This window comes from Wolbachia endosymbiont (group A) of Andrena hattorfiana (assembly GCF_947179565.1).
GTDB lineage: Bacteria > Pseudomonadota > Alphaproteobacteria > Rickettsiales > Anaplasmataceae > Wolbachia.
This window is the reverse complement of sequence record NZ_CAMXBT010000002.1, coordinates 288,358-346,028: the sequence shown is the minus strand read 5'-3', so window position 1 is coordinate 346,028 and position 57,671 is coordinate 288,358. Positions and strand designations below refer to the sequence as shown.

Annotated in this window: 44 protein-coding genes, 2 tRNA genes and 12 pseudogenes (2 of these 58 only partly in view); 26 read left to right on the top strand and 32 right to left on the bottom strand. The window is 35.3% G+C overall.

Annotated elements, in window-relative coordinates; translation table 11 throughout:
• On the top strand, window positions 1–450 hold the 3' portion of the coding sequence (ubiA, locus tag OM966_RS03480; protein ID WP_253307364.1) for a 4-hydroxybenzoate octaprenyltransferase. The gene continues 408 nt to the left of window position 1, outside the view; the window shows 450 of its 858 coding nt (coding positions 409–858); the start codon falls outside the window, past its left edge; its stop codon occupies window positions 448–450.
• Window positions 451–1,376: 926 nt separating this feature from the next.
• Here ubiA and OM966_RS03475 read toward each other — a convergent pair.
• Window positions 1,377–2,816 (bottom strand): hypothetical protein, encoded by a 1,440-nt coding sequence (locus tag OM966_RS03475; RefSeq protein ID WP_264328824.1) that lies wholly within the window; start codon window positions 2,814–2,816, stop codon window positions 1,377–1,379.
• A gap of 127 nt (window positions 2,817–2,943) precedes the next feature.
• Between OM966_RS03475 and OM966_RS03470 the strand changes: the two genes are divergently transcribed.
• Entirely contained in the window at window positions 2,944–4,221 is a 1,278-nt protein-coding gene (locus tag OM966_RS03470) for an APC family permease (protein WP_264328823.1), read from the top strand.
• Window positions 4,222–4,229: 8 nt separating this feature from the next.
• On the opposite strand, the gene OM966_RS03465 is transcribed toward OM966_RS03470, so the two are convergent.
• On the bottom strand, window positions 4,230–4,676 hold the full coding sequence (locus tag OM966_RS03465; protein ID WP_253307368.1) for a hypothetical protein: 447 nt from the start codon (window positions 4,674–4,676) through the stop codon (window positions 4,230–4,232).
• A 140-nt stretch (window positions 4,677–4,816) separates the two neighbouring features.
• Between OM966_RS03465 and OM966_RS03460 the strand changes: the two genes are divergently transcribed.
• The gene (locus tag OM966_RS03460; RefSeq protein WP_264328822.1) at window positions 4,817–5,833 is read left to right on the top strand and encodes an aspartate-semialdehyde dehydrogenase; all 1,017 of its coding nucleotides are present in this window, start codon (window positions 4,817–4,819) and stop codon (window positions 5,831–5,833) included.
• 993 nt (window positions 5,834–6,826) lie between these two features.
• On the opposite strand, the gene OM966_RS03455 is transcribed toward OM966_RS03460, so the two are convergent.
• Window positions 6,827–7,891, bottom strand: coding sequence for a 5-(carboxyamino)imidazole ribonucleotide synthase (locus tag OM966_RS03455; RefSeq protein ID WP_264328821.1), 1,065 nt, complete (start codon window positions 7,889–7,891; stop codon window positions 6,827–6,829).
• 96 nt (window positions 7,892–7,987) lie between these two features.
• Here OM966_RS03455 and apaG point away from each other — a divergent pair, with 96 nt between their 5' ends.
• Entirely contained in the window at window positions 7,988–8,389 is a 402-nt protein-coding gene (gene apaG, locus OM966_RS03450) for a Co2+/Mg2+ efflux protein ApaG (RefSeq protein ID WP_253307374.1), read from the top strand.
• A 187-nt stretch (window positions 8,390–8,576) separates the two neighbouring features.
• Window positions 8,577–9,469 (top strand): annotated as a pseudogene (locus tag OM966_RS03445) (Rpn family recombination-promoting nuclease/putative transposase).
• Window positions 9,470–9,473: 4 nt separating this feature from the next.
• Here the strand turns inward: OM966_RS03445 and OM966_RS03440 are convergent.
• From OM966_RS03440 to dapE, 3 genes are all read right to left on the bottom strand, one after another.
• Entirely contained in the window at window positions 9,474–10,223 is a 750-nt protein-coding gene (locus OM966_RS03440; protein ID WP_264328820.1) for an alpha/beta hydrolase, read from the bottom strand.
• A gap of 1 nt (window position 10,224) precedes the next feature.
• Complete coding sequence (locus OM966_RS03435; protein WP_264328819.1) at window positions 10,225–10,752, bottom strand: c-type cytochrome; 528 nt, start codon at window positions 10,750–10,752, stop codon at window positions 10,225–10,227.
• A gap of 655 nt (window positions 10,753–11,407) precedes the next feature.
• On the bottom strand, window positions 11,408–12,613 hold the full coding sequence (gene dapE, locus OM966_RS03430) for a succinyl-diaminopimelate desuccinylase (protein ID WP_264328818.1): 1,206 nt from the start codon (window positions 12,611–12,613) through the stop codon (window positions 11,408–11,410).
• Window positions 12,614–12,655: 42 nt separating this feature from the next.
• Between dapE and OM966_RS03425 the strand changes: the two genes are divergently transcribed.
• Window positions 12,656–13,993 carry an iron-containing alcohol dehydrogenase gene (locus OM966_RS03425; RefSeq protein ID WP_264328817.1) on the top strand — a complete coding sequence of 446 codons (1,338 nt, stop codon included), beginning with the start codon at window positions 12,656–12,658 and terminating at the stop codon, window positions 13,991–13,993.
• A 195-nt stretch (window positions 13,994–14,188) separates the two neighbouring features.
• Here OM966_RS03425 and OM966_RS03420 read toward each other — a convergent pair.
• The 6 genes from OM966_RS03420 to dnaE all read right to left on the bottom strand — a co-directional run bounded on the left by OM966_RS03420 (window position 14,189) and on the right by dnaE (window position 20,666).
• Window positions 14,189–14,261: transfer RNA gene (locus OM966_RS03420), tRNA-Met, on the bottom strand.
• Window positions 14,261–15,553 carry an adenylosuccinate lyase gene (gene purB, locus OM966_RS03415; protein WP_264328816.1) on the bottom strand — a complete coding sequence of 431 codons (1,293 nt, stop codon included), beginning with the start codon at window positions 15,551–15,553 and terminating at the stop codon, window positions 14,261–14,263. The genes OM966_RS03420 and purB overlap by 1 nt, the downstream gene beginning before the upstream one ends.
• Before the next feature lie 112 nt (window positions 15,554–15,665).
• Window positions 15,666–16,223, bottom strand: a complete 558-nt coding sequence (rplI, locus tag OM966_RS03410; RefSeq protein ID WP_264328815.1) for a 50S ribosomal protein L9 — start codon at window positions 16,221–16,223, stop codon at window positions 15,666–15,668.
• A 7-nt stretch (window positions 16,224–16,230) separates the two neighbouring features.
• The gene (rpsR, locus tag OM966_RS03405; RefSeq protein WP_264328814.1) at window positions 16,231–16,506 is read right to left on the bottom strand and encodes a 30S ribosomal protein S18; all 276 of its coding nucleotides are present in this window, start codon (window positions 16,504–16,506) and stop codon (window positions 16,231–16,233) included.
• Window positions 16,506–17,288, bottom strand: a complete 783-nt coding sequence (gene rpsF / locus OM966_RS03400; RefSeq protein ID WP_264328813.1) for a 30S ribosomal protein S6 — start codon at window positions 17,286–17,288, stop codon at window positions 16,506–16,508. Before rpsF ends, rpsR begins: the two co-directional genes overlap by 1 nt.
• A 48-nt stretch (window positions 17,289–17,336) precedes the next feature.
• Window positions 17,337–20,666, bottom strand: a complete 3,330-nt coding sequence (dnaE, locus tag OM966_RS03395; protein WP_264328812.1) for a DNA polymerase III subunit alpha — start codon at window positions 20,664–20,666, stop codon at window positions 17,337–17,339.
• A gap of 572 nt (window positions 20,667–21,238) precedes the next feature.
• Between dnaE and OM966_RS03390 the strand changes: the two genes are divergently transcribed.
• From OM966_RS03390 to OM966_RS03375, 3 genes and pseudogenes are all read left to right on the top strand, one after another.
• Window positions 21,239–21,388: a hypothetical protein gene (locus OM966_RS03390; RefSeq protein ID WP_264328811.1), complete on the top strand. Its 150-nt coding sequence runs from the start codon at window positions 21,239–21,241 to the stop codon at window positions 21,386–21,388.
• A 209-nt stretch (window positions 21,389–21,597) separates the two neighbouring features.
• A pseudogene (locus tag OM966_RS07540) lies at window positions 21,598–22,525 on the top strand (IS110 family RNA-guided transposase).
• 249 nt (window positions 22,526–22,774) lie between these two features.
• Entirely contained in the window at window positions 22,775–24,022 is a 1,248-nt protein-coding gene (locus OM966_RS03375) for an IscS subfamily cysteine desulfurase (protein ID WP_253309635.1), read from the top strand.
• Window positions 24,023–24,085: 63 nt separating this feature from the next.
• Here OM966_RS03375 and OM966_RS03370 read toward each other — a convergent pair.
• Window positions 24,086–24,331 (bottom strand): annotated as a pseudogene (locus OM966_RS03370) (Rpn family recombination-promoting nuclease/putative transposase); the annotation flags it as partial.
• 92 nt (window positions 24,332–24,423) lie between these two features.
• Between OM966_RS03370 and OM966_RS03365 the strand changes: the two are divergent.
• From OM966_RS03365 to OM966_RS07535, 6 genes and pseudogenes are all read left to right on the top strand, one after another.
• Window positions 24,424–24,546, top strand: coding sequence for a hypothetical protein (locus tag OM966_RS03365; RefSeq protein ID WP_264328578.1), 123 nt, complete (start codon window positions 24,424–24,426; stop codon window positions 24,544–24,546).
• Window positions 24,547–24,664: 118 nt separating this feature from the next.
• Window positions 24,665–25,612 (top strand): IS110 family transposase, encoded by a 948-nt coding sequence (locus OM966_RS03360; protein ID WP_264328356.1) that lies wholly within the window; start codon window positions 24,665–24,667, stop codon window positions 25,610–25,612.
• A 624-nt stretch (window positions 25,613–26,236) separates the two neighbouring features.
• On the top strand, window positions 26,237–26,734 hold the full coding sequence (locus tag OM966_RS03355) for a hypothetical protein (RefSeq protein WP_264328810.1): 498 nt from the start codon (window positions 26,237–26,239) through the stop codon (window positions 26,732–26,734).
• Between the two features lie 73 nt (window positions 26,735–26,807).
• The gene (gene dxr / locus OM966_RS03350; protein ID WP_264328809.1) at window positions 26,808–27,971 is read left to right on the top strand and encodes a 1-deoxy-D-xylulose-5-phosphate reductoisomerase; all 1,164 of its coding nucleotides are present in this window, start codon (window positions 26,808–26,810) and stop codon (window positions 27,969–27,971) included.
• 243 nt (window positions 27,972–28,214) lie between these two features.
• Window positions 28,215–28,608, top strand: a pseudogene (locus tag OM966_RS03345) (transposase); the annotation flags it as partial.
• Window positions 28,598–28,699: pseudogene (locus OM966_RS07535) on the top strand (WPE palindromic element domain-containing protein); the annotation flags it as partial. The pseudogenes OM966_RS03345 and OM966_RS07535, both read left to right, overlap by 11 nt.
• Window positions 28,700–28,748: 49 nt before the next feature.
• Here OM966_RS07535 and OM966_RS03335 read toward each other — a convergent pair.
• From OM966_RS03335 to OM966_RS03325, 3 genes are all read right to left on the bottom strand, one after another.
• Window positions 28,749–28,886 carry a hypothetical protein gene (locus OM966_RS03335; RefSeq protein ID WP_264329052.1) on the bottom strand — a complete coding sequence of 46 codons (138 nt, stop codon included), beginning with the start codon at window positions 28,884–28,886 and terminating at the stop codon, window positions 28,749–28,751.
• Window positions 28,887–28,894: 8 nt separating this feature from the next.
• Complete coding sequence (locus OM966_RS03330) at window positions 28,895–29,578, bottom strand: hypothetical protein (RefSeq protein WP_264328808.1); 684 nt, start codon at window positions 29,576–29,578, stop codon at window positions 28,895–28,897.
• An 80-nt stretch (window positions 29,579–29,658) separates the two neighbouring features.
• Window positions 29,659–31,062, bottom strand: coding sequence for an NAD(P)H-dependent flavin oxidoreductase (locus OM966_RS03325; RefSeq protein WP_264328807.1), 1,404 nt, complete (start codon window positions 31,060–31,062; stop codon window positions 29,659–29,661).
• A 166-nt stretch (window positions 31,063–31,228) separates the two neighbouring features.
• Between OM966_RS03325 and coaE the strand changes: the two genes are divergently transcribed.
• The gene (gene coaE / locus OM966_RS03320) at window positions 31,229–31,816 is read left to right on the top strand and encodes a dephospho-CoA kinase (protein WP_264328806.1); all 588 of its coding nucleotides are present in this window, start codon (window positions 31,229–31,231) and stop codon (window positions 31,814–31,816) included.
• A 155-nt stretch (window positions 31,817–31,971) separates the two neighbouring features.
• On the opposite strand, the gene OM966_RS03315 is transcribed toward coaE, so the two are convergent.
• From OM966_RS03315 to OM966_RS03295, 3 genes and pseudogenes are all read right to left on the bottom strand, one after another.
• Entirely contained in the window at window positions 31,972–33,150 is a 1,179-nt protein-coding gene (locus OM966_RS03315) for a ribonuclease D (RefSeq protein WP_264328805.1), read from the bottom strand.
• Between the two features lie 74 nt (window positions 33,151–33,224).
• Window positions 33,225–34,301: pseudogene (locus OM966_RS07530) on the bottom strand (IS3 family transposase).
• Window positions 34,302–34,468: 167 nt separating this feature from the next.
• Window positions 34,469–35,018 (bottom strand): annotated as a pseudogene (locus OM966_RS03295) (class II aldolase/adducin family protein).
• A 280-nt stretch (window positions 35,019–35,298) separates the two neighbouring features.
• Between OM966_RS03295 and OM966_RS03290 the strand changes: the two are divergent.
• The gene (locus OM966_RS03290) at window positions 35,299–35,922 is read left to right on the top strand and encodes an AAA family ATPase (protein WP_264328801.1); all 624 of its coding nucleotides are present in this window, start codon (window positions 35,299–35,301) and stop codon (window positions 35,920–35,922) included.
• Here OM966_RS03290 and tsaB read toward each other — a convergent pair.
• The 3 genes from tsaB to OM966_RS03275 all read right to left on the bottom strand — a co-directional run bounded on the left by tsaB (window position 35,917) and on the right by OM966_RS03275 (window position 38,823).
• Window positions 35,917–36,519: a tRNA (adenosine(37)-N6)-threonylcarbamoyltransferase complex dimerization subunit type 1 TsaB gene (gene tsaB / locus OM966_RS03285; RefSeq protein WP_264328800.1), complete on the bottom strand. Its 603-nt coding sequence runs from the start codon at window positions 36,517–36,519 to the stop codon at window positions 35,917–35,919. The genes OM966_RS03290 and tsaB overlap by 6 nt on opposite strands.
• Complete coding sequence (locus OM966_RS03280; protein WP_264329036.1) at window positions 36,519–37,451, bottom strand: dicarboxylate/amino acid:cation symporter; 933 nt, start codon at window positions 37,449–37,451, stop codon at window positions 36,519–36,521. Before OM966_RS03280 ends, tsaB begins: the two co-directional genes overlap by 1 nt.
• A 382-nt stretch (window positions 37,452–37,833) precedes the next feature.
• Window positions 37,834–38,823 carry a ribonucleotide-diphosphate reductase subunit beta gene (locus OM966_RS03275; protein WP_253307200.1) on the bottom strand — a complete coding sequence of 330 codons (990 nt, stop codon included), beginning with the start codon at window positions 38,821–38,823 and terminating at the stop codon, window positions 37,834–37,836.
• A gap of 130 nt (window positions 38,824–38,953) precedes the next feature.
• Here OM966_RS03275 and OM966_RS03270 point away from each other — a divergent pair, with 130 nt between their 5' ends.
• Window positions 38,954–39,292, top strand: coding sequence for an outer membrane protein assembly factor BamE (locus OM966_RS03270; RefSeq protein WP_264328799.1), 339 nt, complete (start codon window positions 38,954–38,956; stop codon window positions 39,290–39,292).
• 231 nt (window positions 39,293–39,523) lie between these two features.
• Here the strand turns inward: OM966_RS03270 and OM966_RS03265 are convergent, their stop codons facing one another.
• Complete coding sequence (locus OM966_RS03265; RefSeq protein ID WP_264328798.1) at window positions 39,524–40,150, bottom strand: hypothetical protein; 627 nt, start codon at window positions 40,148–40,150, stop codon at window positions 39,524–39,526.
• A gap of 172 nt (window positions 40,151–40,322) precedes the next feature.
• Between OM966_RS03265 and OM966_RS03260 the strand changes: the two are divergent.
• A pseudogene (locus OM966_RS03260) lies at window positions 40,323–41,352 on the top strand (PDDEXK nuclease domain-containing protein).
• A gap of 214 nt (window positions 41,353–41,566) precedes the next feature.
• Window positions 41,567–42,289, top strand: coding sequence for a DNA repair protein RecO (gene recO, locus OM966_RS03255; RefSeq protein WP_264328797.1), 723 nt, complete (start codon window positions 41,567–41,569; stop codon window positions 42,287–42,289).
• Between the two features lie 144 nt (window positions 42,290–42,433).
• Here the strand turns inward: recO and OM966_RS03250 are convergent, their stop codons facing one another.
• The 5 genes and pseudogenes from OM966_RS03250 to OM966_RS03230 form a co-directional block, all read right to left on the bottom strand.
• A complete protein-coding gene (locus OM966_RS03250) occupies window positions 42,434–43,816 on the bottom strand; it encodes a PleD family two-component system response regulator (protein ID WP_264328796.1) in 1,383 nt (460 codons plus the stop codon).
• Window positions 43,788–44,084 (bottom strand): Sec-independent protein translocase subunit TatB, encoded by a 297-nt coding sequence (gene tatB / locus OM966_RS03245; RefSeq protein ID WP_264328795.1) that lies wholly within the window; start codon window positions 44,082–44,084, stop codon window positions 43,788–43,790. The genes OM966_RS03250 and tatB overlap by 29 nt, the downstream gene beginning before the upstream one ends.
• A gap of 5 nt (window positions 44,085–44,089) precedes the next feature.
• Window positions 44,090–48,797, bottom strand: a pseudogene (locus tag OM966_RS03240) (NAD-glutamate dehydrogenase).
• A gap of 26 nt (window positions 48,798–48,823) precedes the next feature.
• Window positions 48,824–51,487, bottom strand: coding sequence for an ATP-dependent chaperone ClpB (gene clpB, locus OM966_RS03235; protein ID WP_264328794.1), 2,664 nt, complete (start codon window positions 51,485–51,487; stop codon window positions 48,824–48,826).
• A 120-nt stretch (window positions 51,488–51,607) separates the two neighbouring features.
• A pseudogene (locus tag OM966_RS03230) lies at window positions 51,608–51,764 on the bottom strand (transposase); the annotation flags it as partial.
• A 747-nt stretch (window positions 51,765–52,511) separates the two neighbouring features.
• Between OM966_RS03230 and OM966_RS03225 the strand changes: the two are divergent.
• Window positions 52,512–52,585 (top strand) — tRNA-Arg (locus OM966_RS03225).
• On the opposite strand, the gene OM966_RS03220 is transcribed toward OM966_RS03225, so the two are convergent.
• The 4 genes and pseudogenes from OM966_RS03220 to OM966_RS03200 all read right to left on the bottom strand — a co-directional run bounded on the left by OM966_RS03220 (window position 52,574) and on the right by OM966_RS03200 (window position 54,986).
• A complete protein-coding gene (locus tag OM966_RS03220; protein WP_264328793.1) occupies window positions 52,574–53,023 on the bottom strand; it encodes a Rossmann-fold NAD(P)-binding domain-containing protein in 450 nt (149 codons plus the stop codon). The two genes, OM966_RS03225 and OM966_RS03220, sit on opposite strands and share 12 nt — an antisense overlap.
• Window positions 52,995–53,165, bottom strand: coding sequence for a sugar nucleotide-binding protein (locus OM966_RS03215; RefSeq protein WP_264328792.1), 171 nt, complete (start codon window positions 53,163–53,165; stop codon window positions 52,995–52,997). The genes OM966_RS03220 and OM966_RS03215 overlap by 29 nt, the downstream gene beginning before the upstream one ends.
• Window positions 53,166–53,179: 14 nt before the next feature.
• Window positions 53,180–53,551: an NAD-dependent epimerase/dehydratase family protein gene (locus tag OM966_RS03210; RefSeq protein ID WP_264328791.1), complete on the bottom strand. Its 372-nt coding sequence runs from the start codon at window positions 53,549–53,551 to the stop codon at window positions 53,180–53,182.
• A 52-nt stretch (window positions 53,552–53,603) separates the two neighbouring features.
• Window positions 53,604–54,986, bottom strand: a pseudogene (locus tag OM966_RS03200) (UDP-N-acetylmuramoyl-tripeptide--D-alanyl-D-alanine ligase).
• 706 nt (window positions 54,987–55,692) lie between these two features.
• Here OM966_RS03200 and OM966_RS03195 point away from each other — a divergent pair.
• The 5 genes and pseudogenes from OM966_RS03195 to OM966_RS03175 form a co-directional block, all read left to right on the top strand.
• Window positions 55,693–56,055 (top strand): hypothetical protein, encoded by a 363-nt coding sequence (locus tag OM966_RS03195; RefSeq protein WP_264328788.1) that lies wholly within the window; start codon window positions 55,693–55,695, stop codon window positions 56,053–56,055.
• Window positions 56,056–56,140: 85 nt separating this feature from the next.
• Window positions 56,141–56,513 (top strand): annotated as a pseudogene (locus tag OM966_RS03190) (HIT domain-containing protein).
• An 18-nt stretch (window positions 56,514–56,531) separates the two neighbouring features.
• Complete coding sequence (gene ndhC / locus OM966_RS03185) at window positions 56,532–56,885, top strand: NADH-quinone oxidoreductase subunit A (protein WP_264328787.1); 354 nt, start codon at window positions 56,532–56,534, stop codon at window positions 56,883–56,885.
• A 3-nt stretch (window positions 56,886–56,888) separates the two neighbouring features.
• Window positions 56,889–57,404 (top strand): NuoB/complex I 20 kDa subunit family protein, encoded by a 516-nt coding sequence (locus OM966_RS03180; protein ID WP_264328786.1) that lies wholly within the window; start codon window positions 56,889–56,891, stop codon window positions 57,402–57,404.
• Window positions 57,397–57,671, top strand: partial view of an NADH-quinone oxidoreductase subunit C gene (locus tag OM966_RS03175; protein WP_264328785.1) — the start only. 298 nt of this gene lie beyond the right edge of the window; only the first 275 of its 573 coding nucleotides appear in the window; its start codon is at window positions 57,397–57,399; the stop codon falls past the right edge of the window. The genes OM966_RS03180 and OM966_RS03175 overlap by 8 nt, the downstream gene beginning before the upstream one ends.

The following is a 57,671-nucleotide window of genomic DNA, read 5'->3' as shown; positions in this document are numbered from 1 at the left end:
CCACAATTGTTCTTAGGGTTTACCTTCAATATGGGATCGCTCATGGGCTCAGCAGCAATAATAAACCAGATCAGTATAGAATCCTTGCTGTTTTATATAGGATGCGTCTTTTGGACACTTAGCTATGACACCATATACGCTCATCAAGATAAAAAAGATGATGAAAAACTCGGAATGAAATCTACCGCATTATATTTTGGTGATACAACAAAATCTTGGTTGAAAAGATTTTATTTAATATCTCTTATGACGTGGCTATATGCTGGTATCTTATCATCATTAAATAACATCTTTTATATTGCTCTACTTGCTGTAGGGTTCATATTTCACCGCCAATACAAAAATTTCAATCCTGACGATCCCAGTCAATGCATGTCCATATTTAAAAATAATTCCTACGTAGGGTTGCTTCTCTTTTTTGGCATCCTTTTAGATAGAATTATCACCTAGGTCCCAAGAGCTTTGGCTCTAATGAAGTCAATAAACTCAGGTAGCTCGCAGAAACGAAAAAACTTACTTGACAAACTCCACCAGCCCCCTTATTATGATAGTAAGGGTGTTCGTAACTCAAAACTTGTTTTTGACCTGTAGGGTCAATGACAAAATTCAGTAAAAAACTCAGGGTATTTATTGGCGGATTACATAAAATTATAGCGGCTGCATGTTTTTTAAATTTTTTCTACATTCAGCCAAATCGCGCTTATTTTAAGCGTTAGCACATTATTACAGCGCCACTTACAGTAATATAGAGTCAAAACTCGCACCACGGGGCTTCTTTTGCCTTTTTTTCCGCTTGGTAAATTTCTTAATGTTTGTGGCTAAAGCAATTTAAGAGACCGAAAATGGTGTCATTCCAGCGTGTGACGCTGGAATCTAGTCTTTATTATGCAGCCACTTATTTAAAGTTAAGTTTTCTGGATCCAAGTAGTCAGGGCACTGGGATGACACCTTGACAATCGTCATCCCGCTACGTGTTAGCGGGATCTAGAGATACCGCGGCGGTATGACGTAGGGAAACCTTTCTTGGTTAGCTACAGCAGCTTGCAAACCATTCAGAAAAGGGAAGACAAAACTATAAAAAACCATAGGCGCCAGATGGTTTTTAGCTAAAGTCAAGTGTCTGGAATTTTAGACATAGAATCCCCCATATGAACAAGATTCAGAAACAATGCAACGTACATTGGGCAGAGATTAAGTATATGTATACACGCTGAAGAAGATACGCCACATTTTTAACTGAAATTTAGATGAAAAGTCTGCAGACGGAGATAGATTTTGAGCTCTCTAAATATCTCTAATTGTCATTATAATAAGGATTTGAATATGCAGAAGTAATTTTTTTAGTTAAAATAAAAAAGTTTTCTGCTATAGCACTACTAAGCAGCAGAAGACCTTGCATGACCTCCAAAAAATGCTTTTACTCTTTCAAGATAAGTAGGTGGCGTTGGAGAAATGCTTACCTCATCTATTATAAGATATATTGCCGAATCTACAATGTCATCTGTTATTGATTCCCTTAGTCCTTGTTTTATCTGCCCTCTGTGAATATGTTTCCCATAATCTTTATGAAATTTCACGTAGAGTTCTTTAAACACAAATTCTTTTATAGCATTTCTTGTATAAGAAATGTCGTCCTTTGCCTCATCGTTCATGACACCCCAATCTAATTTAGAATCTGATGAGTATAATTTATCAAAATTTTTCTCAAAATTTTCCTTTAAGACTTTTATCTTATGGTAATGCTTACCCATATATCCTTCAAAAAATCTTTTAGTAGCATTACAAACTAGCCCCCTTATTAGGTCAGGCTCTAGTTGAGCTATAAAGTTATTTTTTACTTCAAGACAACTAAGCGAATAAATAATACGATCGAACATTCCCAGAGGACATAAACCAAGTCCATCCTTTAAATTCATTAATAATAGTGAATTCACATCTGATTTTTGATTCTCAGCAGCTGAAACTAAGTTTGCAGTTTGTGTGAGAGTTAAGCCAGTTTTTGATTCTTGCCAATTTGCTATACTAGAATTATTAAAGTTAAGATAATTCTGCAATTGATTTCTTTGTTCAGCTGTTAACTCATCTGAGTTGTTTATATAATCTTCATACTTTTTATTGAGTGCATTTGACTGAGTTCCAAATTTCTGTTTTAGCTCCTCAGCACACTTTATAACACTTTCCTCAAAACTACTCGTGTGAACGCTCTGACTGCCAGTGCCCACATCACTTACATTAAACAAAAAGCTGAATTGTTTGACATTTAAACCCAAAGGTGAAAAGAGTTTTACTAATGGATACTTTATCAATTCAAGAAGTGCCACTGGGATTAATAATATAGTATTGATAAGCACTAAACATATTCTAGCACTTATTACTCTACTATTTGATAACATTCTGCTGAGCTCTGATACCTTCGATGCACAGTACAAAAATGGTAATTGAATGCAATATATTAAATATATAGAGAAAAATAGAATCTTATCTTTCAACCCTATTGTTGGGTCATTATATACTTCAGAAAAAATACCATCACCACTATTTTCATTTTTGAAAGATTGATAGCTGCTTGTAATCTTTTCTGTAAAGATAGAACAGAGCTTATGCAGCCCGTAGCACGAAACGCCAATAGCTAGAAAAATTGCAAGTGTTCCAAAAAAGGCTAATACTTCACTTGAAGTTTTAGCAAGAAGGAATGCATGAAGCATACTAATAAAGATCTCAAGTAAGTAGTCAAATAAAATAATTGCTCCAATAGCAGAAACAAATAGTAAAATATACCCACACGCAACCAAAAATATTTTTAACCTCGGATTCATAACCTTCACTTAACAATTAATATAATTCATTTTAGGCATAAATTAAAAAAAATGCAAGTTTTTATAAAGATCGATTGAAATTTCTGAGCTTCAGTTATATCGTTAGCCTATTTAGATAAAAATTATTGTGTCAAATAAAATAGGTTTTTGGGCTATTTTTGCCTTAGTGATTAGCAGCCAAATTGGCTCTGGAATTTTTATGCTTCCAATTAGCCTTGCTCCATATGGCGCTTATAGCCTTATAAGCTGGGTGATATCAGGGCTTGGTGCTATATCTCTTGCTTTGGTTTTTGCCTTACTCTGCGCAAAATTTCCAGAAACGGGTGGTCCTCACGTTTATGTAAAGCATGCTTTTGGCCCTGCTGCAGCTTTCTTTGTTGGTTGGACGTATTGGGTGATCTCATGGGTTAGCACGACAGCAGTAATCGTTGCAAGTATTGGCTATCTTACTTCGCTTTTTCATGGAGATATTCAAAATATACGCTTATTTTTAGAAATACTATTATTTACGATCATTACACTAATAAATTTAAGAGGTGTCACTGCTGCTGGATGTGTTGAGCTTTTATTGATGACTGTCAAAATTACCGCACTGCTTGCTATACCAGTAACAGCGTTGTTTTTCTTTGATAGGAATAATTTTATCATAAGTGAGGAAATATCAACCCTCACGATGTCTCAAGTCCTTGCTCGCTCTACACTACTCACTCTATGGTGTTTTATTGGACTTGAATCAGCAACAGCACCTGCAGGATCAGTCAACGATCCAGCCAAGACTATACCAAGAGCCATAGTGCTTGGCACAATCTCTGTTGCAGTTATATATTTCATTAATAGCCTTGCAATCATGGGATTGATAAACGGCAATGATCTAGTTAATTCAAAAGCGCCGTATGTTGACGCAATAAAAATTATGTTTCCTGGTAATTGGCATTTGATCATTTCTATTGTTGCTTTTATTGTTTGTGTTGGCAGTTTAAATGCTTGGGTACTAGCTAGTGGACAAGTGGCCCTTGGCCTTGCAGAAGATAAACTGATGCCACAGTTCTTTGCTAAAAGAAACAAGCACGGTTCTCCTTTCTGGGGCATAACAATCAGCTCCGTTGGCACTTCAGTTCTACTAATTCTCACTTCAAGCAACAATTTTGCTAAACAGATCACATCAATTATCGACTTTTCTGTAGTTTCATTTTTATTTGTTTACCTTGCATGCAGTCTTGCTTTTCTCAAGGTTATTATAAAGGAGAAAAACTATTACAAATTTTTAATTGGCAGTATAGCAACAACCTTTTGCTGCTGGGTAATATTTGAAACTTCTGTGAATACCTTGCTGATCGCAAGCTTATTCACCGCAAGTGGCATACCCATTTATTTATTTTGGTACTGCAGAGCTCCTGCACAATAAAATAGAGTTTAACGACTTTTCTTATTGTCCACTTGTTCAACATTACCCTTCTCAAGTTTACTATCTACTTCTTTTGCGTGTTCATCATCTACACTAGTCTCATCTTTTATCTTACTGGAGTGACCTGCTTGCGATTTTTCATATGCTTCCATGTTGTCATATATAGGGTTACTGATGATTTCTATTTTTTCAGGTGTGAAAATCCTTGCTAAAAATCTCCCTATTATTGGTATTGATCTTAAGAAATCTCTTAGCTTTGAAGATTCTTGTCTTTTATTTAGGAACTGTTGGTCTATTTTAAGGTTTTTTACACCATATTTTTTATCATCAAAATTTATTGCAGGCTTTCTTTTTTTCGAAAGAACATTTTGAGCCTTTAATCCATTGGTTCTTTCAGGCTCTTGAGGTGTAGACATTGCAGGTTTAACCTTAGTTTCATTGTATTCTTTATTCATCTTTCACTTTATTATGTAATATTACTAATATTGCATAATAATAGCTAAACTACAATTAATTGCAAGGTAAAAATATTAAAACAATTGTAAATTTTATCAGTAAAAATATAATAGAACTTTAAAGTTAGAGGTTCATCTATATGGGATACAAAATTGCTGTTATTGGAGCAACCGGAAGAGTAGGGCGTGAGGTATTAAGCACGCTTGCTGAGTTTCAAGATGAGGCAATAGATTCTGTAATTGCACTTGCATCGAAAAAATCAGAAGGGAAGAAGGTGAGTTTTGGTGACAAAGAGTTAACAGTTTTATGCCTTGAGGATTATGACTTCGTTGGAACTAATGTAGCCATTTTCTGTGCTGGATATCATGTTTCTGAAAAGTATGTACCAATTGCAACACAGGCTGGATGCATCGTGATAGATAACAGTTCCCATTTTAGAATGAAAGAAGGTGTGCCACTCATTATTCCGGAGATTAATAAAGAAAAAATTATGGAATATAAAAACCACAACATAATATCCAACCCAAACTGTACTACAATACAGATGCTGCTAGTACTACATCTATTACACCAGAAAGCAAAAATAAAGAGAATCGTTGCTTCAACTTATCAATCAACTTCTGGCGCAGGCAAAGCAGCAATGGATGAGCTCTATGACCAGACAAAAAAAATCTTCATGAATGAGACTAAAAAGCCCGAGATATTCTCCAAGCAAATAGCGTTTAATTGCATTCCCCATGTAGGGAAATTCATGGAGAATGGTTCTACAGAAGAGGAATGGAAAATGCAAGAGGAGACAAAAAAAATTTTAGAGGAAGATATAAAAGTTACTGCAACTTGTGTAAGAGTACCCGTCTTTATCGGTCACGCTATGGCAGTAAATGTAGAATTTGATCAACATATCACTGAAGAACAAACTCGTGAAGTGCTAAGTGAAGCCGAAGATAGTGGAGTTTTAGTGTACAACAGGCGTGAAGACGGTGAATACATCACTCAAATTGATGTTGTACAGGAGAATGCTGTATATGTATCGCGTATTAGAAGAGACAATACTGTTGAACACGGATTAAATATGTGGATAGTGGCTGATAATCTGCGCAAAGGCGCAGCATTAAATATAGTGCAGATTCTTGAGATTTTGATAAGAGAGTATTAAGTGCATATAGAGTGCACGTACGTTGTAATTCGAAGGAAATTTGTATACCACATGGCAGCATGTGACGCAAAAACCATGAGAGCTACAAAAACTTCCTTGACAAACTCCGCCACCTCCCTTATCATGAAACTGAAGCTAATTATTTATCTTCTCTGTACAGATTGAATGACAAAAAAACTCAACGTATCTGGTGTCTCATGTTTAATTTTTTGCACTATGTGCGCTCTATGTCTTTATCAAATTTCTAGGTTTTTACCTATACAAGCTGAAATACGCTTAAAAGCGTTTAAGACAGTAAAAGACGTCAAATAGACAAGGGAGAATTTGAATACTAGCCACCCTAGGGTTTCTTTGCCTTTTTTCCACTTAGTAAATTTCTTAACGTTTATAATTTGGGTTAGTCGCATTTAAAAGCGGCTGAATCGTAGCGTTTAGAATAAAAAACGCCAATATTTTGAAGTACATATAAATAACTAGTTAACCACGGGGCTTCTTTTCCCTTTTTTAAATTAGTTAATTTCTTAATATTTATAGCTAAAAGAGCCCAAGAGAGGTCAGTGCTCCTTTTTTTGTCATCCCAGTGCGTGACACTGGGATCTAGGAAACTTAACTGCAAGTAATGCATTGGGTTTTGTGAACATGGGTTTTGCGTTATAGAATGAAACACTTTTGGTGAATTTGTAAAGAGAACTAGATCCCAGTGTCACGCACTGGGATGACAGGAGAAGGTACTGACCATCATAAAGTGAACCAGTGTCAGCTACTTGGATGACACCCTCATAAAGTGAAATGAGATCCCGCTAACACGTAGCGGGATGACGAGAAAGGGGCTACTCAGATGACAACAAAGGGGCTACTTGAATGACATCCTTCCTGGTGTGCTCAAATAACAATGTTCGTACAAATACGTGCTAGAGTGACACCGTTTACTATGTAACATCTCATCATATCACAATGTTCGTACAGTTGTGGCGGAATGACGTAGAAAAACTATTAACTTAAATCTATATTGACATGTCCCATTTTACGCTTATCTCTAACCTCTTTTTTCCCATATATGGTTAAACTAGCTTTTTCGTTGCTCAAATACTTATGAGAATCATATATATCGTTACCTATTATATTTTTCGTCATACAAGGAAAGCGTAATACTACTTCCTGCATAGGTAGCCCGCATATTATCCTAACCAGCTGTTCAAATTGACTAACGTTACATGCATCCAAGCTCCAGTGGCAAGAATTGTGAGGTCTTGGAGCTAGTTCATTAACTAACAATTCGTTATCTTTAGTAACAAAAAATTCAATAGCCAGAATTCCTATTACATCGAGCGCATTTGCTATTTTCTTTGCAGATCGTTGTACCTCTTGAGTTAATTTGCTATCTATTTTAGCTGGCACTGTTGAAGTATCAAGTATTCCATCAACGTGGTAATTTTCTGCTATAGGAAAAAAAGCTACTTTACCGTTTTTATCTCTTGCAACGACTATTGAAACCTCTTTCAGTAAATCAACACTTGCTTCAAGAATGTACTCTGTATTCCAATCAAAGGAAGCGAATTGCTTCACTTCAGAATCATTCTCAAGCACATATTGCCCTTTTCCATCGTAACCCATTTCTGTTGTTTTCAGCCTTGTTGGATAGCCAAAAGTTCTACTGCTTTTCAGTAGCTCATTATAATTTTGTATACTTTTGTATTCAGCAGTTTTTATACTCAAGCTTCTAATGAAATCTTTCTCTCTAAGCCTATTTTGCGCAATGTGTAACGCTTTTTTACCCGGATAAAAATTTACATCGATATCAATTGCACTACATGGAATATTTTCAGACTCAATAGTGACCAAATCCATACTCTGTGCAAAAGATTCAAGCGCTTTCTTATCAGAGAAATCTGCTATTGTGAAATCATCAGCAACAGAGCAAGCAGGATCGTCCTTAGCACTGGCAAAAACATGTGTTTTTTGTCCAAGTTTTGTTGCAGCGATAGCAGTCATTTTACCCAATTGTCCACTACCTATTATTCCTATTACTTTTTTGCTAAGCGCATCTGGTTCGTTCATACTATAAATTGATATTTCCTAATTAAAGTATACTTGAAAAATCTATGAAAAAAGTATATAATTAAGATACTATCTTTTTATCATGAATATTCTATAATGATAGAGTACACACTAACTACCAACTTTGTTGAAGTTACAGTTTTACCAATTTATATTGAAGAGCAATCCATTCCTTATGAAAATTGCTATATATGGATGTATAACGTTAAGATAAAAAACAAAAGCCAATCAACTATTCAATTATTAAGTCGTCATTGGCAAATAATAGATTATAAGGGAAAAATAAATGAAATTGCCGGAGTTGGTGTTATCGGAGAACAACCTGTGATAAAATCTGGAGAGGTATTTAAATACACAAGTGGAACATACTTAAATGCACCGTCAGGAATAATGCAGGGTAAGTATGAATTTCTGAATGAAGAAAGCATAAAAATTTTTGAGGTTATGATACCACCCTTTTCTTTGGATAGTCCATACGTCAAAACTAGACCCCATTAACTATCAAAATAGTTTATTTGTAACCGTTCACTGTTAGACTGCATTCTGTGATTTTTAGCAAAACATGATCTTTCATTTGAGCTTTCTTCAATTTAAAATAAATACAGAAACTAGCTATCTTCAAAAATATGGTTGAATAATTGTTAATAACAGTGTATAATTATTAATATTTTCAAGCATTTTTGCCATGGCTCTTTCAAAATTTCTCGATCCTCGCAATGATTTGTGTTTCAAAAAAATCTTTGGAACGGAAAAAATAAGAATATCCTGATCCACTTTTTGAACGATATTTTAGGGTTTACTGAGATAAATGCAATACAAGAAGTTGAGTTTCTTAGCACTATTATGGATCCCGAAGTTGCCTCTGATAAACAAAGTATTGTTGATGTTCTCTGCAAGGATTCTCACGGAAATAGATATATAGCAGAAATGCAGCTCGCTAGAGACAAGGGCTTCGAAAAACGCGCTCAATTATATGCCGCTAAAGCCTACTCAAGACAATTAGATAAATCTGGCAACTACATTGATTTAAAGAAAGTCTTCTTTATTGCTATATCAAATTGTAACTTACTTCCTGAAGAAGTTGATTATATTTCTACTCACAATATACTTGATATAAAAACTAACGGCCATTACTTAAAAGATTTTCAATTTATCTTTATAGAATTGCCCAAATTTTCAAAAAGTAAAGTAGAGCAGTTAGAAAGTATAGTAGAAAGGTGGTGTTTCTTTTTTAAATACGCAGAAGAAACAACAGAAGAGGACTTAAAAGAGATAGCAGAAAAAGCGCCAATAATAAAGCTAGCATATGATGAATTAGACAAGTTTCGTTGGAATGAAAAAGATTTAGTAGCTTACGAAGAAAGAATAATGGATCTACGGAAAGAAGAAGCCATTCTTGAATACAGACTTGATCTTGCTGAAGAGAAAGGTATACAAAAAGGTATAGAGAAAGGAAAAATTGAAGGGAAAATTGAAGTCGCAAAAGCAATGCTGGCTAATAATGTTGATGTCAACACTATTGTCAAGTTTACTGGCCTTTCTATTAGTGAGATTGAAGAATTAAGTGGAAATCTGTGAACGGTTACCTATATGTTTTTGCTGGCAAAAATTCTCTAATGGTCTTAAATAAAACTTTAAGTGAGTGATTGTCAGACATGTTGTGCTCTGCTGATTTCATCAAGTATACTTCAACATCGGTTGACTTAATTTTTTCAGCTAAATTCAATGAAGTTTGATAAGGAACATCTTTATCATTGATGCTATGCAATAAACGCACAGGACAGTTTATATCTATTGCTTCTCTGTTTAAAAGAAGGTTCTTTTTGCCATCTTCGATCAAATTTTTAGTTATTTTGTATGTACAATGCTCTAAAGTAAAATCTATTACACCTTTAGAACCTAGTTCTTCTTTTTGCTTGCCTGACAATTGCTTGAATATCAAATCTTCAGTAAAATCAGGAGCAGACGATATGCCGATTAATGCTGCAATTTTTTCTGGAAATTGAAGGGCAATGAGCAGCATCAGCCATCCTCCCATACTTGAACCTATAATTATTTGTTTATCACTAGTTAATTCACTTATCACTTTAGCACAATTTTCTTGCCAATCACTTATCATGTAATCAATAAAATCACCACTTGAATGACCGTGACCAAAATAATCAAATAGCACAAGTGCTATATCGTTTTCTTGGCAAAATTTGTAAATAGCAGTTGCTTTAGTTCCATCCATATTAGATGCAAATCCACCGAAAAAAACTACAGAAGCTTTCTTTCCTTGTAGCTTTCGATATGCTATGTGACCATTATTTCCATCATTACAATAATCCATACTACTTTGGCAAAGCAACCTGGTTATCACTCAATTGACGCAAATAACTAACTAGATCTGCAATTTCTTGTGGATTGGAAATACCTGCAAATGCCATACGCGTACCTTTTATATAGGCTTTTGGGTTCTTTAAGAAAGCAAATAGCTCCTCATACCCCCATTTTCCACCTCTTTCAAGCACTGCTTTTGAGTAATTGAATGAGTTACCAAGATGAGCCTTTTTGTTTCCAAATACGTTCCATAAGTTTGGTCCTACTTTATTCATTCCACCTTTCTCAAAACTATGGCAGGCTATACATTTCTTCGCTGCTGACTTGCCTTTTTCAAAGCTAGCATTCTGCATGAGTGCTCCAATATCGAGCGCCACTTGCTCGATTTTTTGCTGGAACTCATTGTTACCAGCAGCTACTATCGTTTGGTGTTCAATCTTATATTCCTCTGGACTATACAGCATATCAACTACGTTGCTGACTATCATAATGATTAGCCCAGAAAGTAAAATCGATGCTGCAATCTTATTAAGCTCCATAGTTAATTTTTATCAATTAATGTTGCTTAAATTATGCAAATATTTTCGCAAATAGCAACCAATTACCTTGAAGCTCGCTAAAGATGAGAGTCTCTAGCTACAAATATTAAGAAATTTACCAAATAAAAAAAAAGGCAAAAGAAGCCTCGTGGTTATTATCCGCTTTAAAATATTGGCGTTTTTTATGTTTTAAACGCTTGACAAGCGAGATTAAGCTGCTTTTAATTGCAACTAACCTACGCTGCAAATGTTTAAGAAATTTACTAAGCAGAAAAAAAGACAAAGAATCTACGAGTTAGCTAGTCTTTTACTATCTCTATCGAGTATTGGCATTTTTTGATGTCTTGTAACGCTTTATAAGCGCGTTCAGCTTATTTAGATAAAAATCTAGATGTAGATGAAGTTTTGTAAAGACATACAGTATCTATATACTGCAAAAAATTAAACATAAGACGCTGATACATTAAGTAATCCTTACCTTTTAATCTGCAGATTGGCGAAAGCAAATACAATAGCTTCAGTTTCATGATAAGGGGACTGGCGGAGTTTGTCAAGTGGTTTTTGTAGCTCTCATGGCTTTTGGATTCTAACGTCACACGCTGGGATGATACCAGTTGTTACTCAAACAACAGTTATGCAAGAGATCTGATTACATCTAAGCTAACAATGGACCACTAGATATATTACTAACTACGTTGACCTGACTCAATATTTTATTAGTGGGATTGAAATAATTTTCTATAAATTCCTTATATATAGCTGTTAATTTATGTATATCATTTACTAATACGCATTCGTTTATCTGATGTGCGGTTTTGTTGATTATACCAAATTCAATCACTGGACAAACATCTTTGATAAACGCAGCGTCAGATGTGCCACCACTTGTGCTCAGCACAGCATCAATACTGGTAACTTTATTTATCGCATCAAGCATAATATCAGTATTTCTATCAGGAGTAGAGAGGAAAACGTCCCTGCTGCTATGCATAGAAAGTTTATAATCGTTAGTTACACTGGAGCATATTTCATCAATCAGCTTATATAAGCCGTCAGGTGTTTGTGTATCGTTATATCGAATGTTAAAACGTGTAGTTGCTGAACTAGGTATTAGATTGCTAGTATTATTTCCAACATCGATAGTAGTAACTTCGCAATGTGAAGGCTGAAAATATTTATTACCATGATCAAAAATAGTATTTTTTACCTTACTCAATATCGATATTACCTTATATATTGGATTATCTGCTAGGTCTGGGTAGGCAACGTGTCCTTGTTTTCCATGGCAAATTAATTCAAATGTTACAGAACCTCTTCTGCCTATTTTTATGGTATCACCTAATTTCTCACTACTGGTTGGTTCGGCAACTACACAAAAATCTATCTTTTTTTGCTTACTTTTCATCCATTCCAAAACTGCCTTTGTTCCATATTCTTCCGTGCTTTCTTCAGCACTGGTAATCAATGCACTTATCGAACCATTAAATTGAAACTTTTCTGCAATTAAATTTGCCATAGCAGCAATAAATGCAGCTATTCCGCTTTTCATATCAGCTGCTCCTCTTCCATATAGCATTCCATCTCTAACTTCTGGATTAAATGGACCAAATGCCCAATCTTTTAACTGACCCGGTGGTACAACATCAACATGCCCAGCAAAGCACAAATTTGGTACTCCATTTATATATTTCGCATAAAGATTTTTAACTTTAGTTCCATCATCACCAAATTCTAAAATCTCACAGTCAAAGCCACTTTTCTTGAAGATTGTTGCTATATGCTCTATTGCCCCGCTGTCCCTTGGTGTTATACTCTCAAAAGAGATCAATTTCTTAGTTAGCTCTACAGGGTCAATTTTCATGTCAATCTTAAAATACTTATATTGCTATATTGTAAACACTCTATGCACTATTTAAAACAAATATTACATCAAGCCGAACAAACTTTTCTAAGGGAAGTAATAACAGATTACCACCTTGCTGATGATATCTATAAAATATGCACACGACACGGAAATGACATCTTTCTAGTTGCAGATGAAAATACAGCAAAACTTTTAAACAAAAACGTATTTAATAAAATTTCTCACTTAATTATCCCGAGCAATACCATTAGGCCTCTTGCAAAACCTCATATCATTTCGGATGCTCCCTACATTTTATCATCCCAGTCCTCCGAGACTGGGATCCAGGAAAAAAAATCAGCGTCACGCGCTGGAATGACACCAACCATGGGTACTAATCTTTCACTTGCCTCTCTTGAGACCATAAATCTAGTTAGAAACAAAGCAAAAGACAGTGACTTAATAGTTGCATTTGGTAGCGGCACCGTTAACGACATCTGCAAATATGCAAGCTACCTCGAGAAAAAAGATTATATATCGTTCCCAACAGCCGCTTCCATGAATGGATATACATCCGCAAATGCTTCAATATTAGTAAATGGATACAAAAAATCGTTCAAAGCACATCTTCCAAGAGCGATATATATAGATATAGACATACTTACCAATGCACCACTGCGCATCACATTAAGCGGATTTGCAGATTTCATTTGCCGTTCGACAGTTCAGGCTGACTGGCTACTATCTCATTTGTTGCTTGGCACAGAATACAATGAATTACCTTTTACACTTGTTCGCGATTTGGAGCAAATTTTGCTAAGAGAGTATACGGCGCTTACTAAAAGAAGTAGAAAAGTGGTCCTATTACTTATGGAAGTTCTACTAATTTCAGGACTTGGAATGGTAATATCAAAAGGCAGCTATTCTGCAAGCCAAGGAGAGCATATGATAGCTCACGCAATGGAAATGGTAACAAGAGATCATTCCTCACTACATGGCGAAAAAATTGCTGTTACGACGATTACCATGGCTAATTTGCAGGAAAAGATATTATCAATACAAAACCCGATTATCAACCCGACCACTTTAGATGTAAAACATATAACTCAGTGCTTTGATAATATCGAATTTGTAAGAACTTTTGAACAGAAGCAAATTATGCAGCAAAAAATCCAAGAGATTATTTGTAAAGAATGGACTAATATTTCCAATTTAATTAAGCAAAATTTACTACCTGCAAAATACCTGCAAAAAATATTTGAAGATCTATCAATTCCGCACTTACCAGAGCACCTCAGTTGGAATAAAGAACAATATTGTAAAGTGGTCGATCTTGCGTTTGCAACAAGAGATAGATTCACCTTTCTTGACTTAGCTAATTGCATAGAAGAAAGTTAAGTTTTGTAGTGAAATTCTATCATTTAAAGAGATCATAGGCCAAAAGCTAAACCCTTTTCACACTCTCTTATCCATTGTCCTCTAAACTGTACACCTAAGTGGATATACAACTGAAAGTAACCATTCCAAGTAGCTGACACCGGGTCGCACTACTTCACCAATAGCACTATCTTGCTAAACATAGTTTAGTTTGAGTGGCTGAGGAGGGACTTGAACCCCCGACCAAGAGATTATGATCCTCCTGCTCTACCAACTGAGCTACTCAGCCTAATTGAAAACCTTGCTATATATGTGACCTACATGCTTTGTATAATATTTCAAATCAAACAAAGATTCAAGTTTTTCCGAGTTAATAACCTTAAGTAAAGGTTTATCTTGTTTCAATTCGGCCAGAAAATCACTGTTGTTTTGTTTCACTTTCATTGCATTGCTCTGAACAATTTTATACGCCTCTTCCCTCGCCAAACCACTATTTACTAACTCAAGCAATACACGCTGTGAGAAAACTAAACCTTTTGAAGAATTTAAGTTCTTTTCAATGTTTTCCTTACTGATTACCAATTTATCTATCAAATCTGTTAATCGCACTAAAGCAAAATCCATTGTTATACAAGCATCAGGAGCAATGCATCTTTCCACAGACGAGTGTGATATATCACGTTCGTGCCACAATGCAACATTTTCTAACGCAGGAAAAACATAACTGCGTATTAAACGTGAGAGTCCCGTCAGATTTTCACTTAAAATAGGATTACATTTGTGTGGCATAGCAGAGCTTCCCTTCTGCCCAATGGAAAAATGCTCAGAAATTTCGCCGATTTCAGTTCTTTGCAAATGACGAATTTCAATTGCAATATTTTCTATTGAGCTTGCAATCACTCCCAAAATCGAAAAGAACATGGCATGTCTATCACGAGGAATGACTTGAGACGATATGGTTTCAGGTATGAGTCCCATTTCTTTCGCTACATACTCTTCAACAAACGGGTCAACATTTGCAAAATTACCTACTGCACCTGATATTTTACAAATTGAGATCTCTTTTTGCGCGCTAATTAATCTCTGATAATTGCGTTTAAATTCAGCATAAAATCTAGCAAATTTTAATCCAAGAGTTGTTGGTTCTGCATGCATTCCATGACTGCGCCCAACACAAACAATATCTTTATAGTCCTCAGCTTTTTTTTTCAATACTGCAAGTAAATTTTTTAGATTCCCGAGTAAAATATCACATGACTCTTTCAACTGCACCGCAAGGCATGTATCCAAAACATCAGAACTTGTCATTCCATAGTGGAGGTAACGAACATCAACTCCCGCTTTTTCAGCAACATATGTCAGAAAAGCTATAACATCATGTTTTACAATGGATTCAATTTCGTTGATACGTTCAATATCAAATTCAATAGCACCAGAGAGCTTCTGAGCAACACTATTTGGAATCACTCCTAACTCTGCTTGAGCTTCACACGCTAATTTTTCTATTTTAAGCCATATATTAAATTTATTATTTTCCTCCCAAATGGCAGACATTTCTTTTTGGCTATAGCGCGGGATCATTAAATGACCCCCGTCTTATCTTTGAACATGCTAGATCCCAGTGTCACGCACTGGGATGACACCAGCTTAGCCATGGCAGACATTTCTTTACGGCTATAACGAGGGATCATCTTTAATCAGCTTCACCACCATCAGTAGCTTCTTTATTCGCACCTTGCCCTGCCTCTTGTTGCTCAGACTTCTGATTTTGCAACTTTACTTGCCTTAATTCATGCGCATCTGTTTCGGATTTCACGACGTATATAGTAATTGGTACTACTACTTCACTATGTAATTCTACGTTTACTTGGTATTCACCCAAGTTTTTGATGCTTATTCCACCAAAAGATAAACTACGATGATCTATCGCATGTCCTTCTTGTAGTAAAACTTTCGCAATTTCACGTGTTGTTACAGAACCAAAAATTTTACCATCCTCTGAAGCTTGCTTTATCAATACTACAAACTTATCATGTAGTGACAATGCAAGCTCTTTTGCTACATTTAATCTTTTTATATTCTCTTCCTCCAGCAATAAACGTTGTTCTTCTAGTTTTGCTAAATTCTCCTTGGTAGCCTTCACCGCTTTTCTTTGTGGAAAAAGAAAATTACGTGCATAACCTGGTTTAACTTTGAAAACTTCACCAAGCTTACCTAAAGTCCTTATATTTTCCTTTAAAATTATCAACATAAATTACCTAAACTTTTTTAGTACAGTAAGGAACAAGAGCTAAAAAACGTGCCCTTATGACTGCTAAGCGTAACTTCCTTTGTTTTTTTGCACATACGCCTGTTAACCTTCTAGGTAATATCCTACCATAGTCAGAGGTAAACTTGGATAATAAATCTGTATTCTTATAATCTATGTCTTCATCTTTAGACGTAGCAAGAGGGCAAACTTTAGAACGCCTAAAGCCAGTCCTATTATTTACAGATATGTAGGAATTATTAAAACTATTTCGTCTTTTCATCATTATGCGTTTTGCTCCTCAATTTGTTTATTCATCATATAAGATTTACCTTCAAAAAATTTATCAACCTGCACAGACAAGTGGCGAATAACGTTCTCATTAAGTTTCATTCTACGCACAAATTCATCCAGAATGCTTGCAGTAGAACTTATGCATATTATACAATAATGACCGCTCTTCATCTTATTTATTGGATATGCAAAATCCAAAAGACCCCAATGTTCATACTTGATTAATCCCGATGCTTCAATGTTTTCCAAAAGCATCTCCAATGCTTTGCTCGATTGAGTTGGACCGTTTATTCTAAAATCTTTCAAAATATCTTGAAAAATCTTTATTAGATGTTCTGAAATATTTCTCTTCAAAGCATTTACTGCATTATGGATAAACGCACTTTTAGTAATTTGCTCACTGCCTCCTAGAAATTTTATAAAATCTTGCGTTATTCCTAAATCTTTTAGGTCATCTTTCAACTCTTTATCGATTTTTGACTTCACTTCTTTCAAATTTGAAAGATCTTCTTCCAATTCAACCCATAAAATTTTTGTAAGATCTTCCAAGAAATCAGAGTAAGCAACTAGACCTTCTTTAATGTTTTCAGCATGCGTTTCTAACTCTTGTTTTGTAAGCGTACTATTTTGCCTTTCCATAAGACTCTTGATCTTCTGGAAAATAACATCTGCTTTAATATTTTTCAATGAAACAGCTAGCTCTTGGACCATCTCCTCTACTTCTTGCTGTAACAATCCTTGTTGTGCTATAAAAGTAAATTCATAAAGATTCACTATATCTTCCTTTAATACCGATTAAACACTTCATTATATAAAGCTTTTTTATATAAGCAAGTTATTTGTATTAATTTCTATGCCTTTAATCCAGCTTAAGTTAGATATTTCATAAATAACTTGAGGAGCAATTGAGTATGCACCTGGTAATAAGATGCTCACTTTATGTTTTTCGAGAAGAAGTTTTAGCATTATTTTGGTTCTGCCTTTATCTTTCAATATTGCATTTAATTCCATAGAGGCTTTTTGCGAATCCGTGCACTCAGTGGTGAGAACTAATTCCTTTATTGTAGAAGTGATTCCTTTTGTAAACTCAGATATATCCTTGCCTGCTAATCTTGTCGTATTTTCCGAAGCTTCAAGATCAATTATCACAAATGTTCCTGGTGAAAATAAATCTCTTTTTTCTTCTATTATTTCATTATTATAAAATGCTATTTCAGAAACGTTATGGGGATCAGAAAGTGTGAGTATAACAAACCTTCCACGCTCTGAAGTTCTCATACGTGCATTTAATATTACCCCAGCAGTTTTTGCTGTTCTATTTTCTCCGATAAACCCAATATTTAACTTTTCCAGAAGAATTCTAAATTTTTCAAGTGGATGATTAGTTAAATAAAATCCTAGTGAAAATAACTCATGCTCTAATTTTTCCTCTTCATCAAAATTTTCCACATTCTCAAATTTCGGTTTGAGGACATCAAGACTACCAAACAAAGCAGCTTGACTTGATTCCCTATCCTGTTTGTTTTTATTTGCAAAGTAAATCAGCATGTCCATTGACTCATATAGCTGCTTTCTGTTCTTATGCACGCTATCGAATGCCCCGGATTTAATTAGGCTTTCTAGCGCTCTCTTATTTATTATATGACCTGAATTTTGAATGAATTCCCATATGTCCTTATAAGCGCTTGAACGTGTGTTCACTATTCCTTCTGCTATAGAAAAACCAACATTCCTCAAGGCAGCAATACCATAACGTATGCACTCACCCTCTATTAAGAATTCAGCTTGAGACTTGTTTATATCAGGTGGAAGAACGGTAACGCCACTAAACTTTGCTGCATGATAAAATAAATTCAGTTTATCTCTATCATCAATATTTAGATTCATTAGTGCTGTAAAAAATTCTAATGGATAATTAGCTTTAAGGTAAGCCGTTTGATAAGATATAACCGCATATGCAGCTGCGTGAGATTTATTAAATCCATAACCAGCAAATTTTGCAACAAGGTCAAAGATATAACTTGCCCTGTCATAATCAACGCCATTCTTTGTTGCCCCTTGGATGAAAAGTTCACGTTGTTTATCCATCTCTTCCTTAATTTTCTTACCCATGGCACGTCTCAGCAGATCTGCTTCCGCTAAGCTATACCCGGAAAGAATACGGGCTATTTCCATCACCTGCTCCTGGTAGATTATTACCCCAAATGTTTCTTTTAACACTCCTTCAAGTAACGGATGAATATAATCTGGCTTTTCAAGTCCATGCTTTCTTGCAACATAAGTTGGAATGTTATCCATAGGTCCTGGACGATAAAGGGAAATTAAAGCGATAATATCTTCAATGCAATCTGGCTTTAATTTGATTAAAGCTTTTCTCATTCCCGAACTTTCAAGCTGGAACACTCCAATTGAATCACCGCTAGAGAGCATCTCATAGGTTTTTTGATCATTCAAAGGAACTGAAGAAATATCGATCTTTTTTTCATCACGATTAATTAAACGACATACATGATCTATTAGTGTTAGCGTACCAAGTCCAAGAAAATCAAATTTTATTAACCCAGCTTTCTCCACATATTTCATGCTGTATTGAGTGATTGGCAGAGCCGAATTTGGATCATAATAGACGGGAACAAAATTTTCTAATTTTTGATCGCATATTACAATTCCAGCAGCATGAGTTGAAACGTGACGATATATTCCTTCGAGCTTTAGTGATATATCAAGAAGCTTTGCAATTACCTCATCACTATCTCGTTCTTTCTGCAGGTTTTGATCAAACTCTATCGCTTGTGATAAAGTTACAGGATTTACTGGATTAAATGGAACCATTTTAGATATTTTATCCACTTGAGAGTAAGGCATTTGCAATACTCTACCAACATCACGCAATACTGCCCTTGCTTGCAATTTTCCAAAAGTGATTATTTGAGCAACATAACCGTACTTTTTCTGAACATAATCAATAACCAGGTCCCTTTTCTCTTGGCAGAAATCGATATCAAAGTCAGGCATCGATACACGATCAGGATTCAAAAATCTTTCAAATATTAGGCCAAACTTTATTGGGTCAAGGTCTGTAATCTGTAAGCCCCAAGCAACAATTGATCCAGCACCAGAGCCTCTTCCTGGACCAACTGGAATGCTATTTGCTTTGCTCCAACGAATGAAATCAGAAACTATCAAAAAGTAGCCAGCGTAGTTCATCGAAGTTATTACGCTTAGTTCGTAATTCAGCCGATCGTAGTATTGTTTAAGGTCTATATCTGTCTCATTCGCAATGCGGAATTCTAATCCTGCAACTGCCTGCTCCCTCAGTTCTTCATTCTCAGTTTTATTTTCTCGACAAGGAAATTTAGGCAAGATAGGCTGCCTGCTTCTTGGCATGTAAGAGCACCGCTTAGCTATCACTAAAGTGTTATGAATTGCTTCGGGAATGTCGCTGAACAGTTCCTCCATTTCTGCCACAGATTTGAAGTAATGCTCGGTAGTTAACTTCTTTCTGTTATTCTCCAGGGCATAACTCCCCTCCGATATGCACGTTAATATGTCATAAGCCTCATAATCAGACCTATTTGGAAAAAACACATCGTTCGTTGCAACCAGTGGTACATTGCGCTGATAAGCAAAATCTATTAAAGCTTCTTCAAGCTCTAGCTCTTTATTCAGCCCATGACGCTGCAATTCAACATATAAATGACCATCGAATGCTGAAAGCAGTTTTTCAACCATTTCTTTATCTTGCCCCAACAATAGTTGAGCCAAACATCCACCGGTTAAAGCGATCAGACCCATACTTAAATTCAATAGCTCATCAAAATCAACGTAAGGAATATCGCTGTTATTCTTGCGCTTTTTAAAAGACTCACTCACCAAAGTGACTAAATTAGTGTACCCTTGCTCATTTTTTGCAAGCAATAATATAGGTAAATTTTGTTCTGAATGTTTAACTATAATATTGCATCCTATTATTAGCTGTATTCCCCTACTTGCTGCATATTCTGAAAATTCGAGCGAGCCAAACAAGTTGCCTGAATCAGTAATTGCAACCGCTGGCATTTTGTTCTGCAAACAAAAGCTAATCAGCTCCTCAATTTTAACCGAGCTTTCAAGCAGCGAATAAACACTATGAACACGTAAGTGTATGAACATAAAAAACTTTAGATCAACAAAAAAGGATAACATTAATTTACTCATGAGAACATAATTTTCATGAGAACAAAAGCCTATAAGATTTCTCAAATCTAAGGTTAAGATACAAAAAACTTCCTTGACAAACTCCGCCAGCCCCCTTATCATGGCAGTGAAGCTATTGTATTTGCTTTCGCCAATCTGCAGATTAAAAGGTAAGGATTACTTAATGTATTGGCGTCTTATGTTCAATTTTTTGCAGTATATAGGTACTGTATGTCTTTACAAAACTTCATCTACATCTAGATTTTTATCTAAATAAGCTGAACGCGCTTACAAAGCGTTACAAGACATCAAAAAATGCCAATACTCGACAAAGATAGTAAAGGACTAGCTAACTCGGGGATTCTTTGTCTTTTTTTCTGCTTGGTAAATTTCTTAAACATTTGCAGCGCAGGTTAGTTGCAATTAAAAGCAGCTAAATCTTGCTTATCAAGCGTTTAAAACATAAAAAACGCCAATATTTTAAAGCAGATAATAACCCCAGGGCTTCTTTTGCCTTTTTTTTCGTTTGGTAAATTTCTTAAATATTTATGGCTAACATGAACTGGGCAGGAAGGTGTCATTCCAGTGCTCCTTTTTTTGTTATCCCAGTGCCCAGACACTGGGATCCAACTAAGTTAGTGAGTGTAAAAGTAGCTAACCTTACGTTAAAACACAACGTTCTTGATGAGATTGCATAAAAACTGGATTGTATATTAAATCAAAGTCGCAAGACTATAATGAGCAAGGAGTGATACTGTCAATTGGATTGATTGATAGAAATCGTAGGCATCTCAGTACACTCCTAGCTTTAAAAAATGGAGTACGAACGGTAGGAGGATCTAAAAGATCGAATCACAATCCTGTACAGCATTTACATTATTATTTGATTATATTTATAGGTACAAAAATGGCTAGAACAGTTTTTGTGGGTATTGATGTTTCAAAAGAAACACTTGATATCTCAATCAACAATAAACATCAGCGTATAGAAAATGCAGAGAGAGCTATATCTGAGTTTATAAAGTCGAAAATGGCTAACGTATTTGTTAAGTTATGTGTAGTAGAATCCACAGGAGGTTATGAGAAACTTGTAATAAAATTGTTACAAGAACATAACATAGCTGTTCACAGAGCTCACCCAAATCGGGTATGCATTTGCAAAAGCCTGCAACCACTTTGCAAAAACAGATAAATTAGATGCAAAATTACTAGAAAAATATGCTGAATTTATCACAAAAAATGACGAAGTAATAGAATACATAGTTTCACAAAAGCAAGAAGAACTAAAAGAGCTAAGAGCAGTTGAGCGCAATCTAAACGATGAAGTTCATGCAAATAAGTGTCGTTTGCATAAGGTTACAGGAAAAGCCAGGGAATATATAGAAAAACAGATAGAATTTGCAAAAAAACAATTAGAGCAAATTAGGCAAGACATAGAAGATATAATAAACTCTGATCCTGATTTGAAGGAAAAAAGCAAACTGCTAACTAGCTATAAAGGTGTTGGACGGAAAACCGCAAGTATCCTACTCATAGAGGTACCTGAACTTGGTAGGTTAGATAATAAGGAAATAGCTTGTCTAGTTGGAGTTGCACCAAAAACTAGTGAAAGCGGAAGGAAAGTGAGCAAGGCCCAAGTCATAGGTGGCAGATTTTATGCTCGAAAAGCATTATACATGTCTGCTGTGGTTGCAATGCGTCATAATAAAAAAATGAAAGTATTTTACCAGCGTTTAGTTGACTCTGGCAAAGTCGCTTTAGTTGCTGTAATGAGAAAAATCATCATTTGTTTAAATGCTATGATAAAAAACAATAATTTTTATCTTGATGTTTAAGACGGTAGATTCCTTACATCATAGAGGCACTGCCATTATAGAGTGAACCAGTGTCTGGGCACTGGGATGACAAAAAAAGGAGCACTGGGATGACATCATAGGGGCGCTGGAATGACACCATCACAGAGTGAACCAGCGTCATACACACATCCCTTTGGTGACAATGTTTGTTGATGCAAGATTATACCTTGAAACAATTAAGTTTTAATGCTATTAAATCGTTGTAAATTTTGTCTCTGTGGTAGCTTTATGAATGTTGAAAGTAAGAAAATACATGATACTAAAATAAAATTACCAATATTTCTTGATTATCAATCTACTACTAAAGTGGATCCCCGTGTTTTGGAGGTAATGATACCTTATTTTGGTGAGTTCAGTAATGCACACTCTCGCAGCCATTCATTTGGTTGGACTGCTGAAGAAGCAGTGGAAAAAGCAAGGAAACACATCGCTGATCTGGTGAACGCAGATAGCAAAGAAATTATCTTTACCTCAGGTGCAACTGAGTCAAATAATACAGCAATCAAGGGCATTGCTCACTTTTACAAAAATAAAGGAAATCATATAATAACTGTCTGCACGGAGCATAAGTGTGTTCTGGATTCTTGTCGGCATCTGGAAAATGAAGGCTTTAAAGTTACATATTTGCCTGTTAAGCAAAACGGAATTATAGATTTATCAAAGCTTGAGGAAGCAATTACTGATAAAACAATCCTGGTTTCAGTGATGATGGTAAATAATGAAATCGGGGTAATTCAGCCTGTAAAGGAGATTGGTAAAATATGCAGAAAGCATAATATATTTTTCCATACAGATGCAGCTCAAAGCTTTGGGAAAGTTCCAATTGATGTTAATGAGATGTGCATTGATCTTATGAGTCTCTCTAGCCACAAAATTTATGGACCTATGGGAATAGGCGCATTATATGTCCGTAGAAAGAATCCTCGTGTTAGGCTGATACCATTGATTAGTGGTGGTGGACAAGAAAGAGGTATGCGTTCTGGAACAGTTCCAACACCTCTTGCAGTTGGTTTTGGTGAAGCGGCACGTATTGCTAAAGAAGAAATGGAAACAGAAGCAAGCAAATTGGAAGGACTGAGAGATATTTTGTACAATAAGATAAAAGAAGCATTTCCTGATATCGTTTTAAATGGTGATTATGAAAATAGAATTCCTGGCAACCTAAACTTGAGCTTTCCCTATGTTGAGGGTGAGTCTCTCATCATGGCAATCAAGGATTTAGCAGTAAGTTCTGGTTCTGCGTGCACGTCTGCGTCTCTTGAGCCTTCCTATGTCATACGGTCGCTAAATAATGGCCACGACCTTGAGCATTCATCAATTAGATTTGGCCTAGGCCGATTTACAACTAAAGAAGAAGTTTTGTACGCAGCAGATCTTGTTGCTAAAAATATTGGCCGACTGAGAGAAATGAGCCCACTTTGGGAGATGGTACAAGAAGGAGTAGATTTGAACACCGTGAAATGGGACTTTCATTAAATATATCCATTCAGCCAGTCCAACTGCAAATGCACTTTGAAATTACTCTGTAGTCATTCACACTTAATTCTGCAATTCTTTGATCTCATTCATGGAGAGGCCAGTAAACTTAACAATAGTGTTGATATCAACATTATTAGCCAGCATTGCTTTTGCGACTTCAATTTTCCCTTCCTCTTTACCAATTTTTTTACCTTTTTCAGTAGCAAGATCAAGTCTGTATTCAAGAATGGCTTCTTCTTTGCGTAGATCCATTATTCTTTTTTCGTAAGCTACTAAATCTTTTTCGTTCCAACGAAACTTATCAACATATACATTAACTATAATCTGTATACCGCTACACAGTTAGAAGTATTTTTTGATTTTACAATACAGCTTGAGATTCAATTTTTATAATTTTCTTGTTGACTAGCCAGAAGGTTGTAAGTTGGAAATGTGATATAAAAAGAAGCAAGAAGAAAGATAACTCTATAAAAATGTGGTTATCGCCAGGCTTGAGCAACCGTAAGACGGTAGTATTATAACATACGTAGATATCAAGGTACTCAAGCCTATCCTTCGAGACGTTTGAATAGTTGTTTGGGACATATATATGCACCCGTTTACAATCTTAAATTTTAACTTAAACTCTCGAGGTTCTTTATGGTTACATCTTATCAAAATTTTATTGGCATTGATATCGGAAAACTTGAATTTTTTACTGCAGTTAATGAACAAAAAGGTGTCATCAAATTTGACAATAGTTGTGTTGGTTGGAAACAACTCTACCAAAAATTTTCAAATATCTTGCCCAACTCCATGGTAATTTTAGAAGCTACAGGAGGTTATGAGCTTGGCTTATTGTATTTTCTTATTGATAGAAACATTGCTGTGCATCGTGCTAATACTCGTCAAGTTAAAAACTTCATTCTATCTCATGGAACTTTGGCAAAGACCGACAGTCTTGATGCAAAAGCGCTTGCCCAATATGGTTCTGAGCGTTGTGGACATTTGCAGCTATTTACACCTATCTCAAAAGAACAAACCACCTTGTTTGCACTTTGTCAGCGTCGTGACGATATTACGAAAATGCTTGTTCAAGAGAAGAATAGGCTAAAAACTCCTGGAAATGATTACATTAAGGAAAGTTGTCAACAAGCTATTGAATTCCTCAACAACCAGGTAGAAAAGCTTGATCAAGCTATACAAAAAATAGTCAATGAAAATCCTGAATTGCAACGATGCCAAAAAATTCTTGAAACAGTCCCTGGAATAGGTAGAAAAACCTCTCAATGTTTATTGTGTCTCATACCGGAACTTGGTTCTTTAAATAAAAGGCAAATTGCAAGCCTTGCAGGTGTTGCGCCTCATCCTAAGGAAAGTGGTAAAGCTATTGGCTACCGAAGGATTATAGGTGGAAGAAGTAACGTTCGTTCAAAGCTTTTTACAGCTGCCATGGCTGCTACAAGGTCCAAATCTGCACTTAGTGCCTTTTATTCTAAGCTTATTGAAAGTGGTAAGAAGAAGATGGTGGCTATAACAGCTCTAATGCGTAAAATAATAGTGATTGCTAATGCAAGGCTTAAAGAAGCAGTTAATTTGCATATTTAAAAATTTACATAGCAATAACTGAAATTGGTTAATGAATATGCGCTTTTAATGTGTGTGGACGCGCATATTCATTAACCAATTTCAGTTATTGCTGTGGTGGCTGTTTGATACAAAATTCTGTTTCTATAACAAATGGGTTTTTATTGCCCATATGAAGTTGCAAAATTACAAATAAAAAATTTTTAAAAAAACATAGTTGATATTCATATTGCAAACACAATTGCGGAGAGGATAAGTCTCAAAAAAGACATGATACAAACAATTTATGATACATCTAAAGATATTCCTGTAAGCGATATTTTCGAAGTAACACCATCAACTCTCCTTGGTTTGTGTAAGACAAATATAATTAAAAGCTCATTAACTGAACAAATAAGCTGCTAGGCAGGTTTAGGGATTTATTTTAAAACTTTTGGCATTCGGCGCCTTGATGCTTTACCACAACGCTTTTGTTAAAATCTGTCATCTGGAAAATGATAGTTTTTCAAATTGTCGGTAAATCTAAGTCAGTTTAGCTATATATAGGATGACAGAAATTGTTTGTATTAGCTATATTCAAAAGCTCTATTGATATTTTGCAATATTTGTGATAAAATAATAGCTTAAGGTTGAGAGTAAAAATTTATGAGTGAAGCTCAAGGTCCAAATATTGCAGAATGGCAAGCACAGCAGCAACACCAAGAAGCCGCTGGTGAGAAAAGTGGTTTTGGTCTTGGTCATAGTGACTCTGTTTCAACAGTCGTAGATGGAATGAAATGGTTGTTCAACTTTCATGAAGGAGCAATTGCTGCTTATAATAATGTGTTTGAAAGTTTGGTAAGTGGCAGTAGTTTAGTAACACTGTTTGGAAAATCAGGTAATATGTTTGGCATAAAATTTCTTGAAAGCCTTGGAGAACATTTTTCAGGTGGATGTGGGGAAGATATGCCATCAGAAGGAATGGATATGGCTCATGGTGATGAGGGACCTCGCTCAGATGATTACCCTCATGCCAATAATGAAGTGGCTCATAATGCTGATGGTTTGCAAGACATGCATGATTCAGGTGATCACCATGGTCAATCTTTTTCACCTGGTCCTTCACCATCTGTTGGCGATGACCACGGACATGAACTTGGTTAAACGCTTAAAAACTGCTGAGTAGTATGCGAGAAGACCTAATAAGAAAAGTTGCTATTGTTGTGAGTTTGTCTTAGTGAAAAAGGTTTCGGTTTTAGGATCAACAGGAAGTGTTGGAAAAAAGACTGTAGATTTGCTCTCAAGGAGAAAAGAAGAATACCAAGTGGAAGCACTAAGTGCCCATTCAGACTTTGCTCTACTGGTACACCAAGCAAAACTGCTGAATGCAAAATACGTTGCTATCTCCGATGAAAGGTTTTACAAAGATTTAAGAGAAAACCTACTTGGTACAGATGTAAAAATAGCAATTGGCGCTACAAATATTGCTACCATACCTGTTGATCTCTCAGTTGTTGCAATAATTGGCATTGCAGGCCTTGAACCAGTTATGCACATCATAGAAAGCGGTACTAAAGTCATTGCACTAGCAAACAAAGAAAGCATTGTTTGCGGTGGAAAGTTATTACTCAAAAAAGCTAAAGAAAAAAACGTACAAATAATCCCTATCGACTCTGAACACAACGCAATTTTTCAAGCTTTGCAAAATGACGACAAATGCGTAGAAAAGATCATACTTACTGTTTCTGGTGGACCATTCTTAAACTATAGTTCTGAGCAATTAAGAAATGTCACCATAGATCAGGCGCTTAGTCACCCCACTTGGAATATGGGAAGGAAAATCTCAGTTGATAGTGCGACAATGATGAATAAGGCACTAGAGATAATAGAAGCACATAACTTGTTTAACATCAGCCCGGATAAAATTGAAGCAATAGTGCATCCTGAGTCAATAGTACATGGAATTGTAACTTATAAGGATGGGTTCAACTTTGCTGTGCTTGCAGAAACTGACATGGCAATTCCTATTTCATATGCTTTGTCTTGGCCGGAAAGATCAGCTTTAAATCGTAAATTAGATTTAACAAAGCAAGGAAAATTGACCTTTCAAGAACCAGACCATAAGCGTTTTCCTGCGCTAAAGCTTAGCATGGCAGTGTTAAACTCTTCTGCTCCACAAACAAACAGTATTGTGCTCAATGCTGCAAATGAAATAGCTGTTAATGAATTTTTGAAGTCACGGATTGGCTTTTTAAAAATAGTAGAGGTAGTGGAATCAACAATGGAAAGTTTTGATAGTTACACTGATATTAATTCACTATCTGATATAATAAATATTGATTGTGAAAGTCGTATTATTGCTAATAAAATTGTTGAAAGTAAAGTTGTTGCGTATAGCTAGAGTAATGTAACCAGACTGCATTCTGTGATTTGAGCAAAACACGATCTTTCATTTGAGCTTTCTTCAATTTAAAATAAATACAGAAACTAGCTATCTTCAAAAATATGGTTAAATAATTGTATCCGTTCAGGCAATGGCGTCAACTTAAGGGATGTTAAGGAGTAAAATACTACAAGAGACAGCACTTTTGTTTCTATTTTATTTCAACAAAAAAGTTTAAAATGTGTCATTTTTAGGTGAGGCATGCAAAAAGGAAAAGATCTTATCTTACAAATTAAAAATGCAATATACTCGAAAACTTTTCAGAAAATCCATTGTGTTGGAAAAAACAGTTTTACACGAACAAGAAAACTTCCTTTTTCGACAGTATTTTCTATGATTTTAAAGTTAGTTAAAAAAAGTTTGGGAATAGAATGTGAACTTATGGAGCCGTTGACATGTAAAACTCCACCCTCAAAGCAAGCTTTTTCTAAAGCAAGGTATAAGATTTGCCATACAGGCTTTCAAGAATTTAAGCATCCGAACAGCCTATCAGGATGAACCTGAGTATGGAACTTGGAGAGGCTATAGACTTATTGCAGCAGATGGTTCTGGTATGAGATTACCCAGCTCTGAGGAAATTGCCCAGACACTGGGATTCAGGAAAATTGATTGTAAACGAGCAAACATTTTCGATAAAATTACCGAAAAGCTGGATTCCAGTGTCAAGCACTGGAATGACACCCTCCTGATAGGACCAAATCACAATGTTCGTACAGTTGTGGGTTTAGCACCCCTTCAATTCCCAAACATCCCTCCCACATTAGAATTATTAAGTTCACTCAAAAGAGGAGCACTTGGAGAAGTATCCTGAAGATAGCTTCTTACCGCTCCTTTAGCCTTCTCAATATTATCTGATTCTTTCTCATGCTTCATATGAAAAGCTAAACCACAGCAAAACATACGAGAGAATTAACGCCAAGGATAACTAAACCCCACACTGGTAACATTGGATAAACAGCACAAGCTACCAAAGCCGCTAAAGAAACAGCGCCAACCGCAAATTCTATATTCCTAAGCATCTTAAGCTTATTATCAAGATAATCTATTTTTTCTTCTTTTCTAGCCGCTTTTCTGCTGCTGTTATACCAAAAACACATACCAGCATGGAAAGCAACACACACAACTGCAGCTACCATACCTAAAACTAATAGCTTTCTACTGTCTCCCGAGTCTTTTTTCTTATCTTCTCTGCTTTGATGGCTACCACTACTGAAACCAGGGTTATTTATAACTGTAGTATGACCACCAAACAGGCTGCGAAGTAGTAAATAATCCCAAAAATCTAAACCTCTATCATTGTGTACATGTACGTGTGTAACCTGAGGGCCTGTAGGTTGCCTGTTATTCCCTGCGTTATATTGATTATTTCTGCTTTCTGTATTGCGTCTATTAGTTGAGTTTAGACGTGTATGCTCTTTATACGCCTCTGCAAATGTATCCTCGTCCCAAGTTAAATTCCGTGTATTGTTAAAATACCGCAAAAACTCTTTAACATCACTGTTACCACCTGATTTCTTTATATAGGCTAACGCATACCTTTTTAAAACACTATCACTTGCTACCATAAATACCCTCTTAAGTTAAGACTAAATGAATAAATACTTATTATGACAAAGTAACGTCTTCTTGTCAAATCAACCATAACTTAATACCCAGTTAATATCCTTTCCACCAGCTCTTTTACTGTCGGTACGTAGCCATTCTCATAAAACGGATCTTGCTTAAATTTGTACACATTGTGCCCGGAAAACATGAGTTCATTTTCAATATCGCCGTCATGTATAATGTTTTGCAGTGTTTTTTGTATACAAAAACTCCGTGGATCTGGCTTTCGTCCTGTTGAATGGTCGCCGTGATCCTTCCAATTGCTAAACAAACAATGACTTAAGCATCCCATACAATTGATTTGATCTTGTCTTATCTCTGCAAATTTGCCTGACGTCACAAAAATAACAGTTGTATCTGGAGTTTTCATTGCTTCTGTATACCCTGCTTTAGTCCATGTATTTGCCAGCTCTTTGTCTTTTGAAGTAAGGTAGATCTTCCTACCTCTGCTACCAATTGCAAATTCACTACTAAATTCTTCGCTGGCATTTTCTGAAAACTTTATTTGACGTGAATTCCGTTTCTGCAACTCACGTATGAAGTTATTTTTTACTGCAGATGAGTAAAACCCTGTTGGACTGAATTTATTTAAAAATACATCACCTTCTTCTAAAGTGAGTAGCTTCTTTTTCCACTCTGCAGAAATTGGGCTTTCTTTCGTCAAAAGTGGACGAGTGCCAAACTGAAAAGCTATTGGTCCAATTTGCAGATTGTCAAACCAATATTCCCAATCTTTCAAATGCCACACTCCTCCTGCCATAACAATTGGTTTTTCTGAAAGACCGATCTCGTTCATGAAAGATCTAAGCTCTGCAACTCTTTCAAATGGAGCCTGTGGTAGCTCTGGGTCTTCACTGTTACTGAGTCCATTGTGCCCTCCAGCAAGCCATGGATCTTCATACACTACTCCACCAAGCAAATAGGAAGATATTCTTTGGTAAGTACGCTTCCATAATGCTTTAAAAGCACGCACCGATGAGACAATAGGGTAATAATAAACCTGATATTTAGCTGCAATCTCTCCAAGCCTATAAGGCATACCAGCACCGCAGGTAATACCATGAACTAAGCCTTTTGCTTTTTCTAATATGCCATGAAGCACGCGTTCTGCTGCTCCCATCTCCCAAAGCACATTCATATGTATTATTCCATGACCTTTTGATATTTCATTCGCTATTTTTGCCTGACTGATTCCAGCTTTAATACTATACTCAATCAATTCACTGTGTTTTTCATTTCTTGTTTTGCCTTTGTAAATCAGCGGCACTAACTCACCATTATCATCAATAAGCTTAGCATTTGCACCAGAGAACGTACCCACAGCATCTGCTGCAGCAAATGCTCCACTTGACCTTCCATCACTGATTGCAATGCCTTTGCCGCCCTCAATGATTGGCCACACTTCCTTTCCTGAAATTACTATCTTTTTTATCTTATTTTTCAAAACTTCCTCGCAATCTTTCACTCTATTTTACTTAATTACTAAAAAAATAATAGCTGTTTATTTTTTCTTATATCATCAGAGCCTCCGCATAGCCAAATTTGGGTTTTGAGTAGACACAGCAGCTACTGTAATATAGTTTCGAAAGAAGTCTAATGTATTTTGCTATATGATCATAGGTCTAACAGGCGGAATTGGGGTAGGAAAGAGCTTTGTAGCTAATTGCTTTCAAGAGTTTGGTGCTGCTGTGTTTGATGCTGATTCTGTTGTACACCAACTTTATAAAGTGGATAAAAGCATAATAAGTTATGCAGAAAAAAATTTTCCTGGAGTGGTAGTAAATTGTGAAATAGGTAGAACAGTACTGTCTAAATATTTCTTAGCCTACGATGAAAATTGGAAACAATTTCAATCTTTGGTTCACTCTGCTGTGCTGCGTGAATTAGAATTTTTTATTGCCAAGGAAAAAAAGATCGATAGAAAGCTTTTAGTTTTAGATGTGCCACTTCTATTAGAAACAAAATTTCATTCATACTGTGACCTTATTATTTTTATCTATGCAGATAGCGTTGTGCAAGCTCAAAGACTTAACGAACGCAACATAGATAAAGAAAAGCTAAATTTAATCTTCAATGTTCAGTTATCTATTGAGGAGAAAAGGAAGATGAGTGACTTTATTATCGACACCAGTGTAAGCAAAGAGTATGTTTTTTCTCAAGTAAAAGATATAGTGGATTCATTAAACCTAAACACGTAGCTCTACGTCATACCGCCGCAGTATCTCTTGGCCGCTAACAAGCAGCGGGATGACGAGGTTATCTTCATACTGCCGCGAACCGCCATACCGCCGCGGTATCTCTAGATCCCGCTAACAAGCAGCGGAATGACGATTGTCGATAAATCTAAGTTACTTTAGCAACAGTTATTCTCCACCAAATTACTCCGAATTTTAGTTGTATTATTTGCGGATTTCACTGCTGAAATCTCAAATTTTGAGCTTGTGTTCAAAAATGATTCAACTGACCTGCCAAAAAAATCGTATCTCCACCCCTTGAATAGTTTATCTATCTGCCCAGATATTGACCCGGTTAACTCATCTTTTGAAGAAACTAATTTCCTTGATATGTTACTTTCTTTACATTTATTATCTAAAATAATTGAGAGTATATCGAATACAGATTTGTCATAATTATTCGGTAAGATGTTGTTTTGCTGCATCCAATTTTTTTCATTTTCATTAAAAATATTCACAAACTCTAGTAAATCTGCATCTTTTATATTTTTTGCATTCCTCTTGAGATCATCTAAAATCTCATCAACATGCTCTACATTTTTTTCAATAAAACCAGCTATTACAGCATTATTAATTACTTTATTACGATTCATATTATAGCGCTGTGCTAAGGTCTCTTGCCATTCACTAACTGCTTTAACAGTTAATACCAATCTTGGATTTGCTTCATAATTAAATTTAATTCTCTTCCATGCATCTTTTGGACTATGTAAATACTTATTTATATTAACTATTGATTCCATCTCTTCTTGAAACCAACACATCCTATTATTTTCTTCAAGTTTATTGCACAATATTTGGTATAAGTCATATAGGTGTACCACGTCGTTTATTGCATAGTCTAACTGATCCTCGGACAACGGACGCCTTAACCAATCTGAATTTTTAGCTTTAATTTTATCCAGCACTACTCCTTGATATTGCTCTACTACTTTTGAGTAACCAATAAAGTCATAATAATAATGACAAAACATAGCGGCAACTTGGGTATCAAAAATGGGAGTGGGAATACATTTAAACACAGTGAGTAAGGATTCTATATCCTGCCTGCAGCTATGAAACACTTTGGTTATCCCCTGATTTAGCATTATTTTCTTAATGAATGATAAATCAATTTCTGGCACTAATGCGTCTACAATAAAACTCTTCTCTCCGTAAGAAATTTGAATTAACGATAATTTTGGGTAGTAGGTTAAATTATTTCTAATGAACTCCGTGTCAACTGCTATAAATTTCGGCTTTTTTGCTATTAATTCTTCACACGTATCTTCCAGCTCTGATGTTGTACTAATTAGCATATATTTTTCACTTGGTGGTTCTACTTTATCTGACCTTACCCAGAAAAAGTGGAGAGAAAGTTAAGACGTTTTTGTCATGAGAATGATGCATCAAATTGTGCAGGAATGCAATAATTAATAGTAGAATGCCTACGTTGTTTGTTATAAAAGATTTCTATGTATTCAAATATGGCAGTTCTGGTTTGTTGAGCGAGAAGTATCAATAAGCAGCTCCCTTTTGAGTGAACTTTTCTGCAACAGAGTTATCGTAACAACATCCCTTATGGCTCATGCTGGAAATGATGTTTTTTGTATTCAATAGAAATTGGTAATTTTGAGAGGTATACTGTGAACCTTGATCGCTATGTAACAGCAGATTTTTATCGGGTTTGCGCTTATTAACGGCCATCAATAAAGAGTCAATAACCAATTGTTTATTTATTGAGCTACTCATTGACCAGCCAACTACCATACGTGAATATAGGTCAATTATTGCTGCCAACAACCTTCCTTAGTTTTTATATAAGTAATATCGTTTACCCAAACTTTATTTGGCTGATCAGTGGTGAATTTTTGATCCAATGTGTTCGGAGCCACAACTCGGTTGCTTATTTGCTGTTTTTTATTTTTGAACCTTCGTCTAAGTTTGGCTTTAATGCCATTTTCTTGCATAACACTTTGTACTGTTTTGATGTTATAATTTTTGCCTAAAGCTTTTAATTCAGCGTGAATTTTAGGGATCTGCATTTGGATGCTTTTTTTGAACATCTGCTTTTATTTGCTGATTCTCTACTGCTTATTTTCCTTGTAGTCCACTTATAGTGGCAACTAGCAGATACATTCAAAACCCTACATAGTTCCTGTATTTTATAGCAATTTCTATATAAAAGAATACTTTACTCTTTTTGTTTGGTCAGGGCTTTTTTTTTAATGTCTCTTTCTCTTGTTACTCTTGCTAGTTCTTTTTTTAGATCAAATCTTTCTTTGTCATAAGGAGCCTTTGTCTGGAAATGCGTATGCTTCTGACATTTTTCCATCATATTTTCTTACCCATTTACTTAACATACTGCCATCTATGCCTAGATCTTTTGCTATTTTTGTACTTCTGTTTCTTTAACCAGCTTAACAGCTTCTAATTTGAATCCTGCTGTATATTCCCTTCTATTTGCCATATTTTGAAAAAACGTTTTATTTTACTCCAAAAACATCTTAACTTTCTCTCTACTTTTTCTGGGTAAGGTCAGAGTATCCACTTTAACCTCTCTAAATTTGCTCATAACCTCTTAACTTGACGCGTATGACTCCCTACTTGGATGACAGATAGTAGTGCGAAAGCCTCTTACAACTTACTTTTAATTAGTCTAACCCATGCGTGCCAATCCCTCTCACCAAGATTGCTTTCAAAAGATAGGAGATCCTTTACAGCTTTTGAGCAAATTTCTTCACTTGGAATTGATAACTCCCTATTCATTGCTAACGTTAAACATTGAGTTTTGCACGCTCGTTCTAAATGATACGTGTAAAACATTGCTTCTTGTATAGTCCGACCACACGTTATAGATCCATGATTGCACATTAACATGACAAAATTTTCTTTCAGATCAGCTATTAACCTCTTTCCTTCTGTATTGCTAAGTGCTAGGGAATTATAATTATGGTAAGAGACTTTATTGTAAAAGTGCAGTGCCCATTGACTTATTGGAAGTAGCCCATCTTTTAGAGAAGAAACTGCTACAATAGAAGGTGTATGCAGGTGAAAAATTGCTTGAATGTCTTTCCTTGCTTGATACCGAGAGGTGAGTATATGTATGATCATCCAGTTTAAGGTAAGACAAAATCTGATAGGCATAGACTAGATCCCTTTTTACTCTGCTCTTTGTTAACAACACAATCCTCTGTTAGAATCTTCTGAAGATTTATACACGAAAAAAGGCTTGTAGTAAACTAATAAGTCTATGCCACTCTGTCTTGCTTTCTGAATACCAAACACTTTTGTGTTATAGCTTGCTTAAAAATAGTTATCGTTATTATAGAGTTTATATACAGAATTTATGTTTCTAAATTACATAATATCTTAACTATAAAAATAATTTTCTATGTAATATTTCATATGTTTTAAAGCTTTGTTTTTATGTTATTATAAATGTAAGTTTCAAGATTGAAAATAATATGGTAAATATTAACACAAAAAAACAGCCAGCAGGATTTTTCATATATCTCTCTGGTCTTTCAGGAAGTGGTAAACTTTCCACAGCAATAGAATTGTCCAATATGATAGACGCATTAATTGTAAATAGTAAGTTCTATAACAATGTTCAAGTTTGCCCTATATACAATGGTGTCTTTGAACGTGATCAAATACCTAAGGAAGTTCAAGATAGAATATATGACATTATGCAAATTATGCTTCAGGTAATAGAAAATTATCCGATTCACTCAAAAAATTACATATTTATTGATGGGTTGATGGAAAATAATGACCAGAACATGAGGATGTATGATTCAATAGTAAGGCTTAGTAAAAAAATGAACACAGAAATCCTTTCTGTGGTACTTAGGTGTGATCTACCGACATTACAAAAGCGTATTGCATTAAAAAGGCAAAGAAAAAATAGGAAGGTGACTAATGTAAATAGCATGATAGAGCAATATAGGATTAACAATTTATTTATACCACCGAGTGCCATAGAGATAGAAAATTCAGATATGAGTATAAAAGAAGTAGCTCAAGAGATAGTAAACCAGATGCACAGGCTTAGCCACATTGTATGTACGCGAAAGAATAGTCTATAATGATTTCATATACTGAGGCTCATTTAAATATAGAGCCTCGACTTCATTTAATTTTTGCTTGTTCTTCAGTCTATAATGAACCAATAGTCCTGCATGGCTAGCATTTAAATTGCAATCCATATGTGTAATGCAGTCACTGCTTGTAGCGTGACACTTGGATCCAGGGTCACGTGCTGCAGTTGGACCAGATAGCGGCAATAAATTGAAATCAAATAACTGCGTATAAAACCCTTGAGCATTTTTGATTATAGCTCTGATATTTTTTTTGCTATTCGTACAAAGCAAAGATATTGTGTAAGCTTGAACTTCCAGCGCATTAACTCCATATAATGGCTTATTTGTAGCAAGATTTATACCTTGTGCTGCTGATATACCAACTCTAATTCCAGTGAAACTTCCTGGTCCAACTACTACCGCTAAATGATCTATTTTATCATAATTATAATTGTGCTTATCAAACAAAGTATTCAGAATTTGAAAAAATGATTCTACATGATTGTTGCTGGCGGAATTGCGCTCTACAAAACAATTACCATCATAATCAACTATTGCTATTGAACTACCAGTACCTACAGTATCAATCGCTAAAATAGACATTACTTAAGCTTATCATAGAGTTTTGTAAACATCATAGTAAAGGCACCATTACCCATAACATTTGCTGAAGTGATTATTGGATCAAACACTATATACAAGGCTGTGATTAACGAAAGCATTTCTGGAGAAAATTTGAGGTATTTCTCAAGAATAGGTAGCATTACCATAATTCCTCCTGCCGGCACTGCAATGATAGCAAACTTAAATAACAAAAAATAGAGAAGAAAAGTTACATAGTCCGTTGTGGACAATAAATAACCAGAAGTAATTACCATTGATAATATTATAACAAAAAAGCAATCACCTACTAAATGGAAGCTAGCAGTTATTGGTATAACAGACGATGCTATATCAGGTTGCTTTACATTTTTTTTGCTTCCTTCAAGAGTAAGCGGCATATTTGCATTACTAGACATTGTGCTCATCGCAGTAATAAATGCCGGTATCATATTACCTATACTAGCTATCCAGCTTGTGATCTTGAATGAATTTGCTGCTCCATATAAGAGGAAAACATAAAGGTAGGTTGCAGATGCTATAATAATAAAAATTATTGAGTAATCCTTAAATATTATAGATAAAACTTGATCATGCTGCATTTTTAAAGCAAGCCCAAGTACAAATATTGGAATAATCGGCGTCAAAAACGTCTTCAAAATAAAGAGAGTTAAATCTAACATTTTGTTCGAAAGCTCTTTGCTTTTCTTAGGTAGCAGTATAGACACTACTATGCTGGACATAAATCCACAAGCAAGAGCATGAAAGTTAGAAAGGAGTAGCGGAAGCCTAAACGACCATAAAGGAACAATTGTTTCTTCATACGTTATATCTTGTATTGAATAAGTGTTTTGTATGATAAAATGCCCAACAGAATAAGCTATTAAACTTGAAGCCAGATTCGATAAGAAGATCATTATAATAAGTAACAATATAAACTTTATAGCTGACTGCTTAAGATTGTTAACACTGCTAAAGATTAACGCAAAAATAATAAATGACCAAAGAATGCAACTGAAGTGATGACCGTGAGTAAGATTAATAGTTGTAGCACGTTCTTATATACCAATGTCCTATGGACATATGTATGGTAAGTTAGTTGTTAAGTAAAGCAAAACTGCCTATTGCTACGAAACATTATGAAAGACAAGCAGCTTTTGTTACTCCCGCGCGTACTGCACGAATATTATCTATTAGATCCCAGTGCCTTGACTACTTCGATCCAGGAAAATTGATTATGCACTATACAACATTCTCGATCAAAAAACTGATTCCAGTGTCAGCTACTTGCATGACAAAGAAGAGTGAAATTAGCACTCACCTATTATTCGTGTCGTTTTCAGTAAAAGCCTCCTCCCATGTGCCTTGAGTTGCTGCACGACTATACTCTGTTACTCTATTTTCAAAGAAATTCGTATGTTCAACGCCATTTAGTATTTCATCGAGCCATGGAATAGGATTATCATTGACATCATATATGGACTCAAGACCTAATTGCATTAACCGTCTGTTTGCTACGTAGCGTATGTAATTGCGCACTTCTTCTGCGGATAGTCCTTCAACATCTCCTAAATCAAAGGCAAGCTTTATGAATTCGTCCTCAAGCTCAACAATAGTGCGGCATGCAGAATATAATTCCTCTTTAAACTCGTTGTCCCAAATTTCATTATTCTCTTTAATAAATGTATTAAATAACATAATAATTGAATTGGTGTGCAAAGTTTCATCACGGGCTGACCAGGCGATTATCTGCCCCATGCCTTTCATTTTTCCAAAGCGTTGGAAATTGAGCAAAATTGCAAACGATGCGAATAACTGCAACCCCTCGGTAAATGCACCAAACACTGCTAGAGTTTTAGCTACATGTTTTTTATCGTGTTTTTTGCTTTCCTCAAATTCCAGCATGTATTCATATTTCTTTCTCATAGCATCATACTTTAAAAATGCTTGATACTCGCTTTCTGGCATGCCAATTGTGTCTAAAAGATAAGAATAAGCTGCAATGTGTATGGTTTCCATATTGGAAAAACTTGCAAGCATCATGCATATTTCTGTTGGCTTAAATATATTTGAATAATGCCTCATGTAGCAGTTATTTACTTCAATGTCCGCTTGAGTAAAGAATCTAAAAATCTGAGTTAGTAGATTTTTCTCTACGTTTGAAAGTTTAGTTTTCCAATCCTTCACGTCATCAGCAAGCGGAACTTCCTCAGGTATCCAATGGATTCTTTGTTGCTGCAGCCACGCATCATACGCCCAAGGGTAATTAAAAGGTTTGTATATTGGATCTGCTTCTAACAATGACATAAGACACCTATTATTTTCTAAAGTAAATATTATATTAAGTGATATTGAGAATCGGTCAATTTAACTTTTTGAAATTTGACGGCAGGTAATTTATTAGTGTATTATAGCTTCAAGTAATTTATCAACAGAAATGCGAGTATTAATATCTTTTATTTTATTATTTACAGTGAGCTGCACACACACTATTCACAACCACGGAGCTCCTGGCATTAGTGTTGAATTGTGGAGCAAGATAAAAGCAGGTGACGATAAAGAAAAAGTGGTTCACACTTTAGGATCACCAACATTAGTATCAAAGTTCGATGACAATGTTTGGTACTATGTCTCATATAAAATTAAACAAGCTAACTTCTTAGGAAAAAAGAAGTATAGCAGTAAGTCTCTGCAAATTTCATTCGATCAGGACGGTAAAGTTGCAGAGACAAAAGAAACTGACATCTTAGAGAGATCTTTGGCTGTTCCTGATTGAAAATCTGCTGAGTACAGAGTTTTTCCCGCCCTTCTTTGTCATCCAAGAACCGTATTACGTCACCCCAGTGCCCAGACACTGGGATCTATTTTTTTTCTGGATGCCAGTGTCACGCACTGGCATGACAAGAAAGGAGCGCTGGAATGATAATGTGAAGTGTCTACTTCTGTCATCCAAGTAGCCTGACTACTTGGATGACAGAAGGTAATATAAGAGGTCTATTGTAAGATTTTACCCATTTAGAATAAAGTCTAGTGTTACTTCACGCCAAATGTGGTGGTGCTGAGTAGGCAAGCCAGTCAATGGGCTACATTTATATACTGCACGCATTGCATTATCTGCTATCGACCTGAAAAGTGGATTATTTCGATAGGAATCACTGTCTGCTACATCGGCCATAATTATCTCGCCTTGACTGGATAATAATAAGTTAATTTTTATATTAAAATTTTCTTTTAAAGCTATGCTTTCAGGAATGCTCCAGCATTTTGTAAGTTTGTCTCTTATAGAGTTAATAATTTCTGTTACAACTAATTCATCCTTTTTATTCTCAACGCTTTTTTCGTTTCCTATTTCATTTTTTGCCTCTCTAACATCCCTTCTTAGTTTCTTCCCTACACTTTTTTTTCTTTTTGGAACTGGAATGAATTCTTTACCCTCGTTAATAATGACTTCTTCTTGCATTTCGATAATTTGCCTCGGTTGTGCTACAACAGTGTGCTCAACTGTTTCTTTTTTCCTTTGTGGTATAGGAACAACTGACGTATCATTCGTTTGGGCTTTTGTTGAAGGTAACGAAAAAAGCAGAAAACAACATAAAGATGAAAAAAGAATGTAATTAGAATAGAAAAAACGCATATGTTAAGCAGTTTGTTTTACTGGTTTAAAGCTAATATTGCACATAAAGTCAATATATTTTAGTTGATGGACGAGTTTGAAGTAAATAAGGAATCCCTTCAAAGTTGCAGGCAAGCGAAAGATTGTCTTCTCGACAGACAAAGGAATTGTATAATGGATTAAAAGGAACCGTATGACAAAAATTATAGCAAAGGGATATACAGAATTTTTAGAGCAGTTGAAAGAACATATCGCTACTAGTCGTTATAAAGCAGCACTTGCAGTAAATAGTAAGCTTATTTTGCTTTAACCATATTGGTACAGAGATCCTAAAACGCCAAAAAGAACATGCCTGGGGAGCTAAGGTAATTGATCAATTAAGTAAGGATTTGAGAAGTACATTTCCAGAAATGAAAGGCTTTAGCACGAGAAATCTGAAGTATATGCGTAAGTTTGCCGAAGAATATCCTGATGTTGAATTTGTGCAGGAGCCTCTTGCACAATTAACTTGGTATCACAATATCACTCTTTTGGAAAAAATAGAAAGTCATGAAATAAGATTATTTTATGTAAAAAAAGCTATTGAACATGGCTGGTCACGTAACATTATGGTTATGCAGATAGAGCTTGGACTACATAAACGCCAAGGGAAAGCTATTACTAACTTTAAAGAAAAATTACCATCCTCTCAATCAGATTTAGCACATTATACATTAAAAGATCCGTATATTTTTGATTTTTTAAGTATAGGTAAGGATGCTCATGAAAGAGAAGTAGAAAAAGGACTCGTAGGACATATGGAAAAATTTCTGTTAGAACTCGGTGAAGGATTTGCTTTTGTTGGAAGATAATTTCATTTAGATGTTGGAGATGAAGACTTTTATATTGATTTATTATTCTACCATTTAAAATTACGTTGCTTTATAGTGATTGAGTTGAAAGATAATAAATTCAAACCAGAATACGCTGGAAAAATGAATTTTTATCTTTCTGCAGTGGATAATTTGCTAAAACACTCAACAGACCAGCCATCTATAGGATTAATTTTATGTAAATCAAAAAATAATGTACTGGCGGAATATACACTGCGAGACATGACAAAGCCAATAGGTCTTGCAGAATACCGAATAACTGAAAATCTACCAGAGAACATAAAAACAGCTTTACCGACGATAGAAGAATTAGAAGCTGAATTATCCAAAATTTCAGATGAGGAAAAGTAATGTTACTAAAATCATTCAAACAATTATTTAGCAAACCAAAAACCAAAAGCTCAGTATGAAATGCATCAGGCTCAGGAAGAAGAGTGGCAGCCAATAACTTACTCTCTCATAGCCTTGAAACTTTGGAAGCAAACAGTAACAGAGTAAGTGATTTTTATGGATTACAAGCTCTAGGTGTAATATCCTATAATATCATACGGTCAATATACTCTAAATGAGATGGAAAGATGAAGGCATCATTATAGCTGCTAAAAAATACGGCGATAAAAACTTAATTCTTTCTCTGTTTACAAAAAATCATGGAAAGCGCAGGGGATTAACTAAGCTAACAAACAATAGCAATTATAAGTTTCAGATAAGTAATTTATTACATGCAGAATGGAGTGCTAAGTTACCTGAAAATCTGGGTTTTTTAAAGTGCGAATTAATCGAATCTCCATTCCATCATTTCTTTCAAGATAAGTTAAAAAGCATTACTATTGTCTCTTTCTCCTCTATTTTAGAAAAAGTGCTTCCAGAAAGTGAACCCTGTGCCGTGCTGTATGACAATTTTCGATATTTCATCGATGTAATTCAACACAACAATCAGTCTTGGCAAAGCCATTATCTTAACTTAGAGCTTCTGCTTCTTACGCAATTGGGATTCAAGTTAGACTTATCCAAATGTGCTGTAACAGGTGTTAAGGAAAACTTACAATTTATTTCTCCAAAAACTGGTAGAGCAGTGTCAAAAAAAGCAGGAGATTATTATGCAGATAAACTCCTACCTTTTCCACAAATGTTGCATGATGTATACAATAATAACCTACAAAACAGCTACTCATTCCAAGAATTTCAGTTAGGACTGAAATTCACAGGATATTTTTTAAATAAGTATCTATTTTTGCAGTTAAACATGAAATTTCCAGAGCTGAGAAACCTCATGTTGTCGCTTTAACCTTAGTTATCATTTTTTTGAAATCATTTCAGAAATCTATAGCTAATCCAAGCAACACGTCATACCGCGATTCATTCGCGGTATCTCAGCATAGATTCTGCTAACGAGTAGCGGAATGACGGTTGTCGGTAAACTTAAGCCACTTTAGCTATAGCCAGTAACCACTATATTTCTACCACTGTTTTTTGCCTTATATAAATATTTGTCAGCACGTACTATAAATTTTTTAATATCGTCAAGGTCAGATCCTTGCATTTCTGCAATTCCAATGCTCACAGTTATGTTATGGATTGTATTTTTGTCCGCAAGTATAAAAGGTTCTTTAGCAATAATTTTTCGTATTCTCTCCGCAATAGTGTACGCATCTGATACATTGGTATCTGGCATTACAACAACAAACTCCTCACCACCAAACCTAGCTAATAAATCTGTCACTCTGATATTTTCAGAAATTCTTTTCTGTACTTGCTTTAAAAGTTCATCTCCAGCACTATGCCCAAAACTGTCATTCACCATCTTAAAATAGTCTATATCAAGTATCATAAGAGACAACCTTCTATCCTTTTCCACAGAGTCCTTAACAATGTTTCTTAAGTGTGCATCAAAATATCTTCTATTATAACAGTTAGTTAATGGGTCCTTTATAGACATTTCCGCATTATTAAATAAATTCATTCTTAAGGCATCTTGATATCTTTTGCGTTTTACTTGCGAATTAACCCTTGCTATTAACTCACCCTCATCCAAAGGTACTGTTAAATGATCATTAGCACCTACATCAAGTGCTTTTACTAAATTGTTTTTATCATAATCCTCAGAAAGAATCAGAATTGGTGTATAGCGTGTTTCTACTTTACTACGAAACTCAGAACACAAACGCAGGCCGTCAGTTTTTGAAAACTGCATATCAGAAATGATCAGGTCGTAATTATTCTTAATACCAACCTTTAATGCCTCCACTGGATCACTCAGTATTTTAATTGACCTAAAGCGGTGCTTTAGTACATTATATATCTGCTCTGCTTGAAAGACATCTTCATCTACAACAAGTATGTTAGCATCAAAAATCTGATTAGAATAATCCATAATACTGTTTTCTGCTACTCCGCCAATCTCAGCGTTGGTTTCTCCTCTTAAACGCAATTCATCTATAATCATTTTTAAGCGCGTGAGAGACTTGATCCTTGCAGATAAAGCAGTTTCGTCTATTGGTTTAGTCAGAAAATCATCTGCACCAGCATTAATGCCCTGTACTCTATCATGAGCGTCATGCAGCGCAGTTACCATAATTATTGGAATATGGGTTGTCAAGGGATCACTCTTTAGCTCCTTACAAACTTCAAAGCCATTCATTTTTGGCATCATAATATCGAGTAATATAATATCGGGCTGCTGTTTTGCTACTAAATCCATGGCTTCCTCACCATCATAGGCCACGATAACCGTATAGTACTCTGCTTTTAGTCGAGCTTCTAAAAGCTTAACATTACATAGTACATCATCTACTACTAGGATCTTTGCTGTCATTATCTTTGGATGTATTATCTATATCGTAAGCAGGATAAAGCTTACCATTTTTACCAACTATGTAATTTACTTTCTCAGTATTACATTCTTTATATAAGTCTTCAATTCCTGCGTCTTTCAATAACCTCCTAGCTTTTGATTTTATAATCATAAGACACTTATATGTATTCCTAATAAGATCAATAAATACAGGCACCTTATTTCTATCAAGAACAATTATGCTCACTAAAGCAACGACCGAAATTTCTGAAAGACCTATATTAAACATTTTTCCTATGAAGCAAGTACTTTAATCCTCCTGATTATAAATATTAATTTGCTTAAATCAAGTTTAGAAGCAACTATCTCATCTAAAAAACTATTATAACGTTCTATGTAGTCCTTATCATTACAAGCCCAGGTTTGAACCTTATCTTCGGGGTTATCAGTAGCTTTTATGACTTTAACAGCTAGCTTGTGATGGTAATTGCTTAAATCGTCCAATAAATCATTAACTAAGCTGCGATCCCAATAAGAAGAGCGGCTTTTCATCTTGATGGCAATTGTTCTAATCAGATCGAATCTTAACAGCGACTTTAACTCAAAGTATATTTTACCAGCATCAAGAATGGACAAAGATGTCTGTTCAGCAACAGATATAATGTCCAGTGCATAAGCAAGAACGCATAGATCAGCAACTTTTTTTGCTAGATCTTTATTTATATTAAGTTCTACTAAAGAAGTTGATCCATGGCTATAGACCTTTAATAGGTGTTCATCTAAAACATCAGTTAAGTTCTGGCCTAAAGTTTCAATTGCATCTTTAAATTTTGTAACATCATCCAACTCTACAAAGCTAAGCTTGCCAAGATTTTTCACTAACCAAAATGATACTCTGCCAATAAATTTCTGCACGTTCCTCACTATTTGTAAGTATGAGTTAACATCAATTTTTCCATCCAATTCATCAATTTTCTGCCACAGGCTGTTTAAATCATACAGGTGGTTAACAACAATATATATGTTAACCGCTTCTTGTACCTTAATTCCAGTGTTCTCAGCCAAATTATTGATGAATATACAGCCCATTCTATTCACTACATCATTTGCAATGCAAGTAGAGATAATTTCTCTACGAAGTTGGTGTTTTAATATGAAATCCTTAAACTTTGTTATCATCTTTTTAGGAAAATAACCTAGCAAGTAGTCATTAGATATAAGATCTTTTTCAGGCAGATCGGAATGTATAATTTCATTTTTTATTGCCGTTCTAGCATAAGACATTAGAATAGAAAGCTGAGGAGAACTGAAACCTTCTGCACCAGTTAACATCCTTGCTATCTCTTCTTCAGTTGGAAGAAATTCTACGCTTCGGTTTAACAGCCCAGATTTTTCTAAACTGAGCAGTAACCTGTGGTGCTGCTCCAATCTCTCTTTAGCTTGCAAACACTCAAGAAGTAATGCTTTTGTTTCAATTCTGTTGTGGTTCTCAAGTACTTTGGATGCAACTTCGTCCACCATACTTGCCAGTATTTCATTCCTTTTTTCTAAAGAAACACTCCCTGCTTTCATAGCTGAAACAAATGCAATCTTGATGTTAACTTCAAGGTCCGAACATATCACTCCGGCTGAATTATCAACAAAATCTGCATTGATATATCCACCTCTTTCAGCATATTCTATTCTTCCAAGCTGTGTGCATCCCAAATTTCCGCCTTCTATAAACATAGAAGCTCTAATATCTTTACCATTTACTCTTAACTCATCGTTTGCTTTGTCACCGACCATGCTATGATTTTCACTCTTTGCTTTAACAAACGTGCCAATTCCTCCATTCCATATGAAGTCCACTTCTGCTTTGAGTAGATATCTAATCAAATCACTTGGAGGTAGCATATCTTCTGTTATATCAAAGCATTTTTTTATTTCTTGAGAAATGTTTACTTGCTTGCTGCTACGCTCAAATACTCCTCCACCCTTAGAAATCAAATCTTTGTTATAATCCATCCAAGTTGAAAATGGTAACTCAAAGAGACGTTTACGCTCTGTGAAACTCTTTTCTGCACTAGGATTTGGATCAATAAAAATATGCATATGGTTAAATGCGCCGATTAAATGTATATTTTTTGAAAGCAGCATACCGTTTCCAAATAGATCGCCAGCCATATCTCCAATGCCAATAACAGTTACATCTTGGTAAATATCCTTATTCATTTTCCAAAAATGCCTCTGCGCTGCAATCCATGTACCTCTGGCTGTAATACCCATTTTTTTGTGATCATAACCTGCTGATCCACCAGATGCAAATGCATCGCCAAACCAAAAATTGTATTCAGAGGCTATTTGGTTTGCATAGTCAGAAAAAGAAGCAGTGCCTTTATCTGCTGCAACTACCAAGTATGGATCATCCTCATCATACCTAATCACATTCTCTGGTGGAATTATTTTGCCATTAACTACATTATCAGTAATGTCAAGCATTCCCCTGATAAAACTCTTATAGCATTCAACACCTTTCTCTCTTAAAATATCTTTGTCTTTATAAACTTGCTTAATTACAAACCCACCCTTTGCGCCAACAGGTACAATAACCGCATTTTTTGTCATCTGAGCTTTCATGAGCCCCAAAACTTCAGTGCGAAAATCTTCCGTCCTATCCGACCACCTTAAGCCACCACGGGCCAATTTCCCTCCTCTTAGATGTATTCCCTCAAAAAGATTTGAATAAATATACAATTCACGATATGGACGAGGATCAGGCAAACCATTTATTTTATTTGAGTCAAATTTTGTAGATAAATATGGTTTATCGTCTTGATAATAACTGGTCCTTAAAATAGCCATTATCAAGTTAAATATCGAGCGCAAAACGTAATCATGTGAAACATTGCTGATCTCTTTTAGAAGTTCCTCAATTTTTTCTATGAAAATGTCCGTGGTTTCTGCTCTATCAATGTCTATGCTAGGATCAAATCTTGCATGAAATAGTTGTATCAAATACTTTACTATTTTTGGATACTCTGAGACTACCTTTTGGATATATTCTGGATTGTAGTTAAATGACGTCTGCTTTAGGTAAGCACTTAACGCTCTAACCAGAAGCACTTCTTTCCACTCCAGTCCAGCAATAATGACCAAACTATTGAAATAATCATTTTTAATTTCCTTTCTAAACACTTTCACAAGTGTTATTTCAAATTGCTCTTTTAGAGTAATGTTGTCTATTAATTCATCGACTCTTGACAACACAAAATAGTGTATCCATATTCCGCCGTTAATTTCTATGTAATAGCCATTATGAGATAGAATCTTAGCTCCCAAATTCTTAGTAATTCTTAATATCTTCGATAATTCAAGACCTCCATTGCTCGAAGTGTAAACCTTTAATTGATAATTAAGATTATCACAAGTAAGTCTTAAATCGACCTCGCTAACTCCTTTTTTCCTCACTATCTCCAATTTTTTCATATCGTAATATGCGTCATGAGGTTCGAAACTCTCTTGATAGCTTATTGGAAATGCCTTGCAATAACGGATGAATATATCCTCAACAGTACTAAAAGTATTATATAAATTGTCTATAAAACGATCTTCCCACTTTTCCGTAATGTTCCTTAATTTGTTTTCGATACGCAAAACTTCGTCATCAGGAACACTAGCATTTTTGGTCTTTAGCACTACATGCAATTTCATCAAATCATATTCATTGATAATGTGATTGTTATAAATATCTGAACTTTCTGCACTTGTCTCATCCTTCAATGTGTCACGTATCTTGAACATTAGCCTAGCGCTAGCATAACGCATTGGTATCAGCACTATGCAACTAATAAAATCCCTTACTCTTCTTAAAAATAATCTGACCCTTGGCCTAATCGCAAGAGACATGATCGAAATGCAAATTTTAAATAATTCGTCTTCATTTGATTGGAATAATTCATCACAAGAGAATGCTTGTAAAATAGAAATTAAAGCTTTGTTATTGTGGCCCCCGGTTACAAACCCTGCATTTTTTTCTATAACTTTAACTTTATCTCTTATTATTGGAATAGTTCGAATATCTTGGACCTCCGCTACAGAAGTAAATAGCCCGAAAAAAACGCCGTTCCTTTACTACATTACCCTGGTCATCAAATTTTTTTACTCCTATACAATTCATGTATATACGCCGATGGACTATTGAGATTAGATCTGATCTCAATATGTATAGGGAATCAAGGTTTGCAGAAGGAATCAACGTACTTTGACCTACTCTTATCAGGCCAAGGTCCTTTTTGCTATCACAGACGAGTTTTTCATCTTTACCAGCAATATATTCTTGATAACCTAGAAATACAAAATTATTGTTTTTTAGCCAATCTAAGAAATCTTTTCCTGGTGTCACTCCAGCGTTCGACGCTGGCTGCTCGATGGCAAAAAGAAGACTTTTTGCTTCATCAAGTTTCTTGAGCATTAAGTGCCAATCTTTCACAACGCAATTAACTGCTTTCAGCGTTTTTTGTAGAGATTCTTTTAATGTATCAACAAAACTGTCACTTATACCTTTGATAATTACATATATAACTGACTCTTTGACTTCATTGCTTTCTTCCAAAGAGTAAATCTCATCTATTAGGCCATCTTTTCTTTTAATGTTAATTATGCTGTTGCTGTAATAGCATATGGTTAAATTGTGCGATTTAATAGTTGCAATAACAGAATCAACTAAAAATGGCATATCATCGTTTATTATCTTAATCGTGGCAAAATCGCCTTCTATTCCTGGTATATCATCTATATTGCTTACTACTAACTTACTTTCATCTTTCTCTTTTTGAGAAACAAAATTGTAAGCATCGTTTACAATATATAGCAAAAACTTATCGTTGGCTTTTAGGTCGCTTTTATAAATAAAACTATAAAAATACTTAATAAATTTTTTAATTTTTTCTTTATCTTGCTGATTTTCTTGATCAACTAACTCAAATAAAGACTCAGTGTCAACATTATGATCTATACACATTTTTTTAACAAAAATACACAGTGAACTTAAACCTTTTTAACTAAGATTTCATTATCAAGAGCGTACACTATTAGCTCATCATTTTCTACTACTTCCCCTGATAAAACTAATTTAGCTAAATTATTTTGAATACACTCTTGTATAACCCTTTTTAGGGGCCTTGCTCCATATTCAGGGTCATAGCCAGTTTGTGCTATTAGTTCTTTAGCTTCCTGCGATAAACTTATACTCAGTTTACGCTTAGCAAGTGTTTTTTGTAAATAAGAAAATTGAACATCTATAATTTTATAGATGTCATCTCTGGTTAAACTGTGGAATATAATAATTTCATCCAGCCTGTTTAAAAATTCTGGACGAAATGCTGATTTAACTATTTGCATCACTTCGCTTTTTACAGAGTTAGCAACTCCTCCTTCCGATGTCATTCCAGCGCGTGACGCTGGAATCTGCATCTGTATCCCAGTGTCAGCTACTTGGATGACAGGAGGTAGAGTCTCATTTTCTGTAACTCCCTTAAGCATTATCTCTGCACCAAGGTTAGAAGTTAAGATCAGTATGGTGTTGCGAAAATCAACTAATTTGCCATGACTATCAGTGAGTCTACCCTCATCCAAGATTTGCAGCAATAGATTAAATATATCTGGATTTGCCTTCTCTATTTCATCAAACAGAATAACCTGATATGGCCTTCTTCTTACTGCTTCGGTTAATCTGCCACCTTGCTCATAGCCAACATACCCTGGAGGCGCGCCAATTAGCTTTGAAACAGAATGTTTTTCCATATATTCTGACATATCAAAACGCAAAAGCGCTGATTGATCGTCAAACAGAAATTCAGCAAGGGCTTTTGCCAGTTCTGTTTTTCCAACCCCGGTTGGGCCTAAGAATAAAAATGAACCGAAAGGTCGATTAGTATCTTGCACACCAGAGCGAGAGCGCCTAACTGCATTACTTATTGCTTCTATCGCGCCTTTTTGCCCTATTACTCTTCTTCCTATTTCATTCTCCATGTTAAGAAGTTTTTCCTTTTCGCTGTGCATCATGTTATCAACTGGAATTCCTGTCCACTTTGAAACAATGTTTGCAATATCATCTCCAGTCACTTCTTTCTTTAAGAGACTATCAGTAACCTTTTCCTGATTTTTTAATTCATTCTCAAGCTGAGGGATCACACCATACATCAGCTCTCCTGCTTTTCCTAAATTTCCACTCCGCTGAGCCAATTCCAGCTCTTTTCTGGCGTTATCTAATTTTTCAACTGTTTCTTGTATTCTAGCTATTTTATTCTTTTCCATCTGCCATTTGCTGTTCAAGTCAGCAAATTTACTGTTTAGATTTTCGATCTCTTCATTTATCTTTTTTAAACGCTGTTTAGAATTTTCATCACTTTCTTTTTTTAGAGCTTCTGCTTCAATCTTTAGCTGTATAACCTTTCTCTCAAGTTCATCAATAACTTCAGGCTTGCTATCCATTTCAATTCTCACCCTACTTGCTGCTTCATCAATCAAATCAATTGCTTTATCAGGTAAAAACCTATCTGTTATATATCTATTGGACAACGTTGCAGCAGCAATTATTGCACCGTCTGTAATTCTTATACCATGATGCACTTCATATCTTTCCTTCAAACCCCTGAGTATTGAAATGGTATCAGTTTCAGTTGGTTGAGAGATAAACACAGGCTGGAAACGCCGTGCAAGTGCAGGATCTTTTTCTATATGTTCACGATATTCATCTAAAGTTGTGGCTCCTATACAGCGAATTTCTCCACGCGCAAGAGCAGGCTTCAGCAGATTCGAGGCATCCATTGCACCACTTATTGCTCCTGCTCCAACTAAAGTATGAAGCTCATCTATAAACAAGATAACTTTTCCCTCTGTTTTTGAAATTTCATTAATCACTGCTTTTAACCTTTCTTCAAATTCTCCTCTAAACTTCGTTCCAGCGATTAATGCACCAAGATCCAAAGCTAAAACCTTTGCATCACGCAAATCAAGTGGCACATCGTTTGCAACAATTCTGTTTGCAAGCCCCTCGACTATTGCAGTTTTTCCAACACCAGGTTCACCTATCAGCACTGGATTATTTTTTGTCCGCCTCAGTGATACCTGCATAGTTCTTCTGATCTCTTCATCACGACCAATTACAGGATCAAGCTTTCCTTGCATAGCAAGCTCTGTAATATCCTTTGTATATCTCTTAGCAGCGTTCAATTTTTCCTCACTATTTGGCGAGTCTGCACTGCTACCTTTCCTCATGTCTGTAACAACTGAATTTAATTTTTGCGGTGTAACACCATTCTCTGCCAGAATTTTGCCTACAGTATCATCTTTTTGTGCAGTGAGGCCCTGCAGTAAACGCTCAACAGCAACAAATGAATCTTTATTTCTCTTTGCAATACCAATTGAATCTTCAAAAACTTTTGCTATTTCTCTTGAAAGTTGAAGTCCACCACTTCCTGGACCTTCAACTACTGGAAACTTTTTTATTGCGCTATCCATAGCATCAGAAATACTTTGCACATTTCCACCACAAGCGTTTATCAAATCCTGAACTAAACCTAATTCATCCTCAAGCATCACTTTGAGTAAATGCTCAGGCATAAAAATCTGATGCCCAGCTCCCAACGCTTTCATCTGAGCACTTTGAATTAGACTTTTTGCTTTTTTGGTAAATTTATTTAAGTCCATAACACCAGTTAAACTCGTATTTGCTGATGTATATAACAACTAATTTCATAAATTTAAACCCTAAAGTTGCTTATTGTTAGGTATGGTCTGCAAAAATTTAAAACTTTCTTAAGAACCTGTTTAAAATCTTCGTAATAGGAGAGAAATGAAGGAAAGGACAATCATTTGCAAGCTGGTATTGAGTTTACGTTCGCAATTTTTCCACAACCGCCTACACTTTTCCAACCAAGCAAAAGAGCGCTCAACGACCCCATCTCTTTGGCAATACAACAAAGGTCACTGGGATCCAGAAAAGTTTGCTTGTTTATAAGCAAACTAGCATGGAAAGTAGCTGATCTTATACTAAATGAATGTTTTTGATGAGGTTGCATAGAAGCTGGATTCCAGTTTCAAGCACTGGAATGACAGCAGTCCTACGTCATACTGCCGCAGACCGTCATACCGCCGCGGTATCTCTAGATCCCGCTAACAAGTAGCGGGATGACGATTGTCAGGGTGTCATTCCAGCGCCCCTATGATGTCATCCCAGTACTGATTAGCTATAAAATTTAAGAAGATATTTAAGAAATTTACCAAGCGAAAAAAAAGGCAAAAGAAGCCCCGTGGTGCGAGTTTTGACTCTATATTACTGTAAGTGGCGCTGTAATAATGTGCTAACGCTTAAAATAAGCGCGATTTGGCTGAATGTAGAAAAAATTTAAAAAACATGCAGCCGCTATAATTTTATGTAATCCGCCAATAAATACCCTGAGTTTTTTTACTGAATTTTGTCATTGAGCCTGCAGGTCAAAAACAAGTTTTGAGTCATAAAATACCATTATTGTCATAATAAGGGGGCTGGCGGAGTTTGTCAAGCAACTTTCTATATAATATTTTCTAAAATAAATGGACTTCTCGCATCCAATTTCGGCAGCGCGTGACACACAACTGCAATGACAAGGTGTTGTAAGATATTACCACAAACATCATATTCACACGAAATACTTGACTTCACTTGTACTAAGAAGCATTTTATATATATTGTGTGCCCGTAGCTCAGCTGGATAGAGCAACAGCCTTCTAAGCTGTGGGTCGTAGGTTCGAACCCTACCGGGCACACTCTTCTATCAAATACTTTCTATAAATCTTCAAGTATTCTGGCACCACATTTTCAATTGCTAATGGTCGAACCTTCATTGTTTCAAGGTCAGCTGACTTTTCGATTGAGCTATTCATCATAACTTTCACCTGATCTTGAGTAAGCACAGGGTTCGTATCTCCGGTTATTGGTTTTAGCAGCATAGAAATAATTTTATTTTCTAAAAAGAAAGCTATTAACTTTGTCATTGGAAAAGATACATTGATCAACAAACACTTTCTGTTAGTAACATTCAGAATAAACTTCAATAAGCTTTTGAAAGAGTAAACCTTTGGTCCACCCATGTTATAAATTTTCTTGTCTTGCTTATTAAAACTGATAATATGATATACTACTTCAGCTAAGTCTGTTACACATATTGGCTGAAATTTAGTCGTTCCATTGCCAATTAGCGGCAAAAAAGGGAAGAACAGTTGCTAATCTTGCAAATTTATTAAAGAAGTTATCTTCTTTACCAAATACAAGGCTTGGCCTAATTATTATTGCTTCTTGAAATGCTGAAGTTACAGCTTTTTCACCTTTCCAATTTACTTTTGGCATATTTTGACAACTTGCTATTTTCTATTCCCATAGCGGAAAAAATGTATCATCATAGGTACATTTTTCATTTTTGCAGCTTTTGCTATCCTTTCAGCTATTTTAACGTGAACAGCGTAAAAATCGTGCTTTTTTGCTTCATATAATATTCCCACTAAGTTTATGGCTACATCACATTCTTCCATACCCTCTAGAACTGATTTTTTCATCAAAAAAATCGCCTTTAAATATTGATATTTGTCCCAAATTGCCACACAATTTTTAAACAAGCAGCTTTTTTCCTGATTACGAGTGAATATCTTTATTAAATATCCTTCTGCTGCTAAGCGTCTTACGATGTGCTTCCCTATAAACCCCGTTCCACCGAAAATAATTACACGTTTTGTCACGATTAAAGTTCCATAATAATGTTGTTACTGTAAATTAATACAATGATTTTGCTTAATATTCTATTATGAATTCCCGTACAATAAGATCCATTTTCATTCCTCGTGAGCCTTTAACTAGAATTGCGTCATTATTCTGAATAATGTTAGCTAAATCACTTTTCAATTGATTAGAATCATTAAAATGCGCGCCTCTTATATTATCTGGCAAAAGCTCATGCAACCTCTAAACATAAATTTACCAGCTGTATAAATTTTATCTATATTATTTTCTGTGACAATCTTAACCAAATCTGTATGAAAATTCTATGCTTTTATCACCAAGTTCCAACATATCACCAAGCAAAGCTACTTTTCCTCTGATTAGAATATGTACTCAAAGTTTTTATTGCAGTTTTTCATCGAAGTAGGGCTGGCGTTATAGGAGTCATCAATTAAATGTATATATTTTCTATTGTATTTTGACCTTATGAATATTGCCTCTACCTTTCGTTACACTAAAATTCTTAAGTGCAAGTGGTAATTTTGATAAATCAAGTCCGAGGCTCTGCACAACTGCTGCAACAGCAAGTAGCGAATAAGCAAAATGCTCACCTTGCACACGTAAATTATAGTTTATAGTTTGATTATTATTTAGTCTTATTTTTAAATTTAACCCGTCATCGTTTCTTATTATGTCTAGTAAGCAAACTTCAGCATTTTTATCTTTACCGAGGCTTATTACATTTCTATTGGCGCGTGATGAGAGATAATCATAATATTTATTATCTCTGTTCAAGACCAAAGTACCGTTATTTTTCGTACCATACAGAATTTCTAACTTCGCTTGTGCAACGTCAAATAGTGATGAAAAATTTTCAGTATGTGCAGGTTCGATGTTGGTAATAACTGCAATATTCGGATTACTAATCTTTGATAATTCTTTTATTTCACCAACTTTATTCATTCCCATTTCAAGGATTAAGTACTGGCAGTTTTTTGGAGCTTTTAGAATTGTCAAAGGCAATCCTATATTATTATTTAAGTTACCTTCGTTTGCATGGGACACTCCATATTGCGATAAAACAGTGTGCAGCATATCCTTTGTAGTGGTTTTCCCGACACTGCCTGTAATTGCAATAACTTTAGCATCAACAAGAATATTTCTAATATAGTATGATGCCATATCGTGCAAAGCTTTCAGGGTATCTTGTACAATAATGAGAGGGAAATTTTTATATTTACCCTCACTTACTATTGCAGCGGCAGCCCCTTTTAAAAACGCTTCATGCAAAAAATTATGGCCATCAAAATTCTTTCCCTTGAGTGCAATAAATAAATCACCTTTTTTTATGCTTCTTGTGTCCGTTGAAATATTTGAGCTATGTGTCCAATTACAACCATTTACGCCTCTTCCGCCAGTTGCATCAATGATATTATTTGTGTTCCATTTAAACATAATTTAGAGAGTATTCTTTATAATAAATTGAACAATAAAAGTAGCGAAAATACTACATGTTTTAGATAATGTACAAATAATGGTTGCAATCCCTATAATTCTATCTTATAATGAATGTAGAAGTTTAAATTTTTTCGTCTATAATTAGGTATGTTGTAGAAAGTACCTTGGAGGGTGTGTATGTTAACAGGGAAAAAATGAAAAATCTACTTCTATACTAGCTAAAGTTGGTAATGCAGCTTCGGGAGTAGGAAGTTTTCTGGGTAGAGGTGTAAAAGTCCTAGTCAAGGGTGCAGTATACCCTATATGGCCAAAGAATTGGTTTAAGTCCTGGGATGAAATGCGGCACGACATAAAAAAATGGCGGGCGTTCTATTATTGGCAACCCACTTGAAGAGTATGACCCACCTATAGAAACCACACAAGCTAGTGAGAATCTTGGGTGTAGAAATATCAGAGCAAAAGAAAGGGAAAGGAAAGGTAGCTTTTTTAGCATCAAGGACTCTTACGGGAGATATACCTTATTTGAACGATGAACAATTGGGTAAAATAAAAAGTAGGTTTTACCGAATGTAACTATTTTTAGAGAAGAAAACAAAATTGTAATTGAAATTAACGTTGAGGGAAATAGCTAACACTATTAAAACTAATCCTGATAATAAAGGCAAGAGCGAGAAAGAAATAGAAGAGCTTGTTCTTAAAGGAATTGCTAATAAAAGTTGACGAAGACCTTAAGAAGCTGGCAGGAATTACTGGTGGAGAATTTAAAATTCATACAGACTTAAAATTGCTGAATGGTATTGCAGAAAAATTGTATCGAGAATATGATAACCAGAACAAACCATCAAAAACTCTAAGGCCAGCACAAACTGGAGAGTCACCAGGGCAGTCTTCAGAAACTGTTACAAGTACAGATGAATTAGTAAAATCTTTTAACATTACTAATCCTAACGAGTTTCCTTTTGGTAAAAGTAAAGAAGCTATTTCTCCTATAAAAAATATGCAGTTATCAGAACGAGATATCAAAAAGCAAGCAGAAGGATTGGGAGAGTACTTTTTTGAATTTTGAAGATGTCTCTGGTGAAGTAATAAAACCACTATCTACGCCTGATGTAGAAAGAAATAAAGGAAGAGGGAAAGGTCGCTCTTAAAATATGAGCAATGAAGTTTATGATAGCAATAACATCTTTTGCTCAAATATTAAGAGGTGAGTTACCTTGTGAGAAGGTACATGAAAATGAAAATGTACTAGCTTTTTCGTGATAAGTACCCTGACGCACCAGTTCACATTTTAGTTATACCAAAAAATCAATATATTTCATACGATGATTTTATTCTAAAAGCTTCTGAAGAGGAGATAGTAAGTTTTTTCAAAATTGTCAGAGAGAAATAGCACATAAATATAATTTAGAAAAAACAGGATATAGATTAGTCACTAACTACGGTGAAAATGGAGAGCAGGTTGTACCACACTTTCACGTGCATATTTTAGGTGGTAAAAAGTTAGGAAAGCATGTAAACTCATAGTGTTATATGTTTTGTTAAATGAGCGAATATCTAACCATAGTAATCTTTATCTGCGTATCAATTGTAGTATCTTTTGCTTTAGGTATATTGCCTATGTTTCTTGCAGTGAGTAAGCCAGATGGTGAAAAACTTTCCACATATGAGTGTGGCTTCAATCCACTATCCAGTGCAAGAAAAAATTTTGACATTAAATTTTACCTAGTTTCAATATTATTTATAATATTTGACTTAGAAATCGCTTTTCTTTTTCCTTGGGCTGTTTCTTTATTTAAGATAAGCTATGGTGGATTTTGGTCTATGATGGTATTTCTTGCAATACTCACTATAGGTTTTATCTATGAATGGTGTAAAGGTGCATTAGAGTGGGAGTAGTTTATGACAAATCAAATTCTATCTAATGATAACTGGGGTCGTTATAAAAAAGAAGGGTTTCTTGTTACTAAATTTGGTGATTTAATAGATTATGTAATGAATTGGGCAAGGTCTGGTTCATTGTGGCCAATGACATTTGGTCTTGCATGTTGTGCAGTTGAGATGATGCATACTGCATCCAGCCGTTATGATCTTGATAGATATGGCATAATGTTTCGTGCAAGCCCACGTCAATCAGATGTGATGATTGTTGCTGGCACACTAACTAATAAAATGGCAGCAGCATTGCGCAAGGTTTATGATCAAATGGCAGACCCAAAGTATGTTATTTCTATGGGAAGTTGTGCAAATGGTGGTGGTTATTACCATTATTCTTATTCAGTAGTCCGAGGCTGTGATAGAATTGTGCCAGTTGACGTGTATGTCCCTGGATGCCCACCAACCGCTGAGGCGTTGCTATATGGAATGCTATGCCTACAAAACAAAATAAAACGAACTCAGAATATAAAGCATGGATAAAACTGCAAGGCATATACAAAAAAAGACCAAGTGTGAGTGCATTCAAAAAGATGATGGCATTATTGTAATATATTCAACTTTAGATGAAATTGAAAAGCACCTATCCTTTCTACGTGATGATGAAAAGTGTAGGTTTGAACTATTAGTTGATATTTTTGGGGTTGACTATCCAGATCGAGAAAAGCGCTTTGAGTTAGTGTACAATTTACTCAGCATTGTGCATAATATTAGAGTACACATAAAACTTCAATTATATGAGGGCGATAT

Bases quoted from the DNA above. Each gene is read 5' to 3' on its own strand.
- OM966_RS03475 (WP_264328824.1), bottom strand. From the start codon at position 2,816: ATGAATCCGAGGTTAAAAATATTTTTGGTTGCGTGTGGGTATATTTTA.
- OM966_RS03465 (WP_253307368.1), bottom strand. From the start codon at position 4,676: ATGAATAAAGAATACAATGAAACTAAGGTTAAACCTGCAATGTCTACA.
- OM966_RS03460 (WP_264328822.1), top strand. From the start codon at position 4,817: ATGGGATACAAAATTGCTGTTATTGGAGCAACCGGAAGAGTAGGGCGT.
- OM966_RS03455 (WP_264328821.1), bottom strand. From the start codon at position 7,891: ATGAACGAACCAGATGCGCTTAGCAAAAAAGTAATAGGAATAATAGGT.
- apaG (WP_253307374.1), top strand. From the start codon at position 7,988: ATGATAGAGTACACACTAACTACCAACTTTGTTGAAGTTACAGTTTTA.
- OM966_RS03440 (WP_264328820.1), bottom strand. From the start codon at position 10,223: ATGGATTATTGTAATGATGGAAATAATGGTCACATAGCATATCGAAAG.
- OM966_RS03435 (WP_264328819.1), bottom strand. From the start codon at position 10,752: ATGGAGCTTAATAAGATTGCAGCATCGATTTTACTTTCTGGGCTAATC.
- dapE (WP_264328818.1), bottom strand. From the start codon at position 12,613: ATGAAAATTGACCCTGTAGAGCTAACTAAGAAATTGATCTCTTTTGAG.
- OM966_RS03425 (WP_264328817.1), top strand. From the start codon at position 12,656: ATGCACTATTTAAAACAAATATTACATCAAGCCGAACAAACTTTTCTA.
- purB (WP_264328816.1), bottom strand. From the start codon at position 15,553: ATGATCCCGCGCTATAGCCAAAAAGAAATGTCTGCCATTTGGGAGGAA.
- rplI (WP_264328815.1), bottom strand. From the start codon at position 16,223: ATGTTGATAATTTTAAAGGAAAATATAAGGACTTTAGGTAAGCTTGGT.
- rpsR (WP_264328814.1), bottom strand. From the start codon at position 16,506: ATGATGAAAAGACGAAATAGTTTTAATAATTCCTACATATCTGTAAAT.
- dnaE (WP_264328812.1), bottom strand. From the start codon at position 20,666: ATGTTCATACACTTACGTGTTCATAGTGTTTATTCGCTGCTTGAAAGC.
- OM966_RS03390 (WP_264328811.1), top strand. From the start codon at position 21,239: ATGGCTAACATGAACTGGGCAGGAAGGTGTCATTCCAGTGCTCCTTTT.
- OM966_RS03375 (WP_253309635.1), top strand. From the start codon at position 22,775: ATGAATGTTGAAAGTAAGAAAATACATGATACTAAAATAAAATTACCA.
- OM966_RS03360 (WP_264328356.1), top strand. From the start codon at position 24,665: ATGGTTACATCTTATCAAAATTTTATTGGCATTGATATCGGAAAACTT.
- OM966_RS03355 (WP_264328810.1), top strand. From the start codon at position 26,237: ATGAGTGAAGCTCAAGGTCCAAATATTGCAGAATGGCAAGCACAGCAG.
- OM966_RS03335 (WP_264329052.1), bottom strand. From the start codon at position 28,886: ATGAAGCATGAGAAAGAATCAGATAATATTGAGAAGGCTAAAGGAGCG.
- OM966_RS03330 (WP_264328808.1), bottom strand. From the start codon at position 29,578: ATGGTAGCAAGTGATAGTGTTTTAAAAAGGTATGCGTTAGCCTATATA.
- coaE (WP_264328806.1), top strand. From the start codon at position 31,229: ATGATCATAGGTCTAACAGGCGGAATTGGGGTAGGAAAGAGCTTTGTA.
- OM966_RS03315 (WP_264328805.1), bottom strand. From the start codon at position 33,150: ATGCTAATTAGTACAACATCAGAGCTGGAAGATACGTGTGAAGAATTA.
- OM966_RS03290 (WP_264328801.1), top strand. From the start codon at position 35,299: ATGGTAAATATTAACACAAAAAAACAGCCAGCAGGATTTTTCATATAT.
- tsaB (WP_264328800.1), bottom strand. From the start codon at position 36,519: ATGTCTATTTTAGCGATTGATACTGTAGGTACTGGTAGTTCAATAGCA.
- OM966_RS03275 (WP_253307200.1), bottom strand. From the start codon at position 38,823: ATGTCATTGTTAGAAGCAGATCCAATATACAAACCTTTTAATTACCCT.
- OM966_RS03270 (WP_264328799.1), top strand. From the start codon at position 38,954: ATGCGAGTATTAATATCTTTTATTTTATTATTTACAGTGAGCTGCACA.
- OM966_RS03265 (WP_264328798.1), bottom strand. From the start codon at position 40,150: ATGCGTTTTTTCTATTCTAATTACATTCTTTTTTCATCTTTATGTTGT.
- recO (WP_264328797.1), top strand. From the start codon at position 41,567: ATGAGATGGAAAGATGAAGGCATCATTATAGCTGCTAAAAAATACGGC.
- OM966_RS03250 (WP_264328796.1), bottom strand. From the start codon at position 43,816: ATGACAGCAAAGATCCTAGTAGTAGATGATGTACTATGTAATGTTAAG.
- tatB (WP_264328795.1), bottom strand. From the start codon at position 44,084: ATGTTTAATATAGGTCTTTCAGAAATTTCGGTCGTTGCTTTAGTGAGC.
- clpB (WP_264328794.1), bottom strand. From the start codon at position 51,487: ATGGACTTAAATAAATTTACCAAAAAAGCAAAAAGTCTAATTCAAAGT.
- OM966_RS03215 (WP_264328792.1), bottom strand. From the start codon at position 53,165: ATGCCAAAAGTAAATTGGAAAGGTGAAAAAGCTGTAACTTCAGCATTT.
- ndhC (WP_264328787.1), top strand. From the start codon at position 56,532: ATGAGCGAATATCTAACCATAGTAATCTTTATCTGCGTATCAATTGTA.
- OM966_RS03180 (WP_264328786.1), top strand. From the start codon at position 56,889: ATGACAAATCAAATTCTATCTAATGATAACTGGGGTCGTTATAAAAAA.